The organism is Paenibacillus eucommiae (assembly GCF_017874215.1).
Lineage (GTDB): Bacteria > Bacillota > Bacilli > Paenibacillales > NBRC-103111 > Paenibacillus_AI > Paenibacillus_AI eucommiae.
Genome location: NZ_JAGGLB010000016.1, coordinates 57,672 through 115,342 on the forward strand (window position 1 = coordinate 57,672; position 57,671 = coordinate 115,342).

Consider the following 57,671-nt stretch of genomic DNA (forward strand, 5'->3'; position numbering starts at 1 on the left):
TTTGCTGAAAACGTCACGTGCGACTGAGATCGCCCAGGCTATACGCGCGGCAGTTAAGGGACAGTCAATTCTGGAGTCGCAGGTAGCCTCCAAGATTATGAATCGTTTCCGCCAACCGAAGGCTCTGCCTGAGCCGCATGAAGAGCTTACCGAACGGGAAATGGAGGTGCTAACGCTAATTGCCAAAGGCAAATCCAATCAGGAGGTTGCGGATGCACTGTTCATTGGTGTCAAGACGGTAAAATTCCATGTTACGAATGTGCTGGCCAAGCTGGGCGTTGAAGACCGCACACAAGCGGCCATTTATGCATTTCAACACGGATTGGCAGAATAATCAGGGCAGGAGAAATGGATAAAGATGATTAGACAACTGGGAAGCTGGTTCGGTTCTGTCCTCATTGCTTTTGTGGTGGTTTTATTTCTGGGTGTTTTTGTTTTTCAATCTACCAAGGTTCTTGGGGAGTCGATGGATCCTACCCTCCATAACAAGCAGCGGGTTTATGTATCCAAGCTTTCCCATACATTTTCAAATGAACCGGATTACGGAGATATCGTTATTATTGATAGCCGTGTAAATCAGCCAAGAACCTTTCTCAGTGATTTGAAGGATAGTCCCCTGCTCAGCTTGTTTGGCAATAAGAACGACCGGCATATTTGGATCAAGCGCGTTATCGGCAAGCCGGGAGACACGCTAGAATTCAAAGATCATCTAGTATACCGCAATGGAATCGCACTGGATGAGCCGTATATCAAGGAGAAAATGTCCTACATATCTGATAAGAAATGGGTTGTTCCCGAGAAACACATCTTCGTTATGGGGGATAACCGCAACAACAGCTCGGACAGCAGAGTGATAGGCTTCATACCTTTCGATCATGTACTGGGTGAAAAAGTGTTTTGAAAAAAACCTTTCTCCATTGAAGGACTGTGCTGCTCCAGTCCTTGGTAGAGAAAGGTTTTTTTCCAGAATGGATATGTTGTTCATTCAGAAGTTACACAAACCGGTCTAGTAATAATCCGTTCATCGGAACCGGCGGCTGGTAGGCCTGCAATCGAGATTGATATTGATTATATGGCTTCATAGAAGAACCTTTTAAATTAAACAACTCCTGGGGAGGTAGCTGCTCCAAGCTGCTGGATATGCCGGAGGCTTCCTTGTGAGTGAATTGTTTGTAGACGGTCTGATCGTAAGGAGTGGGAGGCTGCTGCCGTTTGGCTACAGGATTTACAGAGGATGCTTTGCGCGCCGCGCTGATCCGGTATAAATCATGGTTGGCTCTGTATGTATTCACCATAAACACGGGGCTTGTCGCGATCATGTATCTCACCTCTTTTGTCCGAATATTCGTTTATCTTAATTATAGCATAAGCTTTTTTAATTTGACTAGCGGGACTGCGGGCTTTTACAATACATAATATGAAAGTCGATGAGGAGAAGGAATTATGGATGTCACACAGACCATTGTTATAGGGCTTGTTATCGTTGGCTGCATTTTTTTCTCGTGGTTTGTGGTCAATAAATATAAGAAATAAGTCTGGGAGTAAACAAGCGGAAGCAATCCGCGCGGCCCTCTCATAAGATAGCATTATTGCTTCTTGTGGAGGCTTGCGCCATGATGATACGGGAAAGATTGCCTGCTATAGACGACAGTGTGATTTACAAATTGATTTTGGAGGAAATAGCTCCTTTCTCGAGGGAATTTAACGATTCCTCCGTCCTTACGCTGACCTCGATCCGCAAACGCCTGAGAAATAATGTGACCTTTGTAATGGCCAGGGGGAATCGGCGGCCCGTCGGCTTTATTACAATGTTTTGTAAAAATCGGGTGCTATACGTGGATATGCTGGCGATAAGCGGGCAAACTCAGGGACGAGGGCTGGGAAAGAAGCTTTTACTGGCAGGAGAGAGCTTTGGCAAAAGAAAAGCCTGTAAGAAGGCTCAACTGCTTGTGGATGAAAGCAATCCGAAGGCGATTGGTTTTTACCAGGCAATGGGCTTTGAGGCAGTCCGGTATTTAGCGGAGGTTGGCTGCTATTTGATGGAAATATCGCTGACTGTAAGCAAGCCGCGAAGGCTTCAGTAAATCGGGGCTGCGGGCAAATTCCGCAGTTCTCTCTGGAAATTCCCCGTAATTTTTTCACTTGACTTTGAAATCAAGTTGAATCCTCAGGCTAATTTAGGTATGCTAAGCGTATTACTTAATCTAAAACAGAAAGAATGATGCATAGATGAGTGGAACTGTATTTTTTATTTTTGGGGCTACAGGGGACTTGGCCAAAAGAAAGCTGTTCCCTGCTTTTTACAGCCTTTACCGGGAAGGGAAGCTGGGCGATAATTTTGCGGTAGTGGGATTAGCCCGCAGACCGCGCACTAACGAGCAGTTTCAAGCAGATGTGAAGCACTCGATAGGTGAGTTTGCCCGTTACAAAATCGATAATGAGGAGAATTGGACAAGCTTCGTCCAGCGCTTCGAATATATGTCGCTCGACATCAATAATATTGAGAACTTCCATCAGTTGAAGAAGCTTACAGACGGCCTCGACGAGAAATATGAGACGGGAGGCAACCGCTTGTTTTACTTGGCGCTGGCACCTGAGCTCTTCGGAAATGTTTCGGCGAACCTCCGTGAGGGCGGGCTTATGGACACAACAGGCTGGCACCGTCTCGTTATTGAGAAGCCCTTCGGCTATGACCTTGCTTCTGCCGAGAAGCTGAATGAACAGCTGCGTCAAGTATTTGAGGAGAAGGATATTTATCGCATCGATCATTATCTTGGCAAGGAAATGGTGCAAAATATCGAATTTGTGCGGTTTGCCAATGCATTTTTTGAGCCGCTGTGGAATAAAACATACATAGCGAATATTCAAATTACGCTGAGCGAGACGGTTGGTGTGGAAGAGCGTGGAGGCTATTACGATCAATCGGGTGCGCTTCGCGATATGGGACAGAATCATATGCTGCAAATGCTGATGATGATGGCTATGGAGCCGCCGAGCCGTCTAAATGCGGAGGATATCCGCGATGAGAAGGTGAAGGTGCTTCGTTCGCTGCGGCTGCTGGAAACAGTCGAGGATGTAAGGTCTAACACGGTTCGTGGACAATACACGACAGGGGGCTCCAATGGCAAGCCTCTGCCGGCTTATCGTCAGGAGGATTCCGTGCAGCCAGAGTCAACAACGGAAACTTATTTCGCTGCCAGGGTTTTTGTGGATAATTTCCGCTGGGCCGGTGTACCTTTCTATATACGTACAGGCAAAAGGCTCCCGGTAAAAACGACTGAGGTTGTAGTGGAGTTCAAGAACATACCAGACAATGTTTACCTCGCCAAAAAGCACGATTTGCAGCCGAATTTACTTGTTTTCCGGGTGAATCCGCTGGAAGGCATATACATGAAGATGAACGTGAAAAAGCCCGGCTCGGAAGGGGTTATTATTCCGATCGCTATGGATTTCTGCCAAAGCTGTCAGATTGGCATCAATACGCCTGAGGCTTATGAGCGGCTGCTGCATGATGCGCAAAGAGGCGACTCGACTTATTTCACCCGCTGGGATGAAGTGGCTCTGGCCTGGCAGTATGTGGACCGTATTGCGAAGGTGTGGCCGTTAAGTCCAGAGGATCTAAGCATGTATCCAGCCGGTTCATGGGGACCAGAGAGAGCGCAGGAGATGCTTGCTGAAGACGGGTTCAAGTGGTGGCCGGTCAACGGTCAGAACGAAGGGGAAGTAGACTGGATCGCCGAGCCTAAGCCCTCCGTTCTGACTTGATTGACTTGATTGCATCGCACCAATAGCGAAAGCCTACGTTCGATAAAGAAGGGGAATTTAATTAAATGACAACGCAGCTTGACAAAGAACTGGAAGCGGAAGTCGCAAAGCGGCGTACATTCGCCATCATATCTCACCCGGATGCGGGAAAAACGACATTGACCGAGAAGCTGCTGCTATTCGGCGGGGCGATCCGCCTTGCAGGTACGGTGAAAGGGCGTAAAGCCAGCAAGCACGCAACTTCAGACTGGATGGAGATTGAGAAGCAGAGAGGGATCTCGGTAACCTCAAGCGTGATGCAATTCGATTATGAAGGCCACAGAGTTAATATTCTGGATACTCCAGGTCACCAAGATTTCAGTGAAGACACTTACCGTACGCTTACAGCGGCGGATAGTGCCGTCATGCTCATAGACGTTGCCAAGGGTGTGGAAGCACAGACTAAGAAGCTGTTTCAGGTGTGCCGGTTGCGCGGCATTCCTATTTTCACCTTTATCAACAAACTTGACCGTGAGGGCAGAGATCCCTTCGAGCTGCTGGAAGAGCTTGAGGAAATTCTCGGCATACGTTCATATCCCATGAATTGGCCGATTGGTTCCGGCAAGCAGTTCTGCGGCGTTTATGATAGAGGAAAGTCACAGCTGGAGCTCTTTCAGGGAGACGATCACAAGCATATTGAAGTTCGCAAGGTGAGTGGTGTAGATGACCCTCTGGTGAAATCAATAGCTGGTGATTACCTGCATAGTCAGCTAAGCCAAGACATCGAATTACTGGATGTGGCCGGGGATCCTTTTGACATGGAGAAGGTGCTTAAAGGCGAGCTGACTCCGGTGTTCTTCGGTAGTGCTATCAACAATTTCGGCGTGCAGACTTTTCTGGAAAACTTCCTGCAGCTAGCTCCAAAGCCAGAGCCTAGAAACAGCAATATCGGAGCGATAGAGCCTACCAAAACTAACTTCTCCGGATATATTTTCAAAATTCAGGCTAATATGAACCCGGCTCATCGGGATCGTGTTGCTTTCCTAAGAATTGTCTCGGGCAAATTCTCGCGGGGGATGTCCGTTCGTCATATACGCGCGGGCAAAGATATTAAGCTCTCCCAGCCGCAGCAATTTCTTGCTCAGGACCGCGATATTGTGGAAGAAGCCTATCCCGGAGATATTATCGGCTTGTTTGATCCTGGTATTTTTCGAATTGGGGATTCTCTTAGCCAGGGCATGGAAATTGTTTTTGATGACTTGCCGAGCTTTTCACCGGAGCTGTTCAGCAAGGTTACGGTTAAAAATGCATTGAAGCATAAACCGTTTCAGAAGGGCATCGATCAGCTTACGGAAGAGGGCACTATTCAGGTGTTCACCACCATCGGCTTCGAGGACATGATCCTCGGTGTTGTCGGACAGCTGCAGTTCGAGGTATTGGAGCACCGGATGAAAAATGAATACGGAGTAGATATTCAGCTCCAGCGCCAAAATTACCAATTTGCCCGCTGGCTTGTGGACGATAAGATTGATCCCGGCAAATTCCGCATTAACTCGCAGCTTGTGAAGGATAAGAAGGGCAATTATGTAGTGTTATTCGAAAGTGAATACGCGCTGCGTTCTGCTATTGATAAAAATCCGACTGCGAAGTTCCTGACTAATTCACCTTAATGATGTATATATGACTGGAAGATGGAAGACCAATGCGTATTAAGTTATTGCGCCTTGGTCTTTTTGTTTGGTGCCCACGCATGTAGGGTGTGTGCTTCACTTAACGATGTTTTTCTACTACACAACCAGCAGTCCCAGTAATCCCAGCAGTCCCACCAGCCAGCAATCCAAAGCGCCATTGCCCACTAGAAAATATCCTTCAACCAAGTCAAAAACCATTGCTGGCTGTCCGTAGAGCATGGTGTTCGTGTGATTCGTGTGATTGCAGCTAAAGAGAGGGAATGGCTGTGGGCGGAAGAGCGGTAACGTCCGCCTTTAAAGATTTGTTCCTACCTCCTCTTCCATCCAATCAGGGAACAAATCTTTAACAGCGGCTGGAGCCCACAGCCAGTCCCTCCCCGAACTACCAACATTACGAACACGCTCCTCAAAGGACGCAGCAAGACGCTTTTCTTAATTAAAGGGGCTCCGCAAGTGCCGCGGCACCTACAATTGAGATTTGTAACGATGCCCAAATACATTGAGCCAGTGCCCTTAAATGGCAATATAGAGAGAAGCCTATACCCAATTCCTTCTTGGCATCATACACTAACAACGGATAGGAAGTAGGTTTAAGCAGTAGGTTTAGCAGTATGGTTGTGAAGTAGGGGTAAAGAAGTATGGTAGACCATAGGAAAGGCGGAGCTCAATGCGCAGGCATGTTTATAGCAAGTGGGCAAAAACAATTGCTCTTAACGCTCATTCCAATATACGCAAATATGTTCCAATAACGAAACGATTAAACAAAGAAAGCTTGAAGCAAATGCTGGAGCAGTATGGGATGGTTTATATTAAGCCTGATACAGGGACTTTTGGCAATGGTGTTATGCGTGTGGAATGGAATCCTGGTGAAAATGGGGCTTCGTATAAGTACCAATCTGGTCTTCGTATCAAAAGATTCCATGAATACTCGAAGCTGTATGCATCCATTCGCAAGGATATAAGGAAGAGAAACTATTTGGTGCAGAAGGGCATTCATCTTTTGAAGTATAAAGGGAATAGATTTGATCTGCGGGTAATGGTTCAGCAGGATCCTAATCGCAAATGGGAAACCACAGGCGTAATTGGCCGTGTGGCTCATCCTCGTAAAATTGTGACTAATTTCCATAATGGTGGCACATTGAAATCTGTGGATCAGCTGTTGGGCAGTTATTTATCCAGTACCAGCAGACAGCGTTATGTAGGGAAGCTTAAATCACTTGGGCTTGATGTGGCCAAGGCGATGCATAAGAAATACAGAGGTATAAAGGAAATTGGTCTTGATGTTGCGCTTGATAAGGAGCTGAATCCTTGGATTCTAGAGGTGAATACTTCCCCGGACCCGTTTATTTTTCGGAGGCTCAAGGATAAAAGCATTTTCGCTAAGATCGTGCGTTATGCAAAAAGATACAAACGGCTGTGAGCTTGCTCATGGCTGTTTTATTTTGGGAAAAGAAGTTGACAAAGGGGACTGAAGATGAGAAAATGAACGCGCGTACATAATGGATTTATTTATTTTTACTAGGAACAATGAAGGAGGATTTGGCGTGGTAACGAGAAAAGAAGTGGCCAAGCTGGCGGGGGTTTCCGAGGCTACGGTATCGCGTGTTTTCAATGGAGTAGGTCCGATGAAGGAAGGGACGAAGAGCAAGGTGCTGGCAGCAGCTAAGGAGCTGAATTACCATCCGAATGCGATTGCCCAAAACTTTGCGAGAAGACGCAGCGGAAACCTTGGTGTTGTACTGCCTTATACCCCTAAAGTGCATCTTTTCTCAACCTACTATTTCTCCGAGACACTAAGCGGAATTGGTGAGGAAGCACGTAAACAGGAATATGACATTCTTCTAATGCTCTTGTCTCCAGATGAACCGGTGGATTACGCTCGTCTTTATCGCTCCCAGAAGGTGGATGCCTGTGTGATTCTCGGGTCTATGGACACCCCGGAGCATCGGCAGTCGCTGATGCAGCTGCGTGATCTGAAGCTGCCCTTTTGCTTGGTCAATCAGCATTTTGCCGGAATGGATTTTAATGAGATCGATGCCGACCACGTTGAGGGGAGCTATACGGCTGTAAGGCATTTGCAAGAGCGTGGTTTTCAGAACATCGCTTTTCTTAATGGTTCTTCGTTCTATTCCAATAGCCTTGACAGGCTTGAAGGCTATGAGAAGGCGATTCGTGAGCAGAGTGTTGACGGCGGAATGAACGGGATAAATAAGATGAACTCACGGGAGCAGGTGAGGATTGAGGGCAATTACAGCCGCACAAGCGGTTATCAGGCTGCTGCTGAGCTTTGGGAACGGCGGTTATCTGTGGATGCCATATTTGCTGCGAATGACCGCATGGCGATCGGCCTTATGCAGGGGCTGCGGGAAAGGGGCTGGCACGCTGGCCGGGATTATGCAATTGTAGGCTGTGATGACTCTGATGCTGCCAGGCTTAGCAGTCCTTCACTATCCAGCATCTATGTCCCTTTCTTCGATATGGGAAAGCGGGCAGCTAAGGTTGCTTTGGAACAATTCGCAGCAGGTGATTCTGGACAAGTGATTCAAGAGAAGCTCCCAACAAAGCTTGTAGTTAGAGAAACCTCCGGGGAAGTAAGTGAAGTCTGATATCGCTGTGGCTGGCCTCTCTATGTAGAGATGATGGAGGAGATTATGGATGAAAAGTTTTAATATTGGGATGGTAGGGTATAAATTTATGGGAAAGGCTTACAAGAGTGCTGGCTACGGATCCTCCGCATGCTAGTAATGCAGGCTTGGTGGCCACCGGGTCATACAATTGGGTATGAGCATACTTTTTGCATGAGGTGGTTGAGCTTATACATGCAATATGTGAGGATTGGCAGCCAAATCCTAATTTTGTAGATGGCGTTAAATGCCAACAGGTGCTGGAAGCCGTAGAACAATCGATCACGCAGCGCCGCTGGATAAATGTTCAAGACGTATAAATGCTGAAGGGAGCTGGGCAGTATGAAACAAGCGTTGGTAGTTTGGGGAGGTTGGGATGGCCATCAGCCCGAGGAGGTTGCTGCGATCCTGGGTAATGTCCTGAAGGAGGAAGGCTTCGCTGTCGACATATCGGATACGCTGGATAGCTTCAAGGATTCCGAGAGACTGGAATCAGTCGATTTGATAGTTCCGGTATGGACAATGGGGACCATTCAATCCGATCAGTTAAGCTCGTTGATTCATGCTGTAAAAGTTGGAGGTACTGGTTTGGCAGGCTGCCATGGCGGCTTGGGGGACTCTTTTCGCAATGAAACTGAATTTCAATATATGGTTGGAGGCCAGTGGGTAGCGCATCCGGGTAATGACGGCGTCTCCTATGAGGTGAAGATGAAGGATCTTAATCATCCCTTAACACAGGGCATTGATGATTTTACGGTCGTTTCCGAGCAATATTATATGCATACAGATCCAGCTAATCAAGTGCATGTAGTGACCTATTTTGGCGATGTGGAGATGCCTGTAGTCTGGACGAAAATGTATGGTTCCGGCAAAGTGTACTACTGCTCTCTGGGTCACCAGGCGGATATTGTGTCAATGCCCGAGACCTTGGAATTAATGCGGCGGGGGATGTTGTGGGCGGCACGATAAAGCTTGATGAAGCTTGATGAGCCCAATGAAACTGATCAACTGTTGAAACTTGATTAAACTGATGAGCTGATGAGCTGATGAAATTTTAAATAATAATTGGGGAATTTTAAGGAGGATAAGGTAGATGTCTAAAGTAAAAGTAGGCATTATCGGCTGCGGCAATATCAGTGGTATTTATATGCAAAATATCCCCAAATTCAAGCACCTGGAGCTTGTAGCCTGTGCGGATCTCGATGTGGATAGAGCGAAAGCTAAGGCTGCTGAGTATGGAATAGGGCATGCTTATACGGTGGATGAGCTGCTCGCAGATCCAGAAATTCAAATTGTCATTAATTTGACCCTGCCAGCTGCTCATGCTGAGGTTTGTCTGAAGGTTCTAGAGGCCGGGAAACATGTTTATGTAGAAAAGCCATTAGCTGTTACCCGTGAGGATGGGCTAGAAATAGTCGAATTGGCGAGGAGCAAGGGACTTATGGCAGGTGGGGCGCCAGACACTTTTCTGGGTGGAGGCATTCAAACCTGTATTCAGTTGATCGCAGAGGGTGCTATTGGGACGCCTGTAGCTGCGACTGCGTTCATGATGTGTGGAGGGCATGAGTCCTGGCATCCGGCTCCAGAGTTTTATTATGAGCTTGGTGGAGGCCCTATGTATGATATGGGACCTTATTATTTGACAGCGTTGGTTGCGATGCTGGGTCCTATCCAGCGGGTGACAGGTTCAGCCCGGATTTCGTTTCCAGAACGGACCATTACTAGCCAGCCAAAAGCAGGCAGCAAAATTCAGGTACATACACCGACGCATGTAACAGGAGTTATTGATTTTGAGAGTGGCGCAATTGCTACTTTAATAACGAGCTTTGATGTTAAGGCTGCTACTGACCTTCCGAATATAGAGATTTATGGCAGCGCTGGAACGCTTCGTGTTCCGGATCCTAACTCCTTTGGGGGACCTGTGCTATTAAAGCGTCCTGGAGCGGATTGGGAAGAGATTGCGTTAACTCATGGTTATGCCCTTAACAATCGCGGTATTGGAGTTGCGGATATGGGGCACTCGATTCTTACCGGGACCCCACACCGCGCCAGTAGTGAGCTTGCTTATCATGTGCTTGAAGCCATGCATGGCTTTCATGAGGCTTCGTCTGAAGGTAGGCATTATGTGATGTGCAGTACATGCGGAAAGCCTGCCCCTCTGGCGGCAGGAGCTGTGCTCTAATTTTTAATTTTGCAGATGCTCGTGTAAAGTGGCGACAAGCTCATCCTGGATACTACTTTCGCTGTGCTGCCAAATAATCTCGAAGAGAACTCCCAATCCAGGCAGCAACCTTTCCTCGCCTCCTATGGAGTCTTCTATGACTTCATGGAGCTCTTCGCCCGATTTTTTTTGAACGCGTTGAACGATGGCCTGTCTAAGGTTAATATTCATATAGCACACTCGCTTCCTTTCGTTATCTTCCTTAATATGCGCATTCCTCCTGTGGGATATGCTTGTTTTTTTGAGGCAGGGATATGTGGGCTGCAGTGAGAATTTCCATCATTTTATGCTATAATACTTTATAATCATTCAGAAAAAGACAGGGAGCGGGGGCGCGGATGAAAAAGCAATTTGCCGTTATCGGTATGGGCAGGTTCGGTTCAAGTGTTGCCAAGACCTTGTCGCAAATGGGCTTCGAGGTACTGGCCATTGATCACAGAGAGGAACAAATTCAAGAAATTTCGGCCATTGTTACCCATGCTATTCAAGCGGATTCTACAGATGAAGAGGCGCTGCGGGCGTTAGGAATACGCAATTTTGACGTGGTGGTTGTGGCGATCGGAGAAGATATTCAGGCCAGTATATTGACAACTCTAATTGTAAAAGATATTGGGGTACGCAGTATTGTCGTTAAAGCTGTCAATGAGCTGCATGGCAAGGTACTGAAAAAAATTGGCGCCGACAAAGTCATTTACCCGGAGCGGGATATGGGTCAGAGGGTTGCCCATCATTTGATTTCTTCAAACATTCTTGATTACATAGAGCTTTCAGCAGATCACAGTATCTTAGAGATCAAAGCTTCCAGCCAAATGATTGGAAAAAATCTTAGACAGCTGGATATCCGCGCCAAGTATGGCTGCAACGTCATTGCAATCAAAGAAAACGAGCAGCTTATCATCCCGCCGAGCGGTGAAGACCTGATCAAAGATGAAGATATACTGGTTGTAGTAGGCAAAAATGAGAACCTTCAACGGTTCGAAGTTGCCTTTGCGGTGTAGCCGATGAGTATAGATATCGTATCGCCACAAAATGCCAGAGTCAAAGTATGGGCTCAACTGCTCGATCGCCGCGGCAGGGATAAGCAGCGTAAATTTTTGATTGAAGGTATCCATTTGGTAGAAGAAGCTGTGAAAGCGCAAGCAGAAGTATTGACCATTATTTATAGCTTGGACAAAGGGAAGCCGGCTGAATTGTATGAACGAACAGTGGGCTATATCGAGTGGGTTGGTGTTAGTCAGGCCGTTCTGGAGAAGTGCTCCGATACGCAATCGCCGCAGGGCATTATAGCTATAGTGCAAATGAACATTTCGCCTGCTGATCAAATTCTAGAGATGGCTCACGATTTGGTCGTTGTTGTCGATGGCGTCCAGGATCCTGGTAACCTGGGCACGATCATTCGCAGTGCCGATGCTGTGGGAGCTAGCGGAGTGCTGTTAGGACACGGAACCGTGGATGTATACAACCCCAAAACGATCCGTTCCACGATGGGATCCTTGTTCCATTTGCCGATTATATCAGCAGATTTGCTGGATGTGCTTCCAGCGGCTCGTGCTGCAGGGATTCAGCTTGTGACGACAAGCCTACAGGCAACTCATAGCTGCTACGAAACGGATCTTAGTAAGCCAACCTGGTTTATTTTGGGCAATGAGGCCAAGGGGGTCTCGGCTGAAGTCGCTGCTGAGGCAGATATGAAAGTCATTATCCCTATGCAAGGTCAGGCAGAGTCGCTTAATGTTGCTATGGCTGCTACTGTGCTTTTATTTGAGGCTTCACGGCAGCGGGCTGCTTTCACCAAACTATAATTCCTGACTTTTTTACCCAACTAATTGTCTAAGAGGATCGGGGGATGCTGGATGAAATGTCCGGGGGCTCTCCGATTCATTTTGCGTTGCAAGCAGGGAACAGCAAAAATAAAAGAAGTGTTGCAAAATGATGGTAAACTTTTCAGGAATTCAGAACGGAATACCCATATGCGAAAAAGCCCGTCAAATCAAGGTTCTACAGATTACATCAGATCAGATCCTAAGACAACATGTTCCTGTAAACGGTGCATGTGGAGGTCGTTTGTTCCTTGCTGTTTAAGGGTTTAAATATGCCGGTATATGAATGATGATCGTTGTCCCTTTGCCCATCTCACTGTTCAATTGAAAACGAGCTCCTTTAATTAGCGAAAGCTTTCTATATGGATTTGTAAAGCCCAATCGCTCATTTCGACCAAGCAATAGCTCTTGCTGCTTTTCTAGAGGAATCCCGACACCGTTATCCTCTATCGTGATTTTGATATGCTGCTGCTCCCGCTCGATAGTAAGGCGCAGCGTTCCACCATTTTTTCTTTTGGAAATCCCGTGATGAACAGCATTTTCCACTAACGGCTGCAGTGTCATTGATGGTATATAGGTTTGAATGGTTTCGTCGATATTATATTCGATATGAAGCCTTTCTTCGAAGCGCAGTTGTTCTATCGCTAAGTAAGCCTTTACTAATTGTATTTCTTCCTCCAAAGGGACGAGTGAGCGCTGCTTCTGGTAATCCAGCTTTCCTCGGAAATAGGTAGAAAGATGTTCTAATGCAGTTTGGGTTTTTTCCTGGTCAAACCAACTTAGCGCAATAATCGCATTGAGTGTGTTGTATAAAAAATGCGGTGTAATCTGAGCGTAAAAGTAGCTAAGTTCATGCTCCACAGCATCCTGTGCTGATTTTTTCATTAATAATAAGGACTCGATTCGCATCTCTAATTCCTTCAAATTAACAGGCTTTTGCAAGTAATCATTGGCTCCTAATTGGAAGGATACAACTAAGTCAGACAATTGTCCTGCTGCTGTTAATATGATGACAGGCAGATCTACTAAGTCTCGCTTCTGTCTGATCTCTTTGCAGACCTCATATCCCGTCATATGGGGCATCATTAAATCTAAAATTAATAGATCCACCTTTTCCGTGTCAATGATGTCGAGTGCTTCCTGCCCGCTGCCTACTGCCATTACGCTATAATGAAGCGAATGAAGCATATTAATAAGCACCTTTAAGTTGGCAGGCTCGTCATCTACAACTAATATTGTATACGGTTTTGATCCTTTCACTTTTGCAGGCAGAATAACATGCGACTGCTTTATCTCCCGATTATTTATTCGGGTAGACGCAATTTGTTGGTTCATGGCGTGATTGCTTATTTCATTATGCCCTAATAGCTGCTCATTAGTAGCCAATGGGATCGTGAAGGTAAAGCAGGAGCCTTTACCTATTTCAGAAGTTACCCAAATACGTCCGCCTGCACTCTCTACAATTTTCTTGGTAATGCTTAAACCCAAACCAAGTCCTTCTGATTCCCTGATCCGGCTGCTTTCAACTTGATAAAAGGTTGTAAATATGAGGTCTTGGTACTCTGCAGCAATACCTGGACCCGTATCCTTAACTGATATGTGCATCTGTTCCTCTATGATTTGGGCTGAAATCGTGATCGTACCCTGCTTGGTGAATTTAATCGCATTGTAGATCAGATTGAAGAAAACCTGCTTTAGCTTTTGCTCATCGGTGTGGACAAGCGGCAAATTTTCTGGGATCTTATTGATCAATTGAACAGGCGGAGCGGGTGGCATAACATAGGCAATCTCAGCGAGCACTTCCTCAACAATTCGAATTTCGATCGGTCTGGATGTAAAAGACACCTCACCTTGCTTTATTTTAGAAATAAATGAAAGATCCTTAACCAAGCCTGCCAATCTTCTACTTGCCGAGTGTATCAATATAACATTTTCTTGCTGTTTCCTTTTTAAAGGCCCCTCTACACCCTCCAGCAGCGATTGAGAAAGATTCATAATACCATGGAGCGGAGTGCCGAGCTCGTGTGATGTTTTGACTAGAAATTCATCCTTTATTCGGTCGAATTTAAGCAATTCATTAGATAGTTTCTCCGCTTTGTTGTATGCCTGCTGAGAACGGTGACTCAATAATAGCGCCAAGCTCATCACCATAATTAAAAACAAAAGAAGTGACGGCATTTCGATATTCACTTCAAATAACATGACAATTGCAAGCAGAACACCATAAACAGCAAAAGTAAAAACAACGATCAGCACATAGTCGGACTCATCCGTCTTTTGCCAATAGGCTTTTAGCAGCATAATAAAAATATACACGTAACCGATGGCGGTAGTCCCTGAAACAATGAGTTGAATGAGCGGAAATGGAACCTTTACCATTAGATCAATAGTCATGCTTAATACAAACACTGCCAAGGCTTGAAATCCTAGTATTGCACTTAATGCAGTGACGATCCTTCTGCTGGCAGACAAGTTGAAGAAATGATACACAAATAATAGGAAAAACAATACGAAAAGTGTAAGTGATATGGCTTGTATTTCTAGTTGTGAGGATGGGTTCAGCTCCGGAAATAGTAAGTAGATCCATCTTTCATTTATCGTTGATATATGTATAGCTTGCGCTAAACTGAATAGACTGAAATATAGCTCATACCGGAATTTTCGTTTGTGTTGCAAATATGCCGTAAAGTATATAAATGAAAACAGCAAATAGCCGGAAATGAGGAAGGCTTCAGTGAATTTTTCACGGCCTTGTTCTGCTAATATTTGATCGGCTAGACCGAAATGGAGCGAACTGACAATCCCGCCAACAGCATAGTCATAATTGGCAACTAGTATAACAAGCTCTATTTGTTTATCTTTACTATTTCCCAGCACGACATACTTTTTGTAATCGAAGCGATATTCTTCGGATCTTTTTGAAGGAACACCTGCTGAGCCAAGCTCCTCCCCGTTTAAATACACTTTATTGGCATTTCGAATCGTATTCAGCTTTACACCATAACGGTCATCCTTCGGAACATGAATAATCAAGCGATACGTGCCTGTCCCGTAAGGAGTAGCGTTCTTAGCCCTATAGCGATCCCACGCAGCAGGTACTGGAATGGATTGGCGTGTGTTCTTATAACGTTCAAAGACATCCTCAACCGGGCTGGGCACGATTAATTCATCTGGATAGAAGTCCCATTCTCCATCAAGCGTAATAATTTTTTCATCCTGCCGATCCCAATGCAGCAATGAAAGAACACCATTTTTCGCCGCGAATGTATTGGAGTCGAATACACGAAATGAGTGAAGGACTAAGTACGTTGTTAAGAGAGTGATAGAGACCATAATTAGAGTGAGAATCTTTCTATTTTTCACGCAGCCAATTCCTTTCACTATGAGAGCTTCGTCTTCAGTATAACAGCATCTGACAAATTCGACACATCCCAATTGTAAAGAAATGTTTGGTTGGGAACAAAAGACTCGGCATAAGTGACATTCAATTTGATGCGGTTGCAATTAGCGATTCGATTTAATCCTGTACATTGCCGTAAAACTGCCGTGAAAATTCGTGATAAGGTACAGTAAACAAAGCGAAAAGATGTTGCAGCACCTGCAAAAAGCTTGATTCTACGCGACATGAAACGACTATAACAGATGCCGTGGAAAAGGGATCACCTCCCGCATACAACACATGTGGAGTGCGTAATATTATTAGTTCGAAATGTAGTTATCCATCATTTTCTTTAAATAATTTCGAAAGTCTTCAACATATGTCTTGGGCTCTACGATTGTTAGATTTGTGCCGAAATTTGCTAAAAATTGAAATCCCGTACTGTTTTGAGGGACATAAATTGTTGCTAATAAAAATTCAGAACTATAGTTTTCAATACTCTTTCGACCGTACCTTTCAATGAATTGATCTTTTATGATAGGTGAAATCAATGCCTTAATAGCGACTAGTTGCGGTTGATAACTTGCTTCGTGTTCTTGTTCTAATAAATATTCTCTAGGGTTAAATGTTTTTTCATCCATATTAAGATTATCGATCCGAGATAATTTAAACGTTCTGTATCGCATACGATGTAAACAGAATCCTTTCAGATACCAACTCGTTTCGCTAAAATGAAGCTGATAAGGCTCGACAATTCTATTCGTCGTGGTGCCATTTTTATCTATATAATCAAATGAAACTAACCTTCTCTTTAATATTGATTCTTGACACGTCTTCAAGGTTTGAGTAATCTCAGACCGGCCTTCCCAACCGTAAAATGACAGTTGAATTGAACTTTTCAGAGACAATGGGCTAACCATCGCTTCTATTTTTTTTATAGTAATTTCAACTTCTTCGCTAATTAGAATTTGTTCCAATCCGCCGAGCGCAGTTAATATATTCTCTAAGTCGGAGCTGCTTAAAAGACGTTTATCAACCTTGTATTCATCCATAATAGCGTAGCCACCATTAACTCCATGGATCGAGTAGATCGGGATGTTTGATAAGCTGAGTGTCTCCATATCGCGAAGAATAGTTCTTTTGGAAACATTAAATAATTGCGCGAATTCTTTTGTTGAAACGACATTTTTTTTCAGCAATATCATGATTATAGAAATAAGTCTCTCAACCTTGTCCATATTTCCTCCTCCTCTTATTTCTCTACTTAATCTCAGAACGGTGACATACAGCTGTCACCTTTTGTAGATTATACTACATTTATAACAAGAAGGAGGTAATACTTTATGTCAGCTATTGCATATTTAAACTTTGATGGAATTACAGAACAAGTGATTGAATTTTATTCGGAGGCTTTAAGTTCAATTGAAGTAAAAAAAGTTAAATTTAGCGATATCCCACAAGATCCAAACTATCCATTGCCAGAAAATGAGTTAAATATGATTATGGAGTCTTCCATAGAATTCGCAGGCGGGAAAATAATGATGTCGGATATTTTGCCTTCAATGAAAATGGTAACAGGTGAGTTGGTGATAGGAAATAACGTACTGATTAGTATAGTCATCGATGATAAACAAAAACTGGAAGATTACTTTAATCATTTATCTGTTGGTGGCACTGTTATGATGCCGTTATCCAATACTCCCTGGTCTTCGTGCTTTGGAATGCTGGTTGATAAGTTTGGGGTTACCTGGAAATTTAATAGTGACGCAGATAAGTTTCTTGATAAAGTCATTGCCAACAAACAGTAACTCATTCTAAAAAATGGTCTTGCAATTGAAGACCATTTTTTTTGCTGTTTAAGCGATAGAACAATGAAGTATCATCCATGACAAAACATTACTCTATGATCTCTACTGAACCCCATTTATAATGAGAATCAGCTTAGCTGCTTCAACGGATATTAAGTGATATTAAGTGATATTAAGGAGGTGATCTTCTTAACACACGATGGAAACACATTGAAAGTAAGAGAACTGATTTAAACCTGGTTCTCAAAAAGAAAGCGTTAACAAATTTGTAAAAAGGATTGGTGGTTAATGGATTTTCAAAAAAAACCCCTACTGCGCTATGGCTTCGTAGGAATGATCGTCTTCCTGTTACTTGCTGCAGGATTGCCTGTTTCTCAAGTGTCTGCAGCTGCTACATCCTCAAACATCGCTGCAGGTAGAGGGCCGCATGCCGTTGCTGTAAATCCGGTAACTAGCAGGATCTACGTAGCCAATGCCGACAGCGACAGCGTGACCGTGCTGGAAGATACATATAGCGGGGGTGTTGTGACCGTGGCTAACGTCGAGGTTGGAACAACGCCTTATGCGGTAGCCGTTAATCCGGTGACGAACAAGATCTACGTGGCGAACGTGGATAGCGATACGGTAACAGTCATCGACGGTTTAACGAACAACACCATAGAGGTGGATGTTGGAATCCTGCCCTTTGCTGTAGCGGTCAATACGTTGACCAACAAAATTTATGTCGCCAACTTAGGCAGCGATACAGTGACGGTCATTGACGGTGCGACTACGGATACCGATACCGAAACTGCAACGGTGCAAGTCGGGGAAAGTCCGTTTGCCATTGCTGTTAATGAAGCGGCGAACAAGATGTATGTGGCGAACGTGGATGGTGATATGGTGACAGTCATTGACGGTGTCAGTAACAGTCCCTCCTCTGTTTCGACGGGTGCTGGACCCAATGCATTAGCGGTTAATCCACTTACAGGCAGTGTGTACGTGGCCAACTTCTACAGTAATACCGTTACTGTAATTGATGGAGCTACGGGAGATGTCTCTACTCTGAATGTTGGTATAACGCCGACTGCGGTGGAAGTCAATCCAGTGACTGGAATGATTTATGTGACTAATACGAGCAGTAACAATATGACGGTCATTGATGGTGCCAATCACAACCTCTCCACGGTATCCGTTGGATCCGGACCAAGTGCGCTGGCCATCAACGCAGTTACGAATAAGATTTATGTAGCGAATTATGACAGCAACAATGTGACTGTGATCGATGGAATGAGTCTGATGACGTCTACTATAGCGGCTGGAACGAACCCAATTGCTGCTGCTGTGAACACAGGACTGAACAAAGTCTATGTAGCCAACTTCAATAGTGACGAAATCACCGTCATCGCCGATGAGCGGGTCACGGATGCGGATTTGAGCACGTTATCGGTAAGCAGAGGGAGCCTTAGCCCGGCATTTGATCCGAGCATCAACAGCTATTCGGTTCATGTAGGAAATGAGGTAGAAAATGTTACCGTAACGGCTGCAGCGTATGATTCAGCTGCGAGCATTTCGGTCACAGATCAAGTGTACGGAAATAACGCGGAGATACCGGTGAGCCTGCATATAGGGGCAAACGTGCTGCCCATTGTCGTACATGCGGCAGATGAGCTGACAAGCAGGACGTACACGGTAACGATTTACCGGGCTGGTGATACCGAGCCGAATGCTGATCTAAGTGAAATCAGTGTTAGTGCAGGCGCTTTGCAGCCTTTGTTTGCTCCGGAAGTACTCTCTTATTCTGTTGAAGTCGGATATACCGTATCCAGCATCAGTGTGACAGCGGTTACATATGACCCTGCGACTACGATAAGAATCAATGGTCAATCGTATAACGGCGGTGTGTCGAATCCCGTAAGCCTTCAAGTAGGAAGCAATCAGGTCATGCTTGTGACTACGGCAGCAGATGGTTTAACTAGCAAGACCTACACCTTAACCGTAAATCGGGCAGAAGCCCCCATTGAATACAGACCTCCTACTCCTTCGGATACAAGCACTCTGGATAAGACGGATACCTTGAAACCGGAATCGGAAGATGTAAAGGAGACTACAAGTGGCGCAACGCTTACTAGCCGTGCGGCAGCATTCACCGTAAAGGCAGCTGCGGAAACGAACGGAAAAGCGGAGGCCACAGCAATGCTGCATGCGGACTCGTTAACGAAAGCATTTAGCATACTTAAAGGAAAAACAAAAGGGTCGCAAACCATTTTGTTTGAAATACCGGGTACGGAAGCTATTCGTAATGTTGGCATTCCGGCTAGATTGCTTACTGCGGCTGCTAATGAAAATCCCAATGCCTTAATCAAGATCAAGACGGAGAATGCCAGCTACACATTGCCAATCAACTTCCCTACGCTTACAGCTCAATTGAAGCAGCTCGGTGGCAAGCTGGAACAAGCCACTGTCTTCATTACGATGGAAACGATCACAGGTGCAGCCAAAGAACAGATGGCTCAGCAGGCGAAAGCAGCCGGCATGACGCTTGTAGGAGACATCATCGACTTCACCCTTAGTATCGAGGTGGATGGGAATAAACAAGTATTCACTGACTTCGGACGTACTTATGTGAGCAGAAGCATTGTTGCTGCGGGGACAGAGTCAGACAGAGGTTCGGATATGGATATGGCGACAGCAGTCAGGATCAATCCGCAAACCGGCGAATTCTCATTTGTTCCTTCTACTTTTACAACAACGAACGGATTAACGGAGGTCCATATCTTCCGCACCGGAAACAGTCTGTACACGATAGCTCAGTCCAAGAAATCCTTTGCCGATCTACAAGGCCACTGGTCGCAAACCGATGTGGAGCTGCTTGCCTCCAAGCTCATCGTAAATGGGCAGACCGAAGCGGACTTTGTTCCAGAAGGGAATGTCACTCGTGCAGAGTTCGTCAGCCTCATTATCCGTGCATTAGGGCTTGAAGAGGATTCGATGCCAGCTCAGATAAATGTTCCAACGAATACTCAGACCAATCCCCCAGCGTTTACGGATATTGCAGAAACCGACTGGTTCGCGGGTGCAATTGGCGCGGCGGTGAAGGCGCAAATCGTCAGCGGGTTTGAGGACGGAACCTTCCGGCCTAATGACACGATAACGAGAGAGCAGATGGCTGTGATGCTTTCAAATGCCTTATTGTTTGCTAATAAACCTATAGCTGTTGCAGGAAAGCTGCTTCCTCTGCTGGCTGTTTTCGAAGATAAATCGGCGATTAGCCCATGGGCACAGGTTGCAGCAGCACAAATGCTTGAATCCGGTATGATGACAGGTATCACAGAACATCAATTTGCACCTCAGGACAAGGCTACGCGCGCGCAGGCTGCTGTTGTTATTAAACGGATGCTGCAGACTGCAGGATTTATGAATTAAACAAATCCCATCTCAAAATAACAGGAGGAATGCACGATGTTAGACGATAAGGAATTGGAAAACCTGCAAAGCCCGGAACAAGAGAAAAGCATGATTAGCAGAAGAAAGCTGCTCGCTTCTTTGGGGATGGCTGGCGTTGCGCTTGCATCGTCAGGGCTGGTTAACGGAGCTATTTCAAAAGCCTACGCCGATCCGGCCGAGAACCGCACAAAGGTAAAGGATTTAATGAAGGGTAGTACAGTTACGGGTCCCTCCACGACGACCTTAACGCCGAATTTGAAGCTGAAGCAAACGGATCCTTTGGATAGTCTCGATGTAAATGGCAACTTTGAAATGATCGATACGGAGTTCGGCAAGCGCGCCGTTTCGCCTGATTATTACAAAGTTGGAACGGACTTTGATGATACCGACTGTGTACAAGCTGCTTTTGACTCGGGAAGGCCTGTCATTTTCACAAGGAATTACAATGTTAAATCCGTCAAAATGACGGGTAGCGATCAAAATATCGATTTTAACGGGTATTGGCTTTTCGGAATATCCGAAAGTACGGATACGGAAGCGATGAGAGATTGCGTGCTGGCGATTTCCGGCTTGTATTTGAATCTCTACAACATCAGGGTTGGCGCCGGCTTTAAACCTTACAAATGCGGCATTCATTGGGTATCGATAGGCGTGGGGAGGCCTGCAGAGCATATTAAAGTTTATGGGCTGCAGGTGAACCGCTGCCTGGTAGGCATCCAGTACGGTGCATACCTGGACGATCCGAATCCGCTTGACGTTCCGCAGAGCGAGAATTTTATTTTCGGCATTCACTTCCGGGCCGTGCAGAACTGTCTCATCCTCAATCAGCCGAACGGGGTACTGAAAATCATAGGCGGGCTGTTCGACTGTTCGCCTATCGAATGGGACAGTGTCCCCTCCAGTCCCTATTCAGCGGCGAATGCTTATTGCTTCTATGCGAAGGAGAGCTCGTTGTCTATCGATGCATGCGAAATTCTCAAAGTAGCCAGCACGGAAGGTTACGGCTTTAAAGGCAATAACTTTACCCTCAACAACTGCTCGATCGAGGTTGCGAGCACATGGGGATATATCGATGGCAATGCCACAATAACGCAAGACGACGCGGGATATCAGGGCGGTATCACTAACAATTTGTTTGAAATCGCTCCCGGGGCTGAGGGCAGATTGAATCTTAACGTTTTTTATGCAAAGCGGGCCGCCGGGTTCGATTCTGCGGCCTATATTATAAACGGCTTGGCGGCAGCGCCAAAGTTTCGCGTGAATATCGACAAGTCCTATTTCAGCGAATGGACCGCCAATAAAGTGACGAGCGCGCGCAGGGAAAATGTATATTTGCAAAACACGCGCTTTACGAAAGTCGTATCTGGAGTCACCTACGAATCGAACATTAATGATCAGGACCGCAATCTGAATATTGCCGCAAGCGTGGATACGACAGGGGAGAATATGTCCGCCGCAACGAATACGAATCAGAAGTCGGACTGGAATATGTATGTGTATACGGGAACGGGCACCGTCTATTTCCGCAAAAATACGGCCGACGTGCCAGCGGGCTTCCGCTCGTGCATCGAGCTGAAGGTAACTTCAGGCATCTCCTACATCTATTCTTCCAGATTTCCGGTGCTCGGAGGCGCTTCGCTCGTATTCAGCGGCTGGGCGAAATACACGGCGGGGACTTCGGAGCAGAAAGTATCCGTCGTATGGGTCGATGCGGCAAACAATGTTGCGGGAGAAGATCTGATGGTGCTTGCCGATCTTTCGACCACAGAGTGGAGACGAGTCGCAAAATCGGTTACTGCTCCGGCTTCGGCCGTAAGTGCCTATTTTCAAATTGTAGGAAGCGGCGGGTCCATACTGGTTACAGGACTAGGATTTACCGTGGAAGGCGATACCGCTCAGCATGCATCGCTTATTAATCAAATGAATGCAGCGCTTAACGTTGCCGGAGAAGGGCTTATTCTGAAATCTCCCAATAATACGAGCTATAAAATAACGGTAAGCGATGCAGGGGTATTAATGGCAACGGCTTATCCCTGATAGGTTCGGTCACTTAATTCCATAAAACAGCGTAATTGCTACGCGTAAATTTAGGGGCAAGCCAAATGTACTTATTTGGCTGCCCCTTCTGGCGATATGTTATGATAGGGATTAGAGAGATGATGGAAAAAAGGGGACGGATCCATGAAACTATCGACATTTTTCCCATTCAGATATGGGATTTTACTGAAGCTGTTCACAGTTTTCCTCATTGTACTCATTCCGATCTACATTATCGTCTCTTTAATGAGCAAGTCGGGCGTTAACATTATTAGAGAGCAAATTCTAATGTTGATGGAACAGAAATCGGATTATTTCGTATCCGCGACGGACTCGGAATTGGAGCGCATAGCCAAACTGCAGAAGGATCTGTCGGATGATCCGGATCTGCAAAGCCTCAGCATCCGACCGGATACGCTGAGGGATTATGAAAGAGCGAAAGCGATTAACGATCTGCAGTCCAAATTGCATACGCTTTCGGAATCGAGCAGATACATCAAGGAAGCTTTCGTTATTATTCCGAGCATAGAACGGCGAATATCCTCGCTCTCTGGCATGAAGGATATCAATCAGGATGAATTTGACCGTTTTCTTACCAATAAGGCGTCAGCTTCGGGATTAACATCGATTGATCAGCGGATTTTTTTCGTGCTGGGAGTTCCCCACATAACCAAGATCAATTACTTAATGGTCGTTGAGCTATCGATATCCAAACTCAGCGTCGATCTGGGCAGCCTGAATTCAACCGGAAACGGCACGGTTTTCATCTGGAGCAATGAAATGAACAAACCTTCGATCATTCCGGCCGTCGGCGTAACGGATGAAATCATGCGGTTCAATCTGCAAAGCTCGGAACAGGAGGGGACTGCTTTTCAAATGGACGATAAAAACTATCTCCGTTTTACTAAAGCGTTCGACTTTCCTGATTGGTCGCTTGTAACCGTCGTCGAAGAGGATCAAATTCTGCTTCCCGTTCATTCCTTCAAGGGCTGGCTGATGGTGCTGTCCGTCATTTCCGCCGTCTTGTTCGTTATTGCTTCTTTCCTGCTGTATCGCTTCATTCATAAGCCGCTCCTGAAGATGATGCGGGCGTTCAAAAAGGTGGAGATAGGCCAATTCGATACGAATCTCGCTCATACGAACAAAGATGAGTTTTATTATTTGTTCCAGCAATTCAATCGGATGACTAGCCAGCTTAAAATACTCATTCAACAAATTTACGAGCAAAAAATTCATAGTCAAAGATCGGAACTCAAGCATTTGCAATCGCAGGTTAATCCGCATTTTATGTATAACAGTTTGTACACCGTCGCGGTGATGGCCAAAGAGGAGGATTACGAGGGGGTAACCTCGATGTCCAGGCATTTGGGCGATTACTTCAAATTCGTTACGCAGAATAAAGCCGATCTCATCCCGCTCGAGAAGGAAGTGCAGCACGCGAAAGTTTACAGTTCCATACAGGAAGTCAGATTCGGCAGCCGAATACGGTTCGAATTTCAAGAAACAGGCGAAATTGCGATGTGGGAGGTACCCCGTCTGATCATCCAGCCTTTTTTGGAAAATGCGATTATGCACGGTTTGGAGGATGTTCGTCAGGGTGGACGGCTTTGCGTACGCGTTAATGCCAGTCAGATGAGCTTAATCATCGAAATCGAAGACAACGGCAAAGGGATGCCCCCGGATAAGCTCAAGAAGTGGCAGGAAGCGAGCATCATTCCCCATGAATGGGAAGACCACGCGCTGTGGAACGTGCATCGCCGCTTGCGGCTGCGTTACGGTGACAGGAGCGGTATCAAGCTGCAAACTAACGTTGACGGTGGATTGACGGTTGCTTTGCTAATTTATTTGGAAGCGGGAGAAAAAGATGAATAACGTACTTGTAATCGACGACGAGCCTATCATTCTGGAAGCACTCTACAATACGCTCATGAGAATGGAGGAGCATGATCTTATCATTTGGAAAGCATCTTCAGCCATTGAGGGCATTGAAATCATGAGAAGCAACCGCATCGATATTCTGATGACAGATGTTCGCATGCCGGTCATGTCCGGTCTGGAACTGGTTGGACTCGTTCGCAAGCAATGGGAACGCTGCAAAATCATTATTTTGTCGGGGTATTCCGATTATGAATATTTGCAGCCAGCCCTTCAACAAAACGTGTTCGATTATTTGTTAAAGCCGATTGACGAGGAGGTCATTGTCGAGACGATAAGTCGGGTCATCACGGAAATCGAGACGAATATGCAAATGCAGGATCTCATGGCCAAAGCTGAAAACCAGCTTCAGAAGGCGCAGTCATTACTGCATAAGGACTTCTCGGAAAATTTGTTCTCGGGCGACCTGCTCACCCAGAAGATGATCGCCGAATCGGTTGAGATGCTGCAAATACCGGTTCGTTGCGATCAGGACGTCATTGTTGTCGTGGGGAGGACCGATCGTTGGCCGCAGGGCTACTCGCTGAAGGAGAAGCTGTTGATGCACTACGCAATTAACAATATCATGAATGAGTATTTGAACAGTGCTTGCAGGATTGTCCCCTTCATCGAGAAAGGATACATGGTTTGGCTGATTCAAGTAGCGGAGAGCGATGGCGATAACCGCGAATATCAGGATTTGAATACACTGCACTGGTATATTGGCGAAGTTCTTGACAAAATACAGCAATCGATACGGCAATATCTTAAGCTGCCTATCTCCTTATTGTTATCCAAGCCCAATATCGGCTGGCTGTCAATCGCGCGTACGTTCAAGGAAATGTGCGCATGGCTGCAAAGCGGGATCGGACTTGAAGAGGAAATCATCTTCATAGAGCAAATTGACAATATGAAGCCGAACTATGAAGGCAGGGAACAATCGTATATCGATATCAAGAGGAGCATGAATCAGCTGCTCAATTTGATTGAATCAGGCAATCTAGCCACCTTTCAGAAAGAGCTCTCCGACTTTTTTCGTTCGATGCAAGGGACTGTTTTTTTGGAATATTCATTGCAATTGGAAATTTACGTTCATCTTTCAGGAATGTTCCTGTCTTACATCAATAACCGTAAAATCTCGCCGTTCATTGACGGAGATCTGGAGATGCAGTATTTGTCCAATTACAGTCTGTTTCCGCAATGGTCCGATATGGAGGCCTACTTTCTGCGGCTGACTGATCATTTGTTCTCCCTTGCACAGGGCGAGAATAGGAGCCAAAAGAAAGAAATCGTCGACGAGATCGACGCCTATATCATCGAGTCCTTTTCGTCCGAATACATTTCGCTAAGCCATCTCGCCAAGACGTTTCATCTCAGTACTTCCTATCTGTCCCGCCTGTATCATTCGGAGAAAGGTATATGTCTCACCGAACGAATGAAGCAGCTGCGATTGATGCGGGCCAAGGAACTGCTGCTCGTCGAGGGCAAAAAAATCCAGGATGTCGCGCTTGAGCTTGGCTTCTACAACGCCCCTTATTTTACCAAATTTTTCAAAAAGAACATCGGCATAACACCTCAGGAGTATAAGCAAAATCTCGGGATTGCCCCAGGGGGAAGCTCGGCCGGTAATGACAATAAATGACGGGTGACATCAAGACATTACTATTGTTGGCAGTTGCCTTCTCCTTTATTATTAAATTAACACACCGGTGTGTAACACAATTCATAGGGGGGCTTTAATTGAACAAACGAATGGGCAAACGAGTCATGACTGGGTTACTGGCGACGATCCTTATTTTATTGACAGCATGCAGCAGCAACGGAAATAACGCACCAGCATCAAGCGAGCCATCACCCAAACCCGCAAGCTCAACTTCACCTTCTGGAGAAACGGCTTCGGCGGATGGACCGCTTACGAAATTCGATCCGGCCATTGAAGTCAGAATCGGCAGAACCGGGGACGGATTAAAGTTCGAGCCTGGACAAGATATCGATAAAAACCTTGTTTCAGACTTTTACGAAAGCGAACTTGGCGTAAAGATTATCAATGAATGGGTCGTGAATTGGGATCAGTACGACAGCAAGGTGAACGTCTCGATTTCTTCCGGCAGCATTCCGGATTTGATCCAGGTTACCGGCAGTCAGCTGAAGACACTCGTCGAAGCCGATATGATTGAGGACTTGACTGACGTATTCGCCAAATACGTTAGTCCGGAAACGAAAAAGGTAATGACGGAAGACGGAGGCTTTGCGATTAACGCTGCGACGATTGACGGCAAAATGTACGGGATTCCTCATACGACTCCCGGTTACGGTACTTCCTCCATGATATGGGTTCGCCAGGACTGGCTCGATAAGCTGGGGCTGCAGCCGCCTAAAACCGTGGATGAAGTCGTTAAAATCGCAACAGCCTTCAAGGAAAACAATCTCGGCGGCGATAAAGGCACTTACGGCTTAGGGCTCAGCAAGGATTTAATGAAGGGGCAGCACGTATTCGGATTGTTCAACAGTTATCATGCCTATCCGGGTCAATGGTATAAAGACGCTGACGGCAAGACGGTTTATGGCAGCGTACAGCCTGAAATGAGGGCGCCGCTGCTGAAGCTTGCGGAATTGTACAAGGCAGGATTGATTGACAAAGAGTTTGCTGTTAAAGATGATGCCAAAATGCAGGAGTCCATTATTGCCGGGAAGCTAGGCTTGTTCTATGGTAACTTCGCGATGGGATGGTACTTAAGAGACTTTATCGTCAACAATCCGGATGCTGTATTAAGCGCTTATCCGCTGCCATCTGCGGATGAAACACCCGCGAAAGCTTTTCTGGGACCGACGGCCAACACATTCTGGGTCGTCAAAAAAGGATTCAAGCATCCTGAAGTCGTCGTGAAGCTGGCTAATTTCTGGCAGGAGCACTGGTATACGAATCCGAAGCTTGAATATTCCACCAACCAAGAAACAGGTATAGCATATTATCCATACGCGGTAGTTACATTCGATTCCGTTATGGGAGCCGTTGTAGAGAGCAATAACGTGAGAGCCTCGATCGAGGCCAATCTGGAGCCGGACGATAAAACGATGACGGCCAACGAGTTCGGATATCTTAGGGGAATTTACAAGTATAAAAAGGATAAACTGAATACGAAAGACCCGGAAATCGCCACGGGTTGGATCTACCATACGACGGTGGGAACGCCGAACAGCGGCGGGGAAATTTTAAGCCATTACTATAAAAACAATTTGACGGTCGGAACCGGACTAACGGCGTCATCCACACCGACGATGGCGGAGAAATGGGCGACACTTACGAAAATGGAAGAAGTCATGATCACGAAGATTGTCATGGGAGAAGCAGGAATCAGCGAGTTCGACAAGTTCGTGCAGGATTGGAACAAACAAGGCGGAGAGAAGATTACGCAGGAAGTTAACGAATAAAGAGTTGAAGCAAGAGCTCGGGGGTTGGTCCTTAAGACAACCCCTTCCTTAGTAATGGGTTTTTGCAGGTGAGGAGGTTGCTGACAGGATGAAGAAAAAATACGCGATGAACTTGCCGCTTCATATCATGATGATTCCGGCCCTTGTTTTTACGATTATGTTTGCCTACGTTCCGATGACAGGCATCGTAATTGCATTCCAGAAGTTTATTCCGAATCGGGGATTTTTCAATTCAAAATGGGTAGGCTGGGACAATTTCACTTTTATGCTGAATATGCCCGATTTCACCCAAGTTATTTATAACACGATCTTCATCGCGGTTATGAAAATCATTGCCGGAATCTTCGTGCCGGTGGTGGTCGCTTTGTTGTTGAACGAAGCCAGAAGCAAATATTTCGCAAGATCGATCCAGACGATGATCTATCTTCCGCACTTTCTGTCATGGGTTATTTTGGGCGGTATCTTGATCGATATTCTTTCCATCGATGGCGGGATCGTCAACAGGGTCATTCTTTGGTTCGGGCTTGAGCCCGTGTTTTTCCTCGGCAATAATGATTGGTTTCCCTTTACCCTCGTCTTGTCTGACGTGTGGAAGGAATTCGGATTCGCGACAATCGTCTACTTGGCTGCCCTTACGTCAATCGATCCCACCTTGTACGAAGCCGCGTACATCGATGGAGCGAACCGCTGGAAACAAACTTTGCACGTGACGATTCCGGGCATGGTGCCGATCATCGTTCTGCTATCGGTTCTGAGTTTAAGCAACGTGCTCAATGCTGGATTCGAGCAGGTTTTCATTTTATATAGTCCGTCCGTCTATGAGTCCGGAGACATCATCGATACACTGTTGTATCGGGTCGGGTTCGTGGAAGCACAATACGGCGTCTCGACAGCCGTTAGCTTGTTCAAATCGTTGATCGGCATGATTCTGATAGCGACGTCTTACGGGCTCGCTTACCGTTATGCCAATTATCGTATTTTCTGATTGAGGGTGATCACGTCATGGTAAAGTCAAAAAACTTATCCGTTAGAATAACTTATGTTGTCATTCACTTGATTTTGATCATGCTGGGGATACTGTGTTTGCTGCCGTTCGTTCACGTGCTGGCTTTTTCTTTAAGCAATCCTGGTAAAGCTGGCGCCGGTTTAGTTACGTTATGGCCTGTCGGCTTTAATCTTGACGCCTACGCTTATATTTTGCGCGAGCCTAAATTTATAAGTGCGCTATGGATTTCGGTGCAGCGGGTTGTGCTGGGGACGAGTATCGGACTGTTCTTCACGGTTATTACGGCTTATCCACTTTCTAAAGAATCGCAAAAATTCCGCATGAGAACATTTTATGTATGGTTTCTTGTCGTGACGATGCTTTTCAGCGGAGGGCTCATTCCGACGTTTATCGCCATCAAAAGCTATGGGCTGATCGATTCGCTTTGGGCGCTTGTGCTGCCGTCGGCAGTGAACGTATTTCTGATCACGCTTATGCTTAACTTTTTTCGCAACTTGCCGAAAGAACTGGAGGAATCGGCATTCGTGGATGGCGCAGGCCATTGGGTCATTCTGTTTCGCGTGTATTTGCCCCTTTCGATGCCTTCGCTCGCTACCATTGCCTTGTTCACGATGGTTAACCATTGGAACTCTTGGTTCGACGGCTTGATCTATATGAATAAAACCGATCACTATCCGTTGCAGACGTATTTGCAATCGATCGTGACGAAGCCGGACATGAGCAAAGTGGCCAATCTTAACGAACTGCTCAATGTTTCCTCGCGAACCGTAAAGACAGCCCAGTTGTTTCTAGGGATGCTGCCCATTATTATCGTGTATCCCTTCTTGCAGCGATTTTTCGTGAAAGGAATCGTGCTGGGAAGCGTTAAGGGTTGAGTTTGCTTTGTGAGGGATAGAAGCATAGAAAGACGCAAAAGAAGCGGTGGATGGGTGGATGGGCGGATGGGCGAAGAAAAAAAATGAGTCGGCATGCGTCTGTCCGTAAGAAACAATTGGAATATACTGGCGCGCTTGATGGGAGCTGACTGGAATGAACGTATTCATGGGAAATGTCGTAGTACATGGCATCCCCTGGATCCGAGGGTTCCAGAATTCTACACGCTAATCGTTGATAAAACTGATATATTGATATATTGATATGCAATTATCCCGTAGTAAATTGTGTAAAACTCTATAAAACCGTGTAAAACCATGTAAAACCTGCAGATTGATGTGCAGGTTTTTTTTAACATCAAAGAGAAGAACTCCTTTCTAACTGAACTACAAGTAAGTTTAAGTTTTAGGGGAGAGAATACCCCGAAGCAGTTCGCCTTCCGCCGAAATGTGAGAGCGTGTGTGCTGTGTGCGCCACTTAACGATGTTTTTCATCGTTAAAGTAGCAGGTTCTCTCCATAGTCCACGCTGGCGGGACCGTTCTTCAGTCCAGCGGCTAGGCCAGCGGGGAAATCCCCTCCAATCAAGAGAAAACCCTTGCTGGTATTCCGTTCGAGCTTTGTAGGAGCTTTGTTTAAGTCTGGTTTGAGCCTGGTATGAGTCTGGTTTAAGATTTGTTCGAGCTTTGTTTGAGCCTGGTTTGAGCCTGGTATGAGCCTGGTATGAGCCTGGTATGAGCCTGGTTTGAGCCTGGTATGAGCCTGGTATGAGCCTGGTATGAGCCTGGTATGAGCCTGGTTTGAGCCTGGTTTGAGCTTGGTTTGAGCTTGGTTTGAGTTGAGCTGGTTGGAGCTTTGTTTGAGTCTGGTTTAAGATTTGTTTGAGCTTCGTTTGAACTCTGTTTGAGCATGGTATGAACTTGGTGTTAGTGCCAATCGCACGATTGTAGCTGAGAAGAGGGAATGGCTGTGGGTGGAAGAGCGGTAGCGTCCGCCTTTAAAGATTTGTTCCTACCCCCTCATCGATACCATTCAAGGGAACAAATCTTTAACAGCGGCTGGATCCCACAGCCATTCCCTCCCCGAACCACCAACATTATGAACACGCTTGTTGCATATTGCAGACGGGTAGATTATCATAGTGACAAAGAATGGGAGGTATCAATCATGAGTAAAGGTTTAAGTGTAAATGCTATGTTTACAGATCATATGGTGCTGCAGAGAGGGGTGGAGGTCCCTGTGTGGGGGGAAGGGGCTGACGGTGCAGTCGTTAGAGTTAGGTGCCGCGGTGAGCAAGTGGAGACTAGAGTGGAGAACGGCTCTTGGATGATAGCGCTTCCATCGATAGAAGCAGGAGGTCCTTTCGAGCTTATCATCGAGAGTGAAGGGCATTCGATCGTCATTCGGGACGTGCTGTTTGGTGATGTTTGGCTAGCTGGCGGGCAATCGAATATGGAATGGCCGTTATCCGAAGCACAAGGCGGGCCAGCTGAAATTGAGCATATACATCTCCCCAATCTTCGTTATTATGATGTGCCGAAGGTTGCGTATGAGGATCGTGCAGCGGATGGTGCAGCGCATGATACAGCACATGGTGCAGCACATAGCTCTTCATGGAAGGTTTGCACGCCGGAACATGCCGGGGCATTCTCAGCTGTTGCTTTTTACTTCGCAAGACAAATCATCATCGAACAGGGCGTGCCGATCGGAATCATTGGCTGCAACTGGGGTGGCACCTCCGCATCCTGCTGGGTGCCAGAGCATGTTTTAACTGACGATTCTGAGCTGCGGATCTATGCAGATGAATTTATAGAAATAATCAAGAACTTTGACCCTGCAGCGTTTGCAATTGAAGAGGCTGAACATAATGTAGCACTTGCCGAGTTTAATCGTAAACATGCAGCGGGACTGCGGGGTAAAGAGCTTGGTGATTATCCTTGGCCAATCCCTATAAGTCCTAGCTACTTTTTACGACCGTATGGTGTATACGGTACCATGCTGCTCAAAGTAGTCCCGTTTGGATTAAAGGGTTTCCTCTATTACCAGGGCGAGGGAGATACTCATCGATCACTTCTCTATGATAAGCTCATGGAAGCATTGATCGGCCATTGGCGAGCGCTCTGGAATCAACCGAAGCTGCCGTTTCTATTCGTCCAGCTTCCGGCATTCGGGTGTAACGGCAATGAGCTTGGGGAGGAGTGGCCCTTGCTGCGTGAATCACAATTAATTGTAACCGAACGGGTAGCCAACACGGGGATGGTTGTAGCCATAGATTGCGGTGAACGGGAAGATATCCATCCGATTAATAAGAAGCCTGTAGGTGAACGCCTGGCTTTATTAGCGCTAGAGCAAGTTTATGGACAGTCTGTGGAAAGCTCTGGTCCCGTATTTCATTCTTTGAAGATAGCTGATGGCAAAGCCATACTAAGCTTCGACCATAGCGGGGAAGGACTTTCAGCAGGAGATTTTCCACTAACCGGCTTTGAAATCACAGATGATTCAAACGTATATGTACCCGCTCAAGCTATTTGTAAAGGCAATGAAGTTGAAGTTTGGAGTGAGCAGGTGCAGCAGCCTTCTGCTGTTCGATATGGCTGGGCTAATTACACGGAAGCCAACTTGGTTAACAGCTTTGGTCTGCCAGCAGGGCCGTTCCGTACAAAGCGGGTTCGTACTTAACGTTGTCAACATGTGTTCAGATATCTTTGTAGAGGTGATTGCCATGTATAACATTTTGATTGTTGATGATGAATACGAAATCCGCCAAGGCTTGGAGGACTATGATTGGGCCAGCATGAATATTCAAGTAGCAGGAAGCTGTGATAATGGATTGGCGGCTTTTCAAAAGGTGCTGGCGGGGCCGGTAGACATCCTCTTGACAGATATTCGTATGCCCTTTATGGACGGTTTTGAATTGATTCAGAAGGTCAGGCAGGAGTTTCCTTATATTAAAATTGTGATTTTGACAGGGTATAGTGATTTTTCCTATGCTAAGCAGGGGATTCAATTTGGCATTTCTGATTATTTATTGAAGCCGGCTAATGATAAAGATATTAAAGAGGCTTTTGGGAAAATTATTGAAGAATTGAATGTTAAAAAGATGATTGAAATCAGGAACACGGCCTTGGAGCGAAAAGCTAAGCTCTCCACCCAATTTCTCCGCAAGCGTTTTATGCAAAAGCTGCTTTTTCAGAGCATAACCCAAGACGAGATAGAGGAAGGGTGCTCCGAGGGGGAAATGATTCTGGAAAGCAGCCATTACGCCATTTCTATGATTCGGCTGGATCGAAAAGAAGAGCAAAGTCAGTATTATTCACACCGGGAATGGGATTTAATTATGTTTGCGCTTGGGAACGTATTGTCTGAGGTTTGGGACGATCAGGGACACGGGTATCATTGGATCGATGAGAACACAGGCAAATGTTATTTATTATGCACGAATCCTGAGCTTCTTCAAGCTGAGAATTCTGATGCTTCCCTGTTCATGGAGAAAACGTCAAGCATCACCAATAATCTGCAGCGTTTTCGGGGTTTATTGTTATCTACGGTATCTTTAGGAGTGGGGCCAGTTGTTGATCGGGCTACGCATATATATGAATCCTGCTTATCGATTGCCCAAGCTTTGGATCTAAATAAAAATAAACAAATCTGCATAACCGAGTCCAGCATTTCTAATTCTACTCTATCTGTTTTGCAGGATACTAACACGACAGAGATTGCGAATCCAGTAAAAGAAGGCTCCCCACAAGGCATTATTGAAGAAGCGAAACGTTACATTGATCAAAATTTCGAAAGGTCCATCACGCTGCAGGACGTCGCGGAGCATATCCACTTCAATCCCAATTATTTAAGCTCATTATTCAGGAAAGCAACAGGGAAAAATTACATTCACTATTTAACAGACTGCCGCATGCAGATGGCCATGAAACACCTCCAGCATTCCAATTATAAGGTGTATGAAATATCCGAGATGGTGGGGTATTCCACTACGGCGTATTTCATCGACCGGTTTCGCAAGCATACGGGACAAACTCCACAGGAATTCCGGTCTATGCAGGGAGTCAATGGGGAGGAAATCCATTGAAGTGGACGCACCGCAAACGGATTATTGTAGCGGCGGTAGGCTTGTCTTTATGTGCTCAGATTCTAATGGTGGGAATGGGGATTCTCAATGCTGGAAGAGTGGATGAAGATATTGAAGCAAGCTCTCGTTTGAAAATGCTGGATTCCGCCAGTTACAATATTACAACGTATTTAAGCCATATCAATTCCATGCTGAACTATTTGCAATCCAATGAGCTTTCTGAATACGTACGCTCCTTTCTAGCCTTGGAGGATCCCGCTATTGCAAAGCAGAAGACGGAAGAGGTTAATTTGCTGCTGAAGCAAATCCGGTTTTCCGATAATTTAATCGATAAGGTCTATATTCTTGGCAACTATTCGTTTCAAAAAAATATTGTGATCCATCAGGGCCAGAATGATATGTCTGAGGAATACACACCTAATATCTCTGATCTCGCTTCAGCCCAATTGCTGCCCATTTTGCAATATTATCGCAACCATCCCACTGTTTTTGCAGCCGGGGAGCTAACGGATCGTCTTAAGTTCTCAGCGTCTATGCTTCCTGAGCAAAAAACTGCCGTTAAGCAGCTGGCTCAGGATTTAGAAGGACGTGTCGTCCTTAATGGAGGCGTTATTGACGGCAATCCTAAATCTTTTATGGTTATCCTAGTAATGAAAAAAGACCTGCTTTCCCATTTAGTAGAAAGTGATTCGTTCACTTCCTTCGCGTTAATGGATAACAATCAGAAGCTGATTGATCAGACGCCTCCGCTGAAAGGTACAAAAATGATCAGTCAAATGAAAACAATCAATTCCTCGGGCTTAAAGTTGGAGATGTTTTCACAGCGAAAAATGGAAAGCATGGCCAATAAACAAGCCTTTTTAATTAAATATATGCTGTTTTTTATGATCATTTTAGTTGTCACTTTTCTCATTACTTTCATTTATTCCCACTATCTGATTTTGCCATTTCGAAAAATCTCGCATCGCATGAACAAGCAGCATCTCCTGTTCCCCCTGCAATTTCTGGATAAGGAGAAGGTCAGCAAAGGGGGGATTCCTACCTTATCTCTAAGAAAGAAACTCATTATTTTATTTTCCTTATCCGTGTGTATCCCTGCTGTTTCTTCCGCGTTTGCTTATTATCAGTTTATTAATGCCTATTCCAAGCAGCAGATGAAGCCTTATGCAGAGCAATTCGCACAGCAAGTCAATAAGAATGTTCACCGGCAAGCGATAATCTATGAGGATCTAATTAGCAAGCTAACGCTTAATCCTACCTTTGTCAGCCTGCTTATTTATCAAAATTTCAATAATTTAAATATGAAACAAGAGCCGGACATTTCCTTCCTCCAATATTCTGGAATTAGTGATGTGTCGTATTTTGTGTTATATAACCTGCTGGGTACGCAAACCTATTCCAATCAAAACTCCGATTTTTTGAATTATTTTTCTTTGGACACGAATATCAGAAAAGAAATTGATTCATCCAACACGATTGTTTGGTCCACGAATATGAAGGATCTCTATAATCAACCGACGGTTTCTTTAATTAAGCAAATTTTTGACGCGGCGGGGCCAACTCCCAAACCAATCGGATATATTCAGATTGTCCTGAATCAATCGGCGTTTCAAGCCGTGCTGCCTGATAAAAATGATTATTTATTAGCGTTGAACGCAGCCGGAAACGTGCTCTTTCAGAATGAGCCAACGAAAAAGGCGTTCAAGGAAGTCATGCAAACCAGAGAAGAAGTGCTGGCGCATGAGGGGAATCCGCTCCAATACGCAGTAATAAATGGAGTCGAGGGGATTGCCAATGTCCACACCATCGAGGGGATGAACTGGAATACCTTTCTTTTAGAATCTATGGAGAGCTTACTTACAGAGCAAAAAAAGCTGTCTCTCAGTTATTTAATTGTTATTTTCTCAACCATTGTAATCGCGATGATATTTGCTTACGGACTTACGAAATGGCTTATTCGTTCACTAGAGCACTTGAAGCTGGCTATGGAGCAGCAAATCGTGGAAGTGAAGATGGATAAACGGATTGTTTATAAGGATCGGGACGAAATCAGTGACCTTATTGACAGCTATAATCGGATGATGGCACAGATCAATCAGCTGATGGTTGAAAATATTCAAATTGCCCAGGAAAATAGCTTGAATCAAATGAAGCAGCAGGAGCTGTTATCTTTAAAGACACAAGCAGAATTAAAAATGCTGCAGCTGCAAATCAACCCGCATTTTCTTTACAATACGCTGCAAAGCATAGGAATGAGAGCGAAGAGAGCGGGAGAAGAGGAAGTCGGTTTTATGGTATATGCTTTAGCGGACTTATTCCGTTACAGCATTAGCCATGATAGTAATTTTGTTGATCTCTCCGATGAAATTGAGCATACACGAAATTATATTGCGATTCAGGAGTTTAGATTCAAGGATAAATTTACAGTGGAATGGGACGTATCCGAGGAGGCACTGCAATGCAAAGTGATTAAATTCGCTCTACAGCCGCTCGTGGAGAATGCAATTTCTCATGGCATACTCAGCTCAATCCGTGAAGGGAAAATATGGATTAAAGCCTTTGTTGACCAGGAAATGCTGAGCATAACTATAGCAGATAACGGAGTGGGGATTGAGGAGGGGCGCTTGATTTCTATACTAGATCAATGGCAGCTGGGCAATTCCCAGCGTTCAGGCCGCTCAAATGGGGAAAGCAAAGGTGGATTAGGCTTAAACAACGTTTTTTTTCGCTTGCAATTGATTTATAACGGTCGCGGCACGATGACAATCCAAAGTGAAACCTTCGAAGGTACAACGATTCAATTAAGGATTCCGCAAGATGTGTAAAAAACGATATGGATTCTGTATTTTCTGTCATTGAGGTCAAGCAAGTTCACTGTTAAATTAAGAATATGAATTGCGGCCGCAATCAAAAACTCGAATTCACAGGGGGAAATACGGTGCCCAAAAATAAGTTGTTTCAATTCGTAGCGATACTTTTATCCTTTTCTTTGCTACTAGTAGGCTGCAGCAGCAATGGATCGCAATCTCCGGCTGCTACGGATAAAGCCACAGAGACTCAAGGAGAGGCAACAGCTGCGCCTAACAGTACGGAAAAGGTGACGATTCGGATTCATTTGGCCGAAGGTGAAATAACAAAGGAACAGATTCAGGAGTTTGAGGCGGAGCATACCAATATTAAGATAGAACGGGTGGATACCGACTTTAATAAATTGATGGGACAGATCGCGGCTAATTCCGAGATTACTCCAGATATTTTCAGACTTTTTGGGGCAAGTGAATTTCCCTTCTACGCCAGCAGAGGATTGGCACTGAATTTGCAGCCTTATTTTGATGCCAGCAGTTTATTTAAGAAAGATGATCTTCTGGATGCAACCAATATTTACAGATGGGACGGAAAGGTTCCGGGCCAAGGAGATATATATGGGTTTCCGAAAGACTGGGCTCCAGACTTTAACCTTTTTATCAATAAAAAGCTGTTTGAAGAAGCCGGTATCCCAATCCCCAGTGATAAAGAGTCTTTAACCTGGGAGAAGGTCATGGAATACGCTCAAAAGCTAACGAAAAAAGATGGAGACAGTGTAACACAATGGGGTTTATATGATCCATTAGGCGGTGGCGTAGCGGTAAATCAGGATCTCTTGCTTGCGCAACTAGCTTCGTTGGGCCAGAAATTATACAGCGATGATAACAGCGAGATTAAATTGAACACGCCGGAAGCGAAGAAGGTTCTGCAATATTGGGTGGATGCTGTCAAGCAGCCGGTTGGACCCAGCTCGTTACATTCCGAAGCTTTAAGTTTTGTTGATCTTTTTTCGCAAAATAAACTGGGCATGATGATCGTCGGATACTGGTTCAGCGGCATGCTGCGCAGCAATGAGCTTACCAAAAGCCATATTGATGATTTCATGATGCTGCCTTCACCAAAAATGGACGGCGGTGTACGTGTAGAAGCAACCCGCAGCGGAACCGGCGGAATTATTTATAGCAAAACCAAGCACCCGAAAGAGGCCTGGACTGTATTTGAATGGTTCTATGGCGGCAAGCCGGCAGATGAACGCGCTAAAGGCGGTTGGGGTTTACCTGGTTTTAAATCGAAGATTGCACTGATTCCGAAGGATACAAGCTTTGATAAACAAACGTATGATGTCATCAACGACGATCTGAACAATCTTTCGACATTACCGTACAACCCCTATATTTCTGCAACTGCCATGGGGACTATTTTTGATAAGTATCTGACTCCGGTATATTTTGGCAAGGATACGCTGGATGGAGCTATTGAGAAGATTAGCAAGGAAGCCAAAATTCAAATTCAAGAGAATAAAGATATTGTTGGTGCAAACTAAATCATGTAGAGGAGGAAGTGATGAAAACTCACTTCCTCTTTCATGAAGCGGAAGGGTGATGGACTGAACATGGGCAAGAGCGAACGGAGAGAAACGAAGGAGTTCTATATTCTAACATTTCCATGGATAATCATATTTCTTTTTCTTTCTCTTATCCCTCTGTTATATGGATTTTACTTGAGCTTTACTAACTTTGCCGGCTTTAACTTTGATCATGTCCGAAATGTGGGCTTGCGTAATTACAACAATGTATTTAACGATAGCGACGCGATGTATTCGCTGGGCAGATCTTTTATGGTAGGTGCCTTAAATGTTTTTTTTAGCACGGTTATCGGTTTTATGATCGCTGTGTTACTTAACAATAATTTTAAAGCCATTGGCTTCTTCAGGTCACTTTATTATTTGCCTGCGATTCTGCCTATCACTGCGGTGGGGCTGATGTGGAAATATATATTTGCAGATAATGGAATATTAAACAGCTTCCTGCATGTTATAGGCTTTAACCCGATCCAGTGGCTCGGCTATGACCATGCTACGCTCTCGCTGGTTATTTTGTTAAGCTGGGGCTGCGGTGGCGGAATTATTATATACCTGGCAGGGTTAAAAGGGATTTCTCCAGAGCTCTACGAGGCGGCAGCCATTGATGGAGCGGGACCCTTCTACCGGTTTCGTCTAATTACCATTCCGCTGATGACACCTGTGATTTTCTTTAATCTTGTGTTTGGAATTATTGGCTCCTTGCAAATATTTGCCCAAGCCACTTTGCTTACATCCAATAGCGGATTAATGGGGGTTCCCATCCGGCCGATTTATTTATATTTGGTGCATACGTACCAGCAAATTTTTATGTTCCAACGTTATGCCTATGGTTTAGCGCTGTTATGGGTGCTTTTTATCATTACGATCCTGCTTACCCTGATTGTCTTTGGTACCAGCCGGTTATGGGTTCATTATGAAACGGATGATCGGAAAGGAAGATAAGCAATGCCGCAAACTAGAATGACACGTATTTCCTTATACGCTTTATTAATTTTACTTGCTGTACTTTTTTCATTTCCGCTGTATTGGATGATCGTCAATTCGCTTCAGCCGCTTCTTACCGGAGTAACCTGGTTTCCGCTTCGACCGACGCTTAGCAACTACCATCTCGCATTCACCCTTCAACCATTTTGGATGTACTTCAAAAACTCTTGTATCCTTGCTTTAATCTCCGTGGGCATACCGATTATTACCAGCTTTTTTTCGGCGTTTGCATTTGCCAGGTTGAGGGCTAAATTCAAGGGATTTTTGTTTATGGTCATTTTGGCAACGATGATGGTGCCGGCAACCGTTACTCAGATCCCGCAATATGTGCTTTTTCATCAATATGGTCTTCTTGGTACTTACTGGCCTTGGATTCTTGGAGGACTCGGCGGCAGCCCTTTTATTATCTTTCTGTATCGGCAGTTCTTTATGAACGTTCCCAGAGAGCTTGATGAGGCTGCACGTATAGATGGCTGCTCCACATACGGAATCATTTTCCGGATTTATATGCCGATTTCTTTGCCAGTGATTGCGACTGCGGGGATATTATTGTTTAATGCAAGCTGGGGCGGGGATTATCTGGCGCCTTATATGTTCTTGCAGGAAAGACAATATCCATTGGCGACACAGCTGATGCAGGTGGGCTATATTATGCCTAATGCTCCTAGTGTTAGCTTGTTTCAAGTGCAGGAAGCGGCTTTGGTTATCTTCATTTTGCCTATTCTGATTGTGTTTATGGTTGGCCAGCGTTATCTCATAAGCGGAATTATGACGGGGGCCGTTAAGTCCTAGGGAAGTGATACTAGGTGCTTGTAAATCATGTGAAAAAATCGATATCGAATCTTAATTATCTCACATTGAGGCTCAAAGAATACCATGGTAAGGTAAATGTGCTTATCCAGGAATGTATATGTATCCAGGAATTGCTGCGGAAAGGATGTTCAACCAGCCATGTGCGCAAAATCAATCCGGGTTACTCAAGGTGTAGAGCCTTGGGCAATCCTTCAGCAAGAGGAAGGATTCGCCAAGCTATTGCTTGAAGGCGTATGGGAGTGCGAGAAAGCTTATGATCCAGCATCTATAGCGATCTCAATTCGGGTTATTTTAGAGGAAACCGGTAAAATTGTCGCACGATCCACATCGAATCGGATGCTGGCGGAAGGCAGCTGGACTGCGGAAATTTTGCAGATTCCTTCAGGCGGTTTATATCGGATTGAGCCGTATATGACCAGCTTGAAGGCTGAGGATAGCTGGGAATTCCGCGGGGAAATGATCCATCATGTTGGCGTCGGCGATATCTGGGTCATTGCAGGCCAGAGCAACGCTCAAGGCGCTGGAGCCGGTGATTATTCGGACCTGCCCGAGTTAGGCATCCATTTGTTTCGCAACAACCAGCAATGGGATCTAGCCACTCATCCGCTGCGGGATGATGCGCTTCATTCACCTTTTATGACATTCGCGAAAGAAGTGAAGAAAGCCGTACACCATCCAATCGGATTGCTGCAAACTGCGGTTGGTGCTACTTACCTGCAGCTGTGGAATCCGGCAGAAAATGGCTGCCTGTACCGCAGCATGCTCGATGTGATTAAGCGGGTGGGAGGCAAGGTAAGAGGGGTGTTATGGTATCAGGGGGAGTCGGACGCAGCTTGGTATTGGTATGAGGATTGTAGCTCCGAGGAGCCCCATACTTATTTATCCAGGTTTTCACAAATGGTGGAGACGAGCCGGCAGGATCTGGGGAACGCGGAGCTTCCCTACTTGACCTTACAATTAAACCGAACGGCGTTTACCGGATACCCTGGGGAAAATCACTCGTGGGGGAGCTTGCGTGAGATGCAGCGAAGGGCTGCTAGCACGATGAAGCATGTGTACGTGATGCCGACACTGGATTGTGCTTTGTCTGATCCCATTCATAACGGAACTCAAGGCAATAAAACCATTGGTGAACGATTGGCCAAGACAGCGCTGGCTGAGGTGTATGGGATAGCTATGGCATACAGAGCGCCTAACCTGATTCATGCAGTCTATGGGGGAGCGACAGAAGAAGGCAAACAGACAATCGAGCTTCAATTCGAGCATGTACAGGGCAGTCTGCGGGCAATTGATCCTCAAGCTCAGGTTTTTAGTGTGGAAGACGATGTGGGTTTAGTTCAGATAGATGTATGGCAGGTAAAAGAAAACGATAAGATCGTCGTTGTATTGAAGCGCGATTGTTGTGGTAAGGCGGTGATTCATGGGGCGCATGAAGCTAATCCTGCCTATTCGCTGCCGATGGACTCCGTTACTGGCCTTCCAATTCTTGCGTTTTACAGCTTTGAAGTGAGGGGAGGCTAACGGGATGATCGGGACCGTATGGCGTATCTCTTCTTATAAGGGTCATCTCAGCATCATTGGAGAAAATGCGCAAATCCGCACCGAGCTTGTTCCTGCAAGAGGCAGCAAATTGGTCTCCTTGATGAATAAGCAAACAGGGCGGGAATGGATCTATACGGCGGATCAATCGAATCATGCAGAGCATGCGAACGATGCGGATCAATCGAACCATACAGACCGCTTCTGGAAGGAGCCATTAAGCAGCGGAATGGCTTGGGACGCGGCAGATCGTTCCGGTTGGGATGAATTGTTTCCAACGATTTCCCCTTGTTTAAGTCCGGATGCTGCTTTTTCAGGCCGACAGCTTCCTGATCATGGTGAAGTGTGGAGCTTGCCTTGGGAGTATGCGATCAAGGGGGACGATCTGGAGCTTTGGGTGAAGGGTGTACAATTGCCCTATCTTTTCAGAAAAACCTATCGTATAGAGGAATCTGCGCTCCATATCCAATATGAGCTGCAGAATTGCTCTTCGCATTCATTTTCTTATATTTGGGCACCTCATTGTCTCTTGAAAATTGAAGCAGGTATGAAGCTTGCAGGGAAGCCGTTTGCAGGGATACAGCCCCCGCAGCAGATACTTATGCGTCATTCAAAGATGGAACGATTTGAGAGTGAGGCTGTATACAGCACTTATCCTTTCATTAAAACGAAGGAGGGTCAAATCATAGATATGAGAATTGTTGAACCTAAGCTTCAATTACATGCCGAGAAATACTGGTTTGTGAATAGAGTTACTGAGGGAAATATCAGCATCCAAGCTCCGCAAACGAAGGAGTCCTTTCAATTTGAATATTCAGCTGAAGATTTGCCCTACCTCGCGATTTGGAGCAATTACGGCGGATATTGGAACGATTATAACCTGGCGATCGAGCCGTCGACTTCCTTTTTGGATGATGTGGAAAGCTCGTCTTATGCCGGCAAAGTCAAAACAATCCAAGGACACAGTACTGAAAGCTGGTATTTGAAAGTATCCCTGCAACAGGACATGTAATGAACTTTGTTCATCTTCCAAAAACAGAAAGGTGGATTAACCATGAGAATATCCTCGATTCAAGTGATTCACGTATTACCCAGATTCTCCTTTCTGAAAATGAGCACTGATGAGGGAATCACAGGCTATGGGGAAGCTATTGTTGAAGGAAGGTCAAGAACAGTAGAAATGGCCATTAAAGAGCTTGAGCCGCACTTGATCGGTCAGGATCCCAGAAGAATTGAGCATTTGTGGCAGCTGATGTATCGGGGAACTTTTTACCGGGGCGGTCCTATTCTGACCAGCGCCATAAGCGGCTTAGAGCAAGCGATGTGGGATATATTGGGGAAGTCGTTAGGTGTTCCCGTGTACCAGCTTCTTGGTGGAAACGTGCGAAATCGCATAAGGATGTATAAGCACATTGGGGGTGAAACGACTCAGGAGCTTTACGAATCTGCGAAAAATGCCGTCAATGAAGGCTTTACCATGGTGAAAACGCCGATAGAGATTGCAAGGATTCTAGAAACGCCCGCTTACCTGATTCGGCAAATGGAACGTATCGAAGCTGTTCGTGCAGCAATTGGCAACAATGTCGATCTTGCGATTGATTTTCACGGACGCATCAGCCCTGCGCTGGCTATAAAGCTGGCAAAGGGATTAGAACGTTTTGATCCGCTTTTTATCGAGGAGCCTTGTTTGCCAGAAAATGTGGATGCCATGGCGATGATTGCGCGATCAACCAGCATTCCGATTGCAACCGGCGAAAGACTGTTTGCGAAATATGCATTCAGAGAGGTGCTGGAGAAGCAAGCTGCAGCGGTGGTACAGCCAGACCTGGCCCATTGCGGCGGGATTATGGAAGGCAAGAAAATAGCAGCAATGGCGGAAGCTCACTATGCGGCCTTCGCCTCGCACAACCCGTTAGGGCCAATTAACTTGGCTGCGAGCCTGCAGCTTGCGGCAAATGTTCCGAACTTCCTTGTGCAAGAATACGCTTCGCTTGGTGAGGGATTGCTCAAGAAGCCGTTTGTGATTCGGGACGGGTATATGGATTTGCCGGAAGGTCCCGGTCTTGGTGTTGAGTTTGATGAAGAGGCGTTAGAGGAAAAGCGCTATTCTGGTGATTTTGACCTCCCTAAAGTATTTCATGCTGATGATCAATCGGTAGCGGACTGGTAGGAGATAAAGAAAGAAGGGGTTGGAGGATGTCATTAGAGCATAAAGTAGTCATTGTAACTGGAGGAGCAGCCAGCATAGGGAAAGGGATCGCCGAATGCTTTGCCAAGGAAAGCGCGAGGATTGTGATTGCAGATTGCAATGAAGAAGACGGGATGGCTGCGAAAGCTTATTTGGAGCGTATGGGCTGTGAGGTTCTGTTCATTAAAATGGATGCTGCGATAGAAGAAGATACGGAAAGAGCCGTTGCTTTGACGCTAGAAAAGTGGGGGCAAATTGATGTGCTGGTGAATAATGTGGGCACACATTTATATAAACCATTGGTAGATATAAAGACGCAGGAATGGGATTATTTGATGGCCGTAGATTTGAAGGGCTGCTTTTTAATGTCAAGGAATGTGCTCCCGCATATGAGATCGCGCAATCAAGGATGCATTATTAATATTTCCTCCGTGCATGCGAATGCTTCGAGTAAACATTTCACGGCATATTCAGCGGCCAAAGGTGGAGTAGTTTCTATGACCCGAAGCATGGCGGCTGAATATGCAGCTGACGGAATCCGGGTGAATGCTGTATTGCCGGGATGGACCCGCAGCAAGACAACGGACAAGGACTTATCGCATTACGATGAAGCGGAGAGAAGTAGTGTGCTTGCCCGGTGGGGAAGGGCGATCCCAATCGGACGCCTTGCAGAGCCAGTGGAGATCGGACATTCCGTTGTATTCCTGGCAAGTGATAAAGCTTCCTACATTACTGGAGCCTGCTTGTCAGTCGATGGAGGATTATCCAGCACTTTAATCATGAATACCGACCACTAAGGGGTGAGGAAATGGCTATTGCCATTCAAGAGCATACAATAACAATCGCAAGTTCTAGCGTAAAGTTGGGAATCAACAAGGATCGCTTGGAGTCTATTGAGATAAACGGGCAAAGCTGGCTGGTGGAGCCGACCCCTCTCCTGACTTTTTTATTTGCTGGCGAGAAAGAGGCGCCCTTTGAAGCTAGCAGCTGCAGCATAGTTCCATTGGGGGAGCATGCCGTGGATCTGATTTATGATGGAATGCTGGGACATGTCAATGTGCGAATTGAAGTATATGGCGAGGATATTTGGATCACTCCCTGTGCGATTACAACGAGGACTGGATTTAAAGCCCTGAGCTTAAACTTAGGCAGGATGGATGCGAATCGCGATTTAATAATTCCGACCTATCAAGGGGTTAGGATTGATAGGGACTGTCCTTATTTAAGGAAGGAACGGCTGGCTTGGCCTTATGCCTGGGAAGCAGCCATTCTTTTTATGGAAAATGCAGCGGGTGAATGCTTCTATGCCTGGACAGAGGATCCGGAGGATCGCTATAAGGCATTAAACATAAATCGGGATGCCGACGGCATACAGATCGGACTTGAAACAGAAAATAACGGACCCTTTCATGATAAAAAAGAAGTAGGCGGGCATACATGGAGATTAGCTGCTTCCATCAACGGGTGGCAGGCTGCGGCGGAAAGATATGCCGATTGGCTGGAATCGGCCTGGAAGCTGAAGGAAATCCGCGCGCAAAGAGCCGCATGGCAGGAGGAGATTCGTTTTGCCGTTTCATGGTGTCCGGCTGACCCGCAGGTGCTTGATGCAATAGCCCAATATATAGCACCTAAGCATGTTCTGATTCACTTTCCAGGGTGGAGGTCAGATCCGTATGACCGCAATTATCCGAATTATGTATTGGATCCCCATATCCGCCCTTTTCTGGATAAAGCCAGAGCCATGGGCTTTCATGTCATGCTGCACTTTAATGTTTTTAGCATATCAACCAATCATGAATTATTTCGCCTTTTCAGTGAATACCAATACAGGGATGTGGAAACGGCAGCGTTAATGGCCTGGTATACAGGATTGAATAACGGTAATTTTGCTTCCTGCCCGCAGAATCCGCTTCTGGAGAGGTATGCGGAGACGGACGTATTATTGTCTTATACTCATATGGGCTTGACCCGCTGGAGAAATGAAATTACCAAGCAGGTTCTGACCGTCCTGAATCCGGAGCAAAGCGACTGTGTATTCCTGGACCAAACCAATGGACTGCCGAATATTCAAAATGCCGTCCTTGAAGGCAGGACATGCATAGATGGCGTACAGATGATTATGGGCGATCTAACGCGGATGAAGCCTGGGCTTATCATTGGAGGAGAGGGCTTGAACGAGGTTTCCATGCGTTATCAAGCTTTTACCCAGCTGCACTTGTTTCAATCTCATCGTGTAAGCATAGAAGGCTTGGAGCAATATGCCTATAGGGTTTGTGATCTGCTCTATCGCGGGCATACGAAGTTTATCGCCTATTGCAACAATGATGGACATGATGAAGCATCAGAACTGCGGATTCGGGTACATGAACAATTAGGCGGAATGCCCAGCATGACATTAAATGATCGAACCATTGATGATTTATTGAAGCCCAATCAATCGGTTCGCGATTTGTTCGATCGGGCCAATGGATTAAGAAACTAAAGTGTTCAGCTTACGCCGGAAGGATGTTAAATGATGCTAACAATGAGCTACTCGGAATATTTAAATAAAGTCCACGGAGGATGGCTGGGAAAATGCATTGGAGGTACGATCGGAGCAAGGATGGAGAATCATAAAGATCTGCTCGATTTTACTATAGATACTGTATTTCCTGAAATCATACCTCCCAACGATGATTTGGATTTGCAAATTTTATGGCTGCATGTTCTGGAGCAAAAAGGTGCTGGAATCGATAGCCGTGATTTAGCTGATGGCTGGCTGGAGCATTGCTGGTATCCTTTTAATGAATATGGCTATTTTGTCAAAAACTATAGAATGGGCATTGCTCCCCCCTATTCCGGTGTATTTAATAATGATTATTTCAGCAATTCAATGGGCTGTCCTATTCGCTCTGAAATTTGGGGATTTATTTGTCCGGGGGATTCCGGGCTTGCCGCAAAGTATGCTCATATGGATGGCGTATTGGATCACGATTCACTGGCGGTTTATGGAGAGCAATTTTTTGCTGCCTTAGAGGCACAAGCATTTTTTGAACACGATATTTTTCGGCTGATTGATCATGGATTGCAATTTGTTCCTAAGGATTCGGAATTAACCCGCTGTGTGCGATTTGTAATAGACGCGTTCCACGAAGGCTTGGATTGGAAAGAAGCAAGGCTGTTGATGTTAAGGCATTATGCTTCTCCAGATGCATCCCATTGCGTGCAAAATATTGGCTTGACCGTCTTGGCGCTTCTGTTTGGCAGGGGAGATTTTACGGAAACGATGATGATTGCTGTCAATAGCGGTTATGATACCGACTGTACAGCAGCGACCTCCGGGGCTATTCTGGGGCAGCTTCTTGGGGCGAATGGAATTCCCGCTCTGTGGCTTGACAAGATGGGAACGGAATATGTAATGTGGTTTGAATTGAACAGGCGTTCCAAGCTGATTAAAGATTTGGCTGAGGATACTTGTGCCGCCGGACTTTCACTTATTAGAGACCGGCTGCTGCCCATTGAAATCACCGATATTCCAGAACATATAAGGCCATCACTGCCAAAATGTACGGAGGATTTTTCTGATTCTCCTGATTCTCCTTGTTCCATTGAAATTCAATATGAGGGAAATCCGTCGATAGGTTATGGCGAGACAGCTCGAGTGACACTTATTTTGCATAATCAAGGGGAACGGGCACAAACTGGAATCATTCATATTCATTCTGCTGAAAGCTTAGTGGTTAGTTTTGAGCAAGCCCATATAAGATTGGAAGCGGGAGAAAAGCAGGAAATGCTGCTGACCTTCCGGGTCAAACCGGATCTCACGGCAATTCCGCAAACGAACCTCTCGACTGTACAATGGCTTGGACCCAATGGTGGGGTCATGGCTGAGGAGAAATTTGGTTTGGCAGGCGCTGCCCGTGTGAAAATTATTGGTCCGTTTTGGGATATCTATGACACTCGCATTCATCAAAATCATCCATTTTATAGAGGACGGCCAAGCGGAAGAGCGAATTTTAACAACTACGTCAATATTGATAAAGCTTATATCGATGAATCCTTTGAAGAGGTTAATAGCCTTGAAGGAACCTATGCCAATCTGCACACGGATAAATTCGCATTAAATGATGTCTATGCGCTAAAAGGGCAAGCTTGCGTTTATGTGATCCACAATGTGTATGCTCCAACGGAACGTGATGTTTTTGCTGCAATTGGTCACAACGATGCCTACAAATTTTGGCTTAATGGAGAGCTGAAAGGTGAAGCCAATGAGCATACGCTGTGGATGCCATTTAACGACGATATTCCCATGCATATGAAAAAGGGGCACAATCAGCTCATTTTCAAAGTGGTACGTTCAGACAGCAATTTCGAGTTTAGCTTTGGCATTAGGGGAGACTTGCCCTTTGAGAATGAACCGAATTTCACACATTGGTATATTGATTTTTCTAGTTTGATTGAACCGTTTTCATAATATATTTATATTTCAACAGCAGTGAGGACAGTCGAATTATTTTCGGCTTGTCCTTTTATTTTGTGCATAGATTCACTACCCTTTAACGTACATTCCTCAGTTTGAAACTTTTTGAAACCAAGTATTGATTTCGTAATTTCATGGATGGATTTGCAATATTTTTCCTAATTATGGTATTATCTCTTTGGGTCAAACTATTATTTTTTACTATTTTTAGGGAGAGTGTTGAATTGAGACGTTTTAATCTTGTTTTGGTTTTAATAGTAGGCTTGTCGATTGTACTGGCTGGATGTAGTTTAAAGGGAAATAAAGATAGCGATAGTACGGTTATGAAAGCATTGGAAAAAGACGAGAAGGTAACGATTAAAGTCATGTATTATGATGAAAGAAGTTTCTTTCAGCAATATGGAAACTTATTCTATTCTAAATTCCCCAATGTGGATATCGAGGTGATATCGAACCAAAGTATGCGCGGCGAAGGCAAGGATCCAGAGAAGGAATTTGATAAAATAATTGAGGAACAAAAACCAGATGTTTTGATGTTGGATATCAATCAATACGAAAAAATGGCTGCGGATGGGAAGCTTCTGGACTTAGATGTAGTGATCCAAAAGGACAAGTTCGATATTGAGAATATTTTACCTGCGGTTACGGATATCCTCAGAAGCAAAGGGAATGGCAGACTGTATGGTTTGGCAGCGTCCTTTTATAGTAACGTTCTAATGTATAATAGAGATCTTTTCGAGCAGTATGGGATTGAAGTGCCAAGGGATCAAATGAGTTGGAGCGAGGTGCTGGATTTAGCCAAACGATTCCCGACTACAGGCGAAGAAGACAAACGTATTTATGGTTTTTTCCAGAATAATTATGGACAGGCCTCAGTCTATCAGTTTGCTAGCATGATTGGTGGAACTGAGAAATTATCGATAATAGACCCTGAAAATCTAAAAGTAACGATTAATACGGACGATTGGAAAAGAGTTTTTCAGACCAGTATAGATGCACTGAACTCAAAGGCGATGAATTCTTCTAAAGCAGAAAATAATAACATGCAGACTACCTATGGGGACTTCTTAAAAAGAGATTATTTCATATCAGGAAGAGCAGCAATGACTATAGGCAGCTACTATATGTTGGACCAAATTAAACAAGCTAAAAATGAAATAAAGGATTTCAAGCCATTCAATTGGGATCTCGTTACAGCCCCAGTCGATCTTAAAAATCCAGATTTGACGAACAGCTTTGGTGTAAGTGAACTGATGGCTATTAATGCCCAATCGACTGAACAACGGGCGGCTTGGGAGTTTATCAAATATTTAAACAGTGACGAATTCGCGAAAATCATATCACGCTCCACCCAGCAGCTTCTTTCTCGAACTAGCTATATTAAAGATAAGGACGGTCACAACTTAGAAGCTTTTTACAAGCTTAAAGCCGATCCAGACCTGTATAAAGGTTATGAAAAAGTACCTCAGAATTTCTATCCAGCCTTTAATCAAATTATTGATGAGGAAATGAAACAAATGGTAGAGGGTAAGAAATCGTTGGATGAAGCGCTGCTTATCATACAAAATAAAGGGCAGGAAGCTATGGATAAGGCCAAAATTGAAGCAGAAGCAGAAGCAGAAGCAGATGCTAAGACAGAAAATTGATAATGCCGCCGCAACAGAAATAGAGGCAGAAGCAGGAGCAACAACCGAACGAAAGATAAATAAGGAATGTCTAAATCGTCAATGATCCATTGGCGGTTTATCTTTGAGACCTTAAGAATGCGTATTGTCTGGACGAAATTAAACATACATGCCTATAGAGGAATATTTTAAGGCGAGTTTTGTGAATGATCGTTACTTGTTGGTAAATTTCGGAGGATTAATATGGTAGGAAAACTTTATTTGTTCAAAAAAATTATAGTTATAGCTCCATTCTTTTTATTGATTTTAGATTTAGTGACTGCAAGGTATGGTTATTTATTACCGAATGATTTAACAATAACTCACATTTCAGATATTTTATTAAATACAGTACCTTTGACTATTTTTGTGTTGATTGATACTTTAAGGAGAAAACAAACATTCATTTTTCTGATATTTGTACAAGCCAGTTTCTATATATATGTTTTGTCTGTTTTTAATTTAACAATCTTTCCGTTGTCCTTCGAGAATGCCTTTACAAATTCCTATTGGATAAGAAGAATCAACATCGTCCCTTTTAATATTTTAAGTGATTATCATTTATTAGATAGACAAATCATCGGGAATTTTATTATGCTGATGCCTTTGGGAATTTATCTTCACTTTCTTTTTAAACAATTTACAACAGCGAAAAAATCATTATTCGTAATTTTCTTGGCTTCCTTTTCAATTGAAATTACGCAGTTAATATTTTCAGCTGGGAGCACTGATATTGATGATATTATTCTCAACACAGCAGGCGGATATATTGCTTTTTTGTTATTCAAGCTTGTCATTCTATTGTACAAGAAAAATAAGTAAGTAAGTCAGACGCTCATAGAAGGGTTATCGAGTGCCAACCCTTCCTCCGCTAGGGGGCAAGACGTAATGGAATAGGAACAGCATCTGCAGAAGTCTAGAGAATGAGGGGGCTGACATTGAATTTATAGCTGCAGAATTTGCTTAAGATAATAAAGAAGGGGGGGAAGCAAAATGGGTATAATAATGTTTATCATTTATGCGTTGGTGGGTGCACTAATTATAAAAGCAGGGGTAGATAATTCAAGAAGTACTCAGTATTCAAAAGAAATCTTAAATGAATTGCGCGAGATTAAAGAACTTATGAAGAGTAATAAGAACGAATAGTTCTAATAGGCTTTATCAATAACGAATTGCCTTTCTTATTCGAATATATATCACAAAGTGGATATTACTTACAGACTAGTAATTTCAAACATGATAAGATATTTTTAGCACTAATGTGAAGTAGGTCTATGGCTAGCAGCATCAATAGTACATTCTCGGGGCTCATGAAAGGAGAAAGCATGGAAGGAAACAAAATTGAGTATGAATCAATTGATGACTATATTTCAAAATTTTCATCTGAGGTTCAGGAAATACTTCATGCGTTAAGAACGTTCATAGCAGAGTTGGTACCGGATGCAAAGGAAAAGATAAGTTATCAAATGCCAACTTTTGTGCTGCAAGGAAATCTGGTGCATTTTGCCGCTTATAAAAATCATATAGGATTTCGGAATACAAGAGCCCGAAGGGAGCCATACAATTTCCTATAGAAAAGCTGCTGCTTATGAATTAATAAGCAGCAAGATCGTTAATTTTAGAGCCGCTGAGAATATAGAGATAGCAATTGACAAAATGAAAAAGAAGAAATAAATTATGTCGCGATTTTAGCTGTGTAACTCAAGCATCACTTGATATACAAAAATAAGAGTAATAGATACACTAAAAGTATCATGAACGAAGAGGTGATAACAATGTTTGATATGGCGAAGGTAGGTAAAAATATTATGCAGTTAAGAAAGAGACAGGGGATTACCCAAATGGGGCTAGCAGATAGACTCGGCATCAGTTACCAAGCGGTAAGCAATTGGGAACGAGGAGAAACCATGCCTGATATTTCTAAACTTCCTCAGATCGCAGACATTTTCAGTGTAAGTATCGATGAGATTCTAGACGAAGGTAAAGGGACACAATTACTTAAAAATATGTTGGATCATACAACTAAAGATTATTTACAACATAATGAAGTGTCGCTCGAAGAGATTTCAGAAATCGCACCATTGCTCAGAGCGGAGCAAGTCGATGAAGTTGTTGAGAACGTCAAAGATAAATTCGAAATAAGCGATTTCATGTCCATAGCTCCCTTTGTCAGCGAGGAGACCATAGACAAAATTGCAATGCAATTTTTTTACAAAGAGGGCTTCAATGCCTTGGTAACGATGGCGCCATTTATAAGTGAGGAAATGATGGACGAATGTGCAAAGCGTACTTTTGACAAAGAGGGCTTCAATGCGCTAGTAACGATGGCTCCATTTATAAGTGAGGAAACGATGGACGAATGTGCAAAGCGTACTTTTGACAAAGAGGGCTTCAATGCGCTAGTAACGATGGTGCCATTTATAAGCGAGGAAACGATAGACGAATGTGCAAAGATTACTTTTGAAAAAGAGGGCCTGAATGCGCTAGTAACGATGGCCCGATTTATAAGTGAGGAAACGATAGACGAATGTGCAAAGCGAGCCTTTGAAAAAGAAGGCGCAAAAGCACTGGTATCCATAGCACCATTTGTCAGTGAAGAGGTAATGGATGAATGTGCACGAAAGGCTTTTTTATTATAATTAGATCCATGAATGAGAGAGACCTTATCTGGGACCGTAAAGTATTTGAGTACGAACAACGTCTATTGGTGTATTCACTGGTATCTCTAGAAAATATTCCAACTGCCATTTCTGAGTTTTTTGAGCCTGACGGCTCGTAGGATTGTCCCAAGGCGGGTAAACGCGGAGTGCTCTTTTCCCGCCTTCACCTTTATTGGATAATACATTTTGATCACATAGAACTGCTTTTGGAAATATAAACTGCCCAAAGTCACTACCTTTACGTGTACTAATAACGAAGAAATCGACTGGGTCGGATACGTCATAGGGCTGGATAGGCCCATCTCCAAGTCTCTCCCATAACGTCACAAATTGTCCGACCTTGGTAGGAGTGGTTCTTGCGACACGAAATCTAATGGAGAAGGCATTCAAGTTAAATACATATGCTCCGTATTCAGCATTTTGTACTTCTGGGAGTGGCTGAGAGCAATCAAACCTGCACGGCTTATAGACAAGATCCTTGGTGGCAAGTAGGTCACTATGAATTGAGTCAGAGGAATTCCAGGAATTTTGATCGATAGGGCATGCTTCTGAAAAGTCTTGATCTTTTTCATTCATTTGTTCAAATCCCCCATGTTCCATATAGCACTCCATTGTTGTTCTTAATGTTTCACTATCATAATGCAAATGCAGCTAGTTCACAAGTTCATTTCAGCTAATCAGACACGGTAGAACAATACCAAAGAGCTGTCAAGGAAAGGATGGTTACTATCATAAGACGAATAATTCTTATGGTTTCAGTTCGGAAGTTAAGAGTGGAAATGGATCTGATGAGGGAGATAGCAGCTTAAAGTAAAATTACCCAATAAAAATTGGGAAAAGGAATTTAAACATGGAGTGTTCTTGGTTTGGGCTTAATGAAGTTGATTCTAGTGAAATTAAATATGTCGTGATGATAACCGTATATCAAAATCAGCTAATTATTATACGGAACAAGCAACGTCAACTATGGGAATTACCTGGGGGGAAGAGAGAGCAGAATGAGGATTTAATTCAGGCGGCAAGTAGAGAGTTGTACGAAGAAACCGGGGCAGTCCAATTTGAACTAACACCATTTGGAGTATACTTAATGAATGAGAGTTACGGCATGATTTTCTTTGTCAAAGTTAAAGAATTACACGAATTACCCGATTATGAAATTGAGGAAATTAGGTTAGTTAAGAAACTTCCTGAGAACTTATTATATGGACTAATTTATTATGAGATGTATGAAAGATGTGAGGATATAGATCACTGTAGTTTGAAGACATATGAAATTGACTATAGAGATTTAAAACTTTGATTTAGGAGAGAGCATTAGGCTAGTTTAAGCTGCCAAAAACGAACTTTTATTAGGTTCGAAAAGATATTTAACCATCAAAGAAAAATTAATAAATCTCAATGGTAGTTTCAACTGCTAAAATTACATGTTTACAACCCATGGTTGTATGTTTATCAACTGTGTTTACATTGCTTCTCACCAACTCATATGTAATGATAAAACTAGTCAAGCAGAGGTGGTGGGTGGCTTTATGTCAGAATCAAATAAATTAAATGAACGTTTAAGAGCTCTTCGACTTGAACATGATTTTACACAGCAGGAGTTAGGGGATTTATTGGGTGTAACTGCACAAGCCGTATCCAAATGGGAAACAGGAATGGCGACGCCTGACATAACATTATTACCGAAAATATCAACTTTGTTTAAATGTTCTATTGATTCATTATTCTTTGGTAGCGAGACCGTTGGTGCACAAGACAAAAAAATGACTATGATAAGGGCTGATTTCTCGGAAGTCAAAATTGAAAGTTCTGATTTACAAGGTATTGTGATGCGTGATGTTAATTTAGATGGGGCTGAAATATTTGATAGTCGTTTAAACGATATGCGAATTCACCATGGAGGTATGGCTAATCTCACATTGAGGCACCTCGATCTTGATGGCCTTTCTATTGGATTTAGTCAGATGAATGGAGCGGTAATTCATGATCTAGGGGGACACACGGTACCCATTCGCTTTTCAGAAAATGATTTCAAACGGAGTACTATTGACCGTTGCGATTTAGCGGGAGTCGAAATAATTGATTGTAATTTATCAGGGGTAAAAATCAAGGGTTCAACACTTAAAGATAGTTGGTTACTCCAACCCGAAACGTGTGAACCAATCTACATAGAGGATGTTAATTTACGAGATAGTGTGATCAAAAACTGCGATTTGTCAGGTTTGAACATACAAGAATGTCAGATTGATGGCTTAATAATCAACGGAATATCAATTAAATGTTTGCTGGAAGCGTATGAGCGAAGTAAATAGTAATTGCAGCAGACAAAAGGTTATGTAATTGCTAAATTAATCCGGGGCGATAGCAGCTTTCACGACTTTAAGCCGAGAGGCAGGATAACATGCTGAATTATTGCAACCCTTTCTAACTTGCCTACGTCTTACTTATATTGGAATATATCAGTAAAAGTCAGACTAGGGAGGCTTGAAATTTGTTAGGACAACGAGTATTTAAATGGGCGACCTTCATGATTATTGGATTATTGGTTGTAGGAGCATTTATTTTCTTAACACCCTTAGGAAATAACGCAATAGCTGATTTAGTCTCGAATACAAGGTATGAGGGTTATGCTAAGAGCGTCGGTATTAAAATACATAAGAAATCTCCTCCCATTCCCAAAGTAACTTCAGGGACTACAGAGATCCCGGTCGTCCAAAGTAGTTATTGCTGGGGGAAATTAGGCTGTGCGGATTATGCAGGGGGAAAAGCTATGGTAGAAGCAAAATCTACTACGGTTGTTTCTCCCGGTTCCTCAATCCGTGTTTCGTTTGACTATAAGCCCTTGCCTACTCAATTGATTGTACAACAGTACCAAAATGATGAAATTATTGAAATTCCTTTGTCAGATGGGTATTATGTTGTTCCTAAAGAAAGAGGAGTCTACTATTATGGTATTTCAGCCTTCTGGCAATCTGAAGATGGTAAATATTCAAAGGGAGATATTTCATCTGTGTTTGTAATAGAAGTGATTTGAAACATCGATATTACACAAACGAGAAACAATAGTTGTAGAGGACCTTGCTATGCGGCATCTCACGGGTTCTACAACCACGTTCGGCGGGTTGGAGAACGTTAGTAGCAGCGTCTCCCCCGAATGGAGCGTATGTTCCACTTAACGATGTTTTTGATCGTTAAAGGGAGTGTTCCTAGGTCAAACCGTCACGTTAATGATGATTTTCATCGTTAAAGGAGGACGTATGGCCTCTTTGGGTGGCAAAAAAGGATTTTAACGATGATTTTCATTGTTAAAGTAAGTATTGGAGGGGATTCGGTACTTTTAACGATGAAAAACATCGCTAAGTAGCAGCTCTTCATCCCCATCGCCTTTGCACGCTAGGAATCCCTTCCAACCAAGAGGAAAAATCTTTCTTGCATTTTCTGTTTGATTTTCCTGAAGTTTCCTGGTTCTACACAGTTGTTGTAGATAAGATTACATGTAGTTCATGAAGTTGTAAAATATAAACAATTTAAACATGGGAATATATGGGATAATTGATTTTGAGGTCATTATTTTTTGTGCTAAATTAACTAATCCCTGGAGGTGATTGCGATGGAAAAAGACCAGTTGCCTAAAAAAATCAGTAGAAGGTCGTTTCTGAGCACAACAGGTAAGTTGACGCTGGGGGCGGCGGGTATATTGGCGGGGAGTGCGGGGTTGTTCTATTACGGTGCCCTCCAACAACGTAAAGGGATGGAAAAGAGTTCGGCGGAAATACCGGAAAACGTCGTGAACCTTGGAGAGTTCGATTGGTTCCAGACTGCGCAAGGTGTTGAAAAGATAGATTATGAAGCCGTCATTCGTGATGCGTGGGCAACAAAGCCCGTAAAAGGTTTTGTGTATGTGACCAAAGACGAGACAGGTAAATTAGTAGTATTTTCACCCGTGTGCACACACCTAGGTTGCACAATAAACCCTTCATCCGAGACGGAGAAGAAATCGCGGCCAGAGATGCTTTTTTCCTGTCCATGTCATGGTGCTCAATACGATGCAAAGGGAAACGAGATCCGCTTGCAGCTTCCTCCCTTGGACACTTATGAACCTATTATTGCGGGCGGCAGTGTTTATATTGATATTTCGGCTCCTATAAAGCGACAACGGAGTTGATTTTCAATGAATGGCCTTTTCATTGAACTGGAAGGATACCTTTGTGGAGGAGTTGCTTTAAGCGGCTTCTCTTTTTTGATGTTCGTTCAAAATCATGGTGTTAGCGGCCAGTTGAAAAAAATAAAGGTTGTTCACTCTCCATTCATAACTTTTTGATACACTAACATTTGCTAACATTCAATGAAAAGGAGTGATCCCATGCTGGTTCAAAAGATTCCCACTTTGCTTAAGACTGCCATCATCAGTGCGGGCATGATATCCCTGTTTTTATCGTTTCATAACAAGCCTTCCCAAGCGGTACTTTGTATTGTTCTAGCGGGAGTGCTTACCGGATTTGACAGTTATTTCGTGAATAAACTAGGTCTGGCCAACGAATTTGGCAAAGTGTTCCGTTCGCTCGCAGCACTGATTTCCTTCGGCGCGGCCCCGTCCTTGATTGTATATTTGGTCATTTTGCACAAAATGCCGGTCTCTGGCCTGCTGCTTAATGTCAGTCGGATTAAAATTCCCAAAATCACCAAACCCAATCTTATCAACAAAAAAAGTTACTGAGGCAACTTCGGCAAATCAGCATCCTCGGAATTCTCAGTATTCTCAGTATCCTTCCAGAAGAAACGGAGCGTGGACACTATAGCTTTCCTACAAGATATGATTGTTCAATACGGATACATCGCCATTTTCTTCTGTCTGGCTCTTGGTATTATTGGCTTGCCTATCCCCGATGAAATCCTGATGACCGTTGTCGGCTATCTCGC

At 44.4% G+C, this 57,671-nt stretch carries 47 protein-coding genes and 1 pseudogene (2 of these 48 cut by a window edge); 43 read left to right on the plus strand and 5 right to left on the minus strand.

Annotated elements, in window-relative coordinates:
• Together J2Z66_RS22040 and lepB are read left to right on the plus strand one after the other, a co-directional pair.
• On the plus strand, positions 1-334 hold the 3' portion of the coding sequence (locus tag J2Z66_RS22040) for a response regulator transcription factor (protein ID WP_209974428.1). 314 nt of this gene lie to the left of the window's left edge; 334 of the gene's 648 nt are visible here — the last part of the coding sequence; its start codon lies off the left edge, out of view; its stop codon occupies positions 332-334.
• Positions 335-358: 24 nt separating this feature from the next.
• Positions 359-901, plus strand: a complete 543-nt coding sequence (lepB, locus tag J2Z66_RS22045) for a signal peptidase I (protein WP_209974430.1) — start codon at positions 359-361, stop codon at positions 899-901.
• Between the two features lie 91 nt (positions 902-992).
• Here lepB and J2Z66_RS22050 read toward each other — a convergent pair whose 3' ends face one another.
• Positions 993-1,319, minus strand: coding sequence for a hypothetical protein (locus tag J2Z66_RS22050; protein ID WP_209974432.1), 327 nt, complete (start codon positions 1,317-1,319; stop codon positions 993-995).
• Between the two features lie 294 nt (positions 1,320-1,613).
• Between J2Z66_RS22050 and J2Z66_RS22055 the strand changes: the two genes are divergently transcribed.
• From J2Z66_RS22055 to J2Z66_RS22090, 8 genes and pseudogenes are all read left to right on the plus strand, one after another.
• Positions 1,614-2,084: a GNAT family N-acetyltransferase gene (locus J2Z66_RS22055; RefSeq protein WP_209974434.1), complete on the plus strand. Its 471-nt coding sequence runs from the start codon at positions 1,614-1,616 to the stop codon at positions 2,082-2,084.
• Between the two features lie 145 nt (positions 2,085-2,229).
• Entirely contained in the window at positions 2,230-3,765 is a 1,536-nt protein-coding gene (gene zwf / locus J2Z66_RS22060) for a glucose-6-phosphate dehydrogenase (protein ID WP_209974436.1), read from the plus strand.
• 65 nt (positions 3,766-3,830) lie between these two features.
• On the plus strand, positions 3,831-5,414 hold the full coding sequence (locus J2Z66_RS22065) for a peptide chain release factor 3 (RefSeq protein WP_209974438.1): 1,584 nt from the start codon (positions 3,831-3,833) through the stop codon (positions 5,412-5,414).
• 688 nt (positions 5,415-6,102) lie between these two features.
• Complete coding sequence (locus tag J2Z66_RS22070; RefSeq protein WP_209974440.1) at positions 6,103-6,855, plus strand: YheC/YheD family protein; 753 nt, start codon at positions 6,103-6,105, stop codon at positions 6,853-6,855.
• 124 nt (positions 6,856-6,979) lie between these two features.
• Positions 6,980-8,041, plus strand: coding sequence for a LacI family DNA-binding transcriptional regulator (locus J2Z66_RS22075; protein ID WP_312894706.1), 1,062 nt, complete (start codon positions 6,980-6,982; stop codon positions 8,039-8,041).
• Between the two features lie 104 nt (positions 8,042-8,145).
• A pseudogene (locus J2Z66_RS22080) lies at positions 8,146-8,379 on the plus strand (gfo/Idh/MocA family oxidoreductase); the annotation flags it as partial.
• Positions 8,380-8,401: 22 nt separating this feature from the next.
• A complete protein-coding gene (locus J2Z66_RS22085; protein ID WP_209974444.1) occupies positions 8,402-9,028 on the plus strand; it encodes a ThuA domain-containing protein in 627 nt (208 codons plus the stop codon).
• Between the two features lie 124 nt (positions 9,029-9,152).
• Positions 9,153-10,241 carry a Gfo/Idh/MocA family protein gene (locus tag J2Z66_RS22090; RefSeq protein WP_209974445.1) on the plus strand — a complete coding sequence of 363 codons (1,089 nt, stop codon included), beginning with the start codon at positions 9,153-9,155 and terminating at the stop codon, positions 10,239-10,241.
• Positions 10,242-10,244: 3 nt separating this feature from the next.
• Here J2Z66_RS22090 and sspI read toward each other — a convergent pair whose 3' ends face one another.
• On the minus strand, positions 10,245-10,451 hold the full coding sequence (gene sspI / locus J2Z66_RS22095; protein WP_209974446.1) for a small acid-soluble spore protein SspI: 207 nt from the start codon (positions 10,449-10,451) through the stop codon (positions 10,245-10,247).
• A 167-nt stretch (positions 10,452-10,618) separates the two neighbouring features.
• Here sspI and J2Z66_RS22100 point away from each other — a divergent pair, with 167 nt between their 5' ends.
• Complete coding sequence (locus tag J2Z66_RS22100) at positions 10,619-11,278, plus strand: potassium channel family protein (RefSeq protein WP_209974448.1); 660 nt, start codon at positions 10,619-10,621, stop codon at positions 11,276-11,278.
• Positions 11,279-11,287: 9 nt separating this feature from the next.
• Entirely contained in the window at positions 11,288-12,082 is a 795-nt protein-coding gene (locus J2Z66_RS22105) for a TrmH family RNA methyltransferase (protein WP_209974642.1), read from the plus strand.
• Positions 12,083-12,358: 276 nt separating this feature from the next.
• Here J2Z66_RS22105 and J2Z66_RS22110 read toward each other — a convergent pair whose 3' ends face one another.
• Complete coding sequence (locus J2Z66_RS22110; protein ID WP_209974450.1) at positions 12,359-15,463, minus strand: ATP-binding protein; 3,105 nt, start codon at positions 15,461-15,463, stop codon at positions 12,359-12,361.
• A gap of 336 nt (positions 15,464-15,799) precedes the next feature.
• Positions 15,800-16,717 (minus strand): helix-turn-helix transcriptional regulator, encoded by a 918-nt coding sequence (locus J2Z66_RS22115; protein WP_209974452.1) that lies wholly within the window; start codon positions 16,715-16,717, stop codon positions 15,800-15,802.
• Between the two features lie 105 nt (positions 16,718-16,822).
• Here J2Z66_RS22115 and J2Z66_RS22120 point away from each other — a divergent pair, with 105 nt between their 5' ends.
• The 25 genes from J2Z66_RS22120 to J2Z66_RS22240 all read left to right on the plus strand — a co-directional run bounded on the left by J2Z66_RS22120 (position 16,823) and on the right by J2Z66_RS22240 (position 52,730).
• Complete coding sequence (locus J2Z66_RS22120; RefSeq protein WP_209974454.1) at positions 16,823-17,287, plus strand: VOC family protein; 465 nt, start codon at positions 16,823-16,825, stop codon at positions 17,285-17,287.
• A 288-nt stretch (positions 17,288-17,575) separates the two neighbouring features.
• Entirely contained in the window at positions 17,576-20,692 is a 3,117-nt protein-coding gene (locus tag J2Z66_RS22125; protein WP_209974456.1) for a cadherin-like beta sandwich domain-containing protein, read from the plus strand.
• A 36-nt stretch (positions 20,693-20,728) separates the two neighbouring features.
• Positions 20,729-22,750 (plus strand): hypothetical protein, encoded by a 2,022-nt coding sequence (locus J2Z66_RS22130; RefSeq protein WP_209974458.1) that lies wholly within the window; start codon positions 20,729-20,731, stop codon positions 22,748-22,750.
• Between the two features lie 144 nt (positions 22,751-22,894).
• A complete protein-coding gene (locus tag J2Z66_RS22135) occupies positions 22,895-24,622 on the plus strand; it encodes a sensor histidine kinase (RefSeq protein ID WP_209974459.1) in 1,728 nt (575 codons plus the stop codon).
• Positions 24,615-26,306 carry a response regulator transcription factor gene (locus J2Z66_RS22140; protein ID WP_209974461.1) on the plus strand — a complete coding sequence of 564 codons (1,692 nt, stop codon included), beginning with the start codon at positions 24,615-24,617 and terminating at the stop codon, positions 26,304-26,306. The genes J2Z66_RS22135 and J2Z66_RS22140 overlap by 8 nt, the downstream gene beginning before the upstream one ends.
• A 98-nt stretch (positions 26,307-26,404) precedes the next feature.
• Positions 26,405-28,096: an extracellular solute-binding protein gene (locus J2Z66_RS22145; RefSeq protein WP_209974464.1), complete on the plus strand. Its 1,692-nt coding sequence runs from the start codon at positions 26,405-26,407 to the stop codon at positions 28,094-28,096.
• 88 nt (positions 28,097-28,184) lie between these two features.
• A complete protein-coding gene (locus tag J2Z66_RS22150; protein WP_209974466.1) occupies positions 28,185-29,081 on the plus strand; it encodes an ABC transporter permease in 897 nt (298 codons plus the stop codon).
• A gap of 17 nt (positions 29,082-29,098) precedes the next feature.
• On the plus strand, positions 29,099-29,977 hold the full coding sequence (locus J2Z66_RS22155) for a carbohydrate ABC transporter permease (protein ID WP_209974468.1): 879 nt from the start codon (positions 29,099-29,101) through the stop codon (positions 29,975-29,977).
• Positions 29,978-31,140: 1,163 nt separating this feature from the next.
• The gene (locus tag J2Z66_RS22160; protein WP_209974470.1) at positions 31,141-32,652 is read left to right on the plus strand and encodes a sialate O-acetylesterase; all 1,512 of its coding nucleotides are present in this window, start codon (positions 31,141-31,143) and stop codon (positions 32,650-32,652) included.
• A 43-nt stretch (positions 32,653-32,695) separates the two neighbouring features.
• Positions 32,696-34,057 carry a response regulator transcription factor gene (locus tag J2Z66_RS22165; RefSeq protein ID WP_209974472.1) on the plus strand — a complete coding sequence of 454 codons (1,362 nt, stop codon included), beginning with the start codon at positions 32,696-32,698 and terminating at the stop codon, positions 34,055-34,057.
• Entirely contained in the window at positions 34,054-36,882 is a 2,829-nt protein-coding gene (locus J2Z66_RS22170; protein WP_209974474.1) for a sensor histidine kinase, read from the plus strand. Before J2Z66_RS22165 ends, J2Z66_RS22170 begins: the two co-directional genes overlap by 4 nt.
• A gap of 113 nt (positions 36,883-36,995) precedes the next feature.
• Entirely contained in the window at positions 36,996-38,405 is a 1,410-nt protein-coding gene (locus J2Z66_RS22175) for an ABC transporter substrate-binding protein (RefSeq protein ID WP_209974476.1), read from the plus strand.
• Positions 38,406-38,474: 69 nt separating this feature from the next.
• Positions 38,475-39,386 carry a carbohydrate ABC transporter permease gene (locus J2Z66_RS22180; RefSeq protein ID WP_209974478.1) on the plus strand — a complete coding sequence of 304 codons (912 nt, stop codon included), beginning with the start codon at positions 38,475-38,477 and terminating at the stop codon, positions 39,384-39,386.
• Positions 39,387-39,389: 3 nt separating this feature from the next.
• Positions 39,390-40,220 (plus strand): carbohydrate ABC transporter permease, encoded by an 831-nt coding sequence (locus tag J2Z66_RS22185; protein WP_209974480.1) that lies wholly within the window; start codon positions 39,390-39,392, stop codon positions 40,218-40,220.
• Positions 40,221-40,379: 159 nt separating this feature from the next.
• A complete protein-coding gene (locus tag J2Z66_RS22190) occupies positions 40,380-41,762 on the plus strand; it encodes a sialate O-acetylesterase (RefSeq protein ID WP_209974482.1) in 1,383 nt (460 codons plus the stop codon).
• A 4-nt stretch (positions 41,763-41,766) separates the two neighbouring features.
• Positions 41,767-42,792: a DUF4432 family protein gene (locus tag J2Z66_RS22195; RefSeq protein WP_209974484.1), complete on the plus strand. Its 1,026-nt coding sequence runs from the start codon at positions 41,767-41,769 to the stop codon at positions 42,790-42,792.
• 42 nt (positions 42,793-42,834) lie between these two features.
• Positions 42,835-43,950, plus strand: a complete 1,116-nt coding sequence (gene dgoD, locus J2Z66_RS22200; RefSeq protein ID WP_209974486.1) for a galactonate dehydratase — start codon at positions 42,835-42,837, stop codon at positions 43,948-43,950.
• 26 nt (positions 43,951-43,976) lie between these two features.
• The gene (locus tag J2Z66_RS22205; RefSeq protein WP_209974488.1) at positions 43,977-44,765 is read left to right on the plus strand and encodes an SDR family NAD(P)-dependent oxidoreductase; all 789 of its coding nucleotides are present in this window, start codon (positions 43,977-43,979) and stop codon (positions 44,763-44,765) included.
• Positions 44,766-44,776: 11 nt separating this feature from the next.
• Positions 44,777-46,450: a DUF6259 domain-containing protein gene (locus J2Z66_RS22210; RefSeq protein ID WP_209974489.1), complete on the plus strand. Its 1,674-nt coding sequence runs from the start codon at positions 44,777-44,779 to the stop codon at positions 46,448-46,450.
• A 30-nt stretch (positions 46,451-46,480) separates the two neighbouring features.
• On the plus strand, positions 46,481-48,421 hold the full coding sequence (locus J2Z66_RS22215; RefSeq protein WP_209974491.1) for an ADP-ribosylglycohydrolase family protein: 1,941 nt from the start codon (positions 46,481-46,483) through the stop codon (positions 48,419-48,421).
• Positions 48,422-48,651: 230 nt separating this feature from the next.
• Positions 48,652-50,073: an ABC transporter substrate-binding protein gene (locus J2Z66_RS22220; RefSeq protein ID WP_209974493.1), complete on the plus strand. Its 1,422-nt coding sequence runs from the start codon at positions 48,652-48,654 to the stop codon at positions 50,071-50,073.
• 222 nt (positions 50,074-50,295) lie between these two features.
• Positions 50,296-50,913: a VanZ family protein gene (locus J2Z66_RS22225; RefSeq protein WP_209974495.1), complete on the plus strand. Its 618-nt coding sequence runs from the start codon at positions 50,296-50,298 to the stop codon at positions 50,911-50,913.
• Between the two features lie 171 nt (positions 50,914-51,084).
• Positions 51,085-51,237 (plus strand): hypothetical protein, encoded by a 153-nt coding sequence (locus J2Z66_RS22230; protein WP_209974497.1) that lies wholly within the window; start codon positions 51,085-51,087, stop codon positions 51,235-51,237.
• A gap of 179 nt (positions 51,238-51,416) precedes the next feature.
• Positions 51,417-51,665 carry an iron chaperone gene (locus J2Z66_RS22235; protein WP_376774457.1) on the plus strand — a complete coding sequence of 83 codons (249 nt, stop codon included), beginning with the start codon at positions 51,417-51,419 and terminating at the stop codon, positions 51,663-51,665.
• Positions 51,666-51,866: 201 nt separating this feature from the next.
• Positions 51,867-52,730, plus strand: coding sequence for a helix-turn-helix domain-containing protein (locus J2Z66_RS22240; RefSeq protein ID WP_209974499.1), 864 nt, complete (start codon positions 51,867-51,869; stop codon positions 52,728-52,730).
• A 24-nt stretch (positions 52,731-52,754) separates the two neighbouring features.
• On the opposite strand, the gene J2Z66_RS22245 is transcribed toward J2Z66_RS22240, so the two are convergent.
• Positions 52,755-53,327, minus strand: a complete 573-nt coding sequence (locus J2Z66_RS22245; RefSeq protein WP_209974501.1) for a MepB family protein — start codon at positions 53,325-53,327, stop codon at positions 52,755-52,757.
• 274 nt (positions 53,328-53,601) lie between these two features.
• Here J2Z66_RS22245 and J2Z66_RS22250 point away from each other — a divergent pair, with 274 nt between their 5' ends.
• The 6 genes from J2Z66_RS22250 to J2Z66_RS22275 form a co-directional block, all read left to right on the plus strand.
• Positions 53,602-54,051: an NUDIX hydrolase gene (locus J2Z66_RS22250; RefSeq protein WP_209974504.1), complete on the plus strand. Its 450-nt coding sequence runs from the start codon at positions 53,602-53,604 to the stop codon at positions 54,049-54,051.
• A 229-nt stretch (positions 54,052-54,280) separates the two neighbouring features.
• Complete coding sequence (locus tag J2Z66_RS22255; protein ID WP_209974506.1) at positions 54,281-55,063, plus strand: helix-turn-helix domain-containing protein; 783 nt, start codon at positions 54,281-54,283, stop codon at positions 55,061-55,063.
• Positions 55,064-55,242: 179 nt separating this feature from the next.
• Positions 55,243-55,785, plus strand: coding sequence for a hypothetical protein (locus J2Z66_RS22260; RefSeq protein WP_209974507.1), 543 nt, complete (start codon positions 55,243-55,245; stop codon positions 55,783-55,785).
• 576 nt (positions 55,786-56,361) lie between these two features.
• Positions 56,362-56,916 carry a QcrA and Rieske domain-containing protein gene (locus tag J2Z66_RS22265; RefSeq protein WP_209974508.1) on the plus strand — a complete coding sequence of 185 codons (555 nt, stop codon included), beginning with the start codon at positions 56,362-56,364 and terminating at the stop codon, positions 56,914-56,916.
• 198 nt (positions 56,917-57,114) lie between these two features.
• Positions 57,115-57,468 (plus strand): CDP-alcohol phosphatidyltransferase family protein, encoded by a 354-nt coding sequence (locus J2Z66_RS22270; protein WP_209974509.1) that lies wholly within the window; start codon positions 57,115-57,117, stop codon positions 57,466-57,468.
• 78 nt (positions 57,469-57,546) lie between these two features.
• Positions 57,547-57,671: the start of a DedA family protein gene (locus tag J2Z66_RS22275; RefSeq protein ID WP_209974645.1), read on the plus strand. The gene runs 403 nt beyond the window's last position; 125 of the gene's 528 nt are visible here — the first part of the coding sequence; it begins with the start codon at positions 57,547-57,549; its stop codon lies beyond the right edge, outside the window.

Coding starts and splice junctions, on each gene's coding strand:
- lepB (WP_209974430.1), top strand. CDS start 359: ATGATTAGACAACTGGGAAGCTGGTTCGGTTCTGTCCTCATTGCTTTT.
- J2Z66_RS22050 (WP_209974432.1), bottom strand. CDS start 1,319: ATGATCGCGACAAGCCCCGTGTTTATGGTGAATACATACAGAGCCAAC.
- J2Z66_RS22055 (WP_209974434.1), top strand. CDS start 1,614: ATGATGATACGGGAAAGATTGCCTGCTATAGACGACAGTGTGATTTAC.
- zwf (WP_209974436.1), top strand. CDS start 2,230: ATGAGTGGAACTGTATTTTTTATTTTTGGGGCTACAGGGGACTTGGCC.
- J2Z66_RS22065 (WP_209974438.1), top strand. CDS start 3,831: ATGACAACGCAGCTTGACAAAGAACTGGAAGCGGAAGTCGCAAAGCGG.
- J2Z66_RS22070 (WP_209974440.1), top strand. CDS start 6,103: ATGCGCAGGCATGTTTATAGCAAGTGGGCAAAAACAATTGCTCTTAAC.
- J2Z66_RS22085 (WP_209974444.1), top strand. CDS start 8,402: ATGAAACAAGCGTTGGTAGTTTGGGGAGGTTGGGATGGCCATCAGCCC.
- J2Z66_RS22090 (WP_209974445.1), top strand. CDS start 9,153: ATGTCTAAAGTAAAAGTAGGCATTATCGGCTGCGGCAATATCAGTGGT.
- sspI (WP_209974446.1), bottom strand. CDS start 10,451: ATGAATATTAACCTTAGACAGGCCATCGTTCAACGCGTTCAAAAAAAA.
- J2Z66_RS22100 (WP_209974448.1), top strand. CDS start 10,619: ATGAAAAAGCAATTTGCCGTTATCGGTATGGGCAGGTTCGGTTCAAGT.
- J2Z66_RS22115 (WP_209974452.1), bottom strand. CDS start 16,717: ATGGACAAGGTTGAGAGACTTATTTCTATAATCATGATATTGCTGAAA.
- J2Z66_RS22120 (WP_209974454.1), top strand. CDS start 16,823: ATGTCAGCTATTGCATATTTAAACTTTGATGGAATTACAGAACAAGTG.
- J2Z66_RS22125 (WP_209974456.1), top strand. CDS start 17,576: ATGGATTTTCAAAAAAAACCCCTACTGCGCTATGGCTTCGTAGGAATG.
- J2Z66_RS22130 (WP_209974458.1), top strand. CDS start 20,729: ATGTTAGACGATAAGGAATTGGAAAACCTGCAAAGCCCGGAACAAGAG.
- J2Z66_RS22135 (WP_209974459.1), top strand. CDS start 22,895: ATGAAACTATCGACATTTTTCCCATTCAGATATGGGATTTTACTGAAG.
- J2Z66_RS22140 (WP_209974461.1), top strand. CDS start 24,615: ATGAATAACGTACTTGTAATCGACGACGAGCCTATCATTCTGGAAGCA.
- J2Z66_RS22150 (WP_209974466.1), top strand. CDS start 28,185: ATGAAGAAAAAATACGCGATGAACTTGCCGCTTCATATCATGATGATT.
- J2Z66_RS22155 (WP_209974468.1), top strand. CDS start 29,099: ATGGTAAAGTCAAAAAACTTATCCGTTAGAATAACTTATGTTGTCATT.
- J2Z66_RS22160 (WP_209974470.1), top strand. CDS start 31,141: ATGAGTAAAGGTTTAAGTGTAAATGCTATGTTTACAGATCATATGGTG.
- J2Z66_RS22165 (WP_209974472.1), top strand. CDS start 32,696: ATGTATAACATTTTGATTGTTGATGATGAATACGAAATCCGCCAAGGC.
- J2Z66_RS22180 (WP_209974478.1), top strand. CDS start 38,475: ATGGGCAAGAGCGAACGGAGAGAAACGAAGGAGTTCTATATTCTAACA.
- J2Z66_RS22185 (WP_209974480.1), top strand. CDS start 39,390: ATGCCGCAAACTAGAATGACACGTATTTCCTTATACGCTTTATTAATT.
- J2Z66_RS22190 (WP_209974482.1), top strand. CDS start 40,380: ATGTGCGCAAAATCAATCCGGGTTACTCAAGGTGTAGAGCCTTGGGCA.
- J2Z66_RS22195 (WP_209974484.1), top strand. CDS start 41,767: ATGATCGGGACCGTATGGCGTATCTCTTCTTATAAGGGTCATCTCAGC.
- dgoD (WP_209974486.1), top strand. CDS start 42,835: ATGAGAATATCCTCGATTCAAGTGATTCACGTATTACCCAGATTCTCC.
- J2Z66_RS22205 (WP_209974488.1), top strand. CDS start 43,977: ATGTCATTAGAGCATAAAGTAGTCATTGTAACTGGAGGAGCAGCCAGC.
- J2Z66_RS22210 (WP_209974489.1), top strand. CDS start 44,777: ATGGCTATTGCCATTCAAGAGCATACAATAACAATCGCAAGTTCTAGC.
- J2Z66_RS22215 (WP_209974491.1), top strand. CDS start 46,481: ATGATGCTAACAATGAGCTACTCGGAATATTTAAATAAAGTCCACGGA.
- J2Z66_RS22225 (WP_209974495.1), top strand. CDS start 50,296: ATGGTAGGAAAACTTTATTTGTTCAAAAAAATTATAGTTATAGCTCCA.
- J2Z66_RS22230 (WP_209974497.1), top strand. CDS start 51,085: ATGGGTATAATAATGTTTATCATTTATGCGTTGGTGGGTGCACTAATT.
- J2Z66_RS22235 (WP_376774457.1), top strand. CDS start 51,417: ATGGAAGGAAACAAAATTGAGTATGAATCAATTGATGACTATATTTCA.
- J2Z66_RS22240 (WP_209974499.1), top strand. CDS start 51,867: ATGTTTGATATGGCGAAGGTAGGTAAAAATATTATGCAGTTAAGAAAG.
- J2Z66_RS22245 (WP_209974501.1), bottom strand. CDS start 53,327: ATGAATGAAAAAGATCAAGACTTTTCAGAAGCATGCCCTATCGATCAA.
- J2Z66_RS22250 (WP_209974504.1), top strand. CDS start 53,602: ATGGAGTGTTCTTGGTTTGGGCTTAATGAAGTTGATTCTAGTGAAATT.
- J2Z66_RS22255 (WP_209974506.1), top strand. CDS start 54,281: ATGTCAGAATCAAATAAATTAAATGAACGTTTAAGAGCTCTTCGACTT.
- J2Z66_RS22265 (WP_209974508.1), top strand. CDS start 56,362: ATGGAAAAAGACCAGTTGCCTAAAAAAATCAGTAGAAGGTCGTTTCTG.
- J2Z66_RS22270 (WP_209974509.1), top strand. CDS start 57,115: ATGCTGGTTCAAAAGATTCCCACTTTGCTTAAGACTGCCATCATCAGT.